This is a genomic window from Haloarcula salina (genome assembly GCF_049603855.1).
Classification (GTDB): domain Archaea; phylum Halobacteriota; class Halobacteria; order Halobacteriales; family Haloarculaceae; genus Haloarcula; species Haloarcula salina_A.
On sequence record NZ_CP187146.1, the window covers coordinates 3196787 to 3250002 of the forward strand.

Sequence of the window (53216 nt, forward strand, 5' to 3'; positions counted from 1 at the left end):
GGGCTACTCCGCCGTCGCGTCGCGAATTTCGACCACGTCCGCGGCCGTTTTGAACGTCGTCCCGCCGTAGTGCGTCCGCGAGGCGTCGAAGCCGGCCTCGCGCAGTTTCTCGATGAAGGTATCCATCGCCTCCGCGCCGCGGCCCCAGCGCTTGCAGAGGCGGTGCTGGTCGTAGTGCGTCGGCGTGTCGAGTTCGGCCGCCAGCGTCGCCAGGAGTTCACGGGCGTTCTCGGCAGTTCCCATGTCCTCGGTCACGTGCTCGGCGACGGCGTCGGCGAAGTCGGGGTCGCAGGTCCGACCCAGCCAGATGGGGCCGGCCGTCTGGAGGTGTTCGTCGCAGACGGGACAGGCGTCGGGCGCGTCGGCGATGAGGCCGCGGTCGTGGTCGCGCCAGAGGCAGTGCTGGCAGTGGTGGACGTAGCCGAGGTCGTCGATGCAGTCGTTTGCGACCCGCGCGCCGTGCTCGAAGTCGAGGTAGGTGCGGGCGTAGTGCTTCGTGGCGTGGCTCAGCACCGGGCGGGCGGCGATGTCGTAGCGGGCGGCGGTGCGGACCATCGCCGACAGGAGGACTCGCATCCCCATCTCGGCGTGGAACTCCGTGTTGCGCGGGACCGCGCCGTAGGAGCGAACGCCGCTCTCGAAGTGGGCCCCACACAGCGGGGCCGTGTCGGTGGCCGTCACGCAGAGGAGGTGTTTCGTGCCCTGGACGGCAGCGTCGGCGAAAGGAATCGGCGTTCCGAAGGGATCCACGTCGACCACGTCGAACGCCTCCGAGTGCATGAGGACGTTCGCGTCCGCCCGGCGGACCTCGGCGGCGAGGTCGTTGCGCGCGAGGTTCTCCTCGCACAGCGCCGTCGCGTCGTCGTCGATGTCACACAGCGTCGTCTCCCAGTCGTTGGCCGCGGCGCGGACGCCGCGGATGCCGCTGGCCGCGGTGGCGTCGAGGTACGTCGACGCGCGCGGCGTCCGCTCGCGGTAGGCCCGCAGCGCCGCCACGGTGAGGTCTCGGTTCAGTTCCTGGACGGGGTTGAAGAACACGTCCGCGCCCTTCCCCGCGTCGGGCTGTTCCGGCACCGTGACCGACACCCGGCCCTCGCTGACGCGCATACTGCTCGGTCCGCGCGAGCGCCGTTAAGTCGTTCGACCTCCGGCCGAAGCCGTCAGTCGTCGGCCTCGCGGGCGTCGGCATCCTCGTCGCTCGCGGCCCGCTCAAGCGGCAGGCGAACGGTCACGGTCGTCCCGTCGCTGGTGTCGAAGTCGAGGTCGGCCCCGAGCGTCGTCGCGGTCCAGCGAACGAGCCAGAGGCCGATACCGCTGCCGTGGTGCAGGTCCGTCTCGCGGCCGCGCTCGATGACGCCGAGTTCGTGGTCGGGGACGCCGGGGCCGTCGTCGCTGACCGAGAGCACCACGTCCCCGCCATCGACGGTCGCCGCGACAGAAACGGTCGGGTCGGGGACGTGCTGGAGCGCATTCTCGACGAGGTTCGAGAGCAGGACGGAGAGCAGCGCGGGCCGTGTCAGAAGGCGGAGGTCCTCGGGAACGTCGATCGTCACGGCCCCGTCGGCCGCCGCAAGCGAATCGACCACGTCAACCACGAGGGAATCGAGGGCCACCGACTCGACGGCGGCGTCGTCGGCCGCCGCGTCCGAGAGCGTGCGTGCCTTCTCGGCGGAATCCACGAGGCGGTCGATCGAGTTCTCGATTGTCGCCGCATAGTCGGCCCGGTCGCCGTCCAGTTGCGACGCGAGCAGTTCCGCCCGGCCCCGGATGACGACGCCCTCGTTTCGGACGTTGTGACGCAGGAAGCGATTGAGGACTTCGAGGCGGCGCTCTCGTCGGATCTCCTCGGTGACATCCTGGAACACGACGGTGTATCCGAGCCGCGTCCCCGACCCGTCGCGCAGCGGCGTCTGCCGGACCTTGAACTCGCGGCGCTGGCCGCCGTTCTCGATGCCGAGTCGCCCGCTCCCGCCGTCGGCCGGGACGCCGTCGCCGACCAGCAGGTCGTTCAGCGGGTCGGTGAGCGCGTCGCGCTTGTCCACGGCGAGCATCCGCTCGGCGGCGGGATTGAGGTTCACGACGCGGCCCCGGTCGTCGACGATAGCGACCGGCGTGGCGATGTCGTCGATGGCGGCGCGCTCGCCGGCCCGCCGGGTCGCCGGGTGGAACTCGAACATGTCGCTCCGGACGAACGCGTACAGGTCCAGCGCGACGTGGGGCAGGAACAGCAGCGGCGTGAGATTGACCGCCGAGAGCGGGCCGACGCCCCCGGCCCACAGCAGCACCGCGGCCCCCGGCGGAATCGGACTCAGCCCCACGGCGAGCGCCTCGCGTCGGTACAGCGGCCCGTAACTGACGACCGTGTCGAGCACCAGCAGCGTCCCGAAACTCACGAACAGCATGGCGACGACGATGGCGAGCAGCCCCAGCGGCAGAACGGCGTACTCGGCACCGGCCGCACCGAGCGTCGAGACGACCGCGAAGTCGCGCCACATCGCGGCGTGGACGGGGTTCGTCACGACCAGCAGCGACCCCGCGAGCGGCAGGCCGGCCGCCGCGAGGTACCACCTGCTCTCGACGATGGCCGTTCGGCCGGTGTAGCCCAGCGCGAACGAGAGGAAGAAAAAGCCGATCCAGAGGACACAGAGCCACGTGACCATCTCGAGGGCGAGGCGCGCGGTCGGGTCGAACGTCACCAGCGCCGCGCCGTAAGCGAGACACCAGACGGCCTGGGTGGCGACTGTCGCGACGAACCACCACGCGCCCGGCTTCTGTCTGTGCCCGCGCAACTGGGCGAGGAGATACAGCGAGGCGAGCCCCGAGGCGACCGAGCCGAGCGCGAGCCACGGGACCCCGAATACCATAGCTGTGGAATGGCCTACACCCTGTTTACCCTTCGGGAAAGTGGATAGTCGGCTGTCACGTCCCGTCGGTCGCGTTGGCCCGGACGACCGCGACGGACTCGTTGCCGTACACCGCCATCTCGTCGAGGACCGTCCCGTTCGGGGCCACCCGTCGCACGATCAGCGCTGGCTCGGCCCCCTCGGACGGCCGCTGCTCGGTCTCCGTCGGCGGCTCCCCGTGCATGAACTGCCGGACCTGCGGCGTCGTCTCGACCTCCGTCACGTCGCTCGTCCGAGCGTTGACGAACGCGACGTAGGAGACGCCGCTCCCGTCCTCTGGGACCACGCGGACCTCCCAGTACAGCTGGCCGTCGACGACCACGGGGATCGGCTCGCTGGGCTGGAACCGGTTCCAGTCGGTCGTCCGCGCGGCCTGCCGGACGTAGTCGGTCGCCTTCCGCGGGCCGAACAGCGACGCGTTCGGTGAGTAGCGCTCGTAGGAACCGGTCCGGGCGTCGACCGTCCAGACCTCGCGCAGCCCCTGTGCCTCGCCGTACGGCTCGACGGCGACGACGTATTTCGGCCCGTCCGCCGTCTGGAGGTAGAACGGCTGGTCGTTGTCCTCGCCGGGAACCGGCGCGACCTCGATCTCGCCCTCGTGGCTCGTGAACGTGTTGACGATGCCGTTGCGGTACTTCGTCGCCGCCACGCGGTCACGGGCGAGCGAGAACGGGTAGAGCCGCTGGCCCGCAAGCACCTCCGTGTTCCGGGCTTCCTCGGGCGTGAGGTCCCGGACGGTCCCGTCGCTGTCGACGAGGACGACTCCGCCCCACTTCGGCGTCGTGTAGGGCACGGGGAGCCAGTGGAACTCCGGCGACGTGTAGGGCGTCGCGATGTACTGCTCGCCCTCGTGGACCACCATGAACGAGTCGTGGTAGTTCACCAGATACTGGCCCTCTTTCAGCGTCCGCCAGCGGTGGTTGTTGTAGAAGGCCGTCCCCATCCCCGCCGCCAGGTCCCCGGTGACCGTCCGCACGTCGGCGTTCTGCTCGGCCATGTCGACGAGGACCGTGCCGTGTTGTTTCTTCGTGAAGTGGTTCCACAGCCCGTCCGGCGACAGCGCGTACGACCAGTACACCGACCCGTTGTACACCGTGATGTCGCTGTTCGAGACCCGGTACTGCGGGAAGTTCAGCGTGTTCGAGGCGTACCGCGAGGCGACCTGCCGAGTGACCACCCGCGGGTTCGCCGGGTCAGACTCGTCGAGCGCCGACGTCGTCTCCGCCCCGTCGAGCGTCGCCGTCCCGAGCGTCTCGCCGGCGAGCAGTCCGGTGACGCCGCTCGTGACCACCAGCGTCGCCACGAACAGCGTGCCGGCGGCGTTGATCGTGTTCGTCGAGGTGCCGCGGCCGAGCACCACGAACGGCAGGGCCGCGGCGACGAGCGGGACGACCAGCACCGGCGTGGTGTAGACGGCGTAGACGAGACCGTGAAGCCACGGTCGCAGGAACCACAGCAGGCCCACCACGACCAGCGCCGGAAGGGCGACCCAGAGTCCGCCCGGGACGCGACCGGCGAGCGACGAGCCGCCGCGTTCAGACATCGATCCCGCCTCCGCTTCGAGTGGATCGGCCCGGGGACGCGCGGATCGCGAGCGGCAACCGGCCAGTCGTTCGCCGCCGAGAACCGGGCGCGACAGCGATTTCTTCGGGCCGCCGTGCGATACGCGCTGCTGGAGGGCAGTGTCGCGCCCACCCCGGGACGCGACGGTCAGGACGACACATGTGCATCAGTCACATTTCTTCCACGGTCACGTAAAGTGAGTGATTCGACCCCTGCGGTCGGACGCGTTCGAGAGCCGACGCCGTTTTGTCACCCCTTTGCCTATCACGAGTGTGACCGCCGTCGAGGAGTGGGTGGCCGACCTGCGCGCCGCCGGGGAGCTGACCCCCGACGCAGTCTCGGCTATCGTCGACGCCCACGGCGACCGCGGCAGCCAGGCGATCGAGGCCGTCGGCGAGAGCCGGGTCAAGCAGTACCGCGACTTCACGGTCGTCGTCGGCCACGACGACGAGTACATCGTCGAGGACGACGGCTGTACCTGCGCCGACAGCGAGTACAACCTCGACCCCGAGGACCCCGATCAGCTCTGCTGGCACGCTATCGCCGTCCACGTCGCCGAGGCCATCGACGCCGTCGACGAGCACGACATGTGGTACTCGGACGTTCGGGATTTCCTGTAGTACCTTTTTACGGCGGGGGGTGTCCTCGGCCGCGAAGCGGCCTGCGGGCACCCCCGCTTGCAAAAATCTACGCTAAAAAGGCTCCGAGTCGCGGCCTGCGGCCGCCGTACGTTCGTGGTTGTACCCGCCACTGCACCGCTACCACCCCGTTCCGCTTCGTACCCCGCACGAATCGACGCACACAACGCTCACTCGACCGGCCGACCAGCGCCGTACGTGAGTTCGCCGTCGAGGGAGAACGAGAGGACGGCCCGCGAACCGATATCGAGGGACCGGAGCGCATCGGCGCGGTCGTGGTCACCCGGGTCGACCGCGACGCGAGCGCTCAGCGGCGCGACGCCCAACTGCCCCCGAAACCCGACCGGAATCCGAAGCAGGCGACCGTCCCGGACGGCGTAACTGTGAGTCGTCGCCGCGGCGGGCAGCGACCGCGGCCAGTCGATGGCGACCGTCGCGACGCGGTCGCCGTCCTCGACGACCGTCGTCTCGCGGCGAGTCGCGTCGTCGCGGTGCGTGATGTCGGCGACGGTCTTCGGGAAGCCCCAGACCTCGTCGCCGAGCGCGCGGGCCGGCTCAGAGGTGACCGGGAGCGACCAGACGTAGCCGCCGGCCGCGCGGGTGAGCAGCGGGAGGAGCGGCGGGGCGGCGCGGTCCGTCGTCGCCGGAAACGCGACGGCGAACTCGTCGTAGGGTTCCATCGCGTCGTCGCCGATGCGGCGGTACTCGACACAGAGGACGACGACCCCGGCCCGACGCGGCGTGACGCTGACCGGGTGAAGTCCGGTCGGGAGCAACGACGCGACGGCGTCGGCGTCCGCCGGCAGGACCGCGCCGGTCATCGTCGCCTCGGTCACGAGCGGTAGCGTCACCTCGTGGCCGGTCGAGAGCCTGACCCGGTCGCCGTCGACGGGGCGGCGCGTCACAGCCATCGCCCCAGCGTCGCGCTCACGCGGCCGAACCAGCGGTGAATCGGGTCCTGTACCCGCGCCGGGAGCCAGTGGGTCCACCGGACGAACGCGGCGAACGGCCCGACGGGGTAGCGGGCCCGCGGCGAGTCGTCGGTCGCCGCGGCGAGCACCGACGCCGCGACGGCCGCTGGCGACGTGGCCAGCGGCCCGCCGTCGACGACCCAGCCGTCCGCCAGCGCCTCGTAGGTTCGGTCGTAGGCCGGCGTCCGGTCGGCCGCGTCGAGGCCGTCGAGCGCGCCGTCGGCGAAGCCCGTGTCGACCCACGCCGGTTCGACGAGCGAGACGTGGACCGCCGGCTCGTCGGCGAGTTCGACCCGGAGCGCGTCGGTCAGCGACTCGACGGCGGCCTTCCCGGCGGCGTACGTTCCGAGGCCCGGCGAGGCGGTCTGGCCGAGGACGCTGGAGACGGTGACGATTCGCCCGCCGCGCTCGCGCATCCGGGGGAGCACGGCGCGAGCGAGGCGGTGGGGCCCGTGGACCAGCACGTCGAACTGCTCGCGGGCGGCGTCGGTCGACACGTCCTCGACGGGGCCGGCGACCGCGTAGCCGGCGTTGTTCACCAGACAGTCGAGTCGGCCCGACTCGGCGAAAATTCTGTCCACGACCGCGACACAGCGCTCCTCGTCGGTCACGTCGAGTTCGAGACAGCGGCAGCGCTCGGAAACGTCGTCCGGGAACTCGGGGCGCACGTCCGTCGCGTAGACGGTCCAGCCCGCGTCGGCGAACGAACGTGCCGTGGCCGCGCCGATGCCCGAGGCGGCCCCCGTGATCAGCGCGACGGCGTCGTCGTCAGTCATGGCAGCGAACGGGTGGTGCGGTCAGCGGTCGATGCAGTAGTCGACGAAGTTCCTGAGGATGCGAAGCCCCGTCTCGCCGGACTTCTCCGGGTGGAACTGCGTGCCGAAGACGTTGCCGGCCTCGTTGGCGACGATGGAGGCGAAGTCGACGCCGTAGTCCGTCGTCGCCACCGTCGCGCCCTCGTCGTCGGGGACGGCGTAATAGGAGTGGACGAAGTAGGCGTACTCGCCATTAACGCCCTCGACGAGCGGGTGCTCGCGCACCACGTCGAGTTCGTTCCAGCCCATGTGCGGGACGGTCTGGTCGCGGCTGAACCGGACGTTCTTCCCCGGGATGAGGTCCAGCCCCTCGGCGTCGCCCTGACCGGCGTGGTCGGCCTCTTCGCTCGTCGTCAGGAGCATCTGCATCCCGAGGCAGATGCCAAAGAGCGGCGTGCCCGACTCGGCCTGCTCGACCAGCGCGTCGCGAAAGGGCCCGGCGTTGTCCATTCCCTCGGAGAACGCGCCGACGCCGGGGAGGACGACGCCGTCGGCCGCGTCGAACTCGGCGGGGTCCTCGGAGAGGGTCACGTCCGCGCCGGCGCGTTCGAGGCCGCGCGTGACGCTCCTGAGGTTCCCAAGCCCGTAATCGACGACGACCACGTCCGCGGTCGTCTGTCTGACACTCATACCCGTTCGTTCGCCGACGGCGGATAAGTGACTTCCTGTTCGCGCAAGTCCGTAACGGGGCCGTTCACGGCCTGCTAGAACTCACCGAGCCGCGACTGCCCGCTCCGGGCGTCGGTGAACTCCGCCGCGGTTTCGAGGGCCGCCTCGAACGTCTCCGTCTGGCTCGGGTCGTACAGCGTCGCCGCCGGGTGGACGGAGACGAGGACGCGCCGGGGCTCGCCGGCGATGGGCACGTCGAAGACGTCGCCCGCCTCGCCCGTGACGGCCACGTCGCGCTCCAGCAGGTGCTCGGCCGGGACCTTCCCGAGCGTGACGACGACCTCGGGGTCGACGCGGTCGATCTCGGTCTCCAGGTACTCCCGGCAGTTCGCGAGTTCGCCCGTCCGCGGGTCGCGGTTGTCCGGTGGGCGACAGCGCACGCAGTTGGTGATGCGCACGTCGCCGCGGTCCAGTCCGACCTCGCGCAGCGTCTCGTCCAGCACGTCGCCGCTCCGGCCGACGAACGGCTCGCCCCGCTCGTCCTCGTTCGCGCCGGGGGCCTCGCCGACGAACAGCAGGTCCGCGTCCGCTGGCCCGACGCCGTTGACGATGCGCGAGCGCGACGCACAGAGGTCGTCACAGCGCTCGCAGTCGACCACGTCGAGGCCGTCCATCTGCTCCATACCCGCCGTTCGGGCCGGGGGGTATCAAACGCGGTGGTCCGGCGCTCGGTTGCGGAGGGGCCGTCAGTCGCGCTCGGATTCGCGCGCCCGGGCGGCCAGCCGAGCCACCCGTAGCGGTTCGGGTCGGCCGCCCTCGGGCGTGAACGCGCGGACCACGTCGGCCGCCTCGCCGTCGTCGAGGCCGACCGCCCGGACGTACACGGTCTCGCCGTTCACCGACACCGGCCGGCGCTCGGGCTGGGCGCGGTAGGTCGCCAGTCGGTCCCGAACCGTCTCGGGGTCGTCGAACGCCTCGCGGATGGCTCCCTCCAGCCCCGGCGAGGACTCGAAGGTGACCGAGACGACCGGCAGGTCGGTGCGGTCGGCGATCGCCGCGAGGTCGAGGACGTTGAACCACGCCGGCGCGATGCCGGCCGCCAGCAGGTAGCGAACGTCCTCGCGGTCGAGGCGGTCGACCATCCCGCAGACGGCGTCGGTCGCGTCGCTCCCGCCGACCGCGCAGGTCCCGAAAACGAAGCCGTCGACCACCCGGCTGGCGCGGACGACCGCGCCGGCGAGGTGGCTAGTGTCGTCGCTGTACGACTCGGCGATGCCGAGGGCGCGAACCCCCGCTTTCATGCGGACGGCCGTGCCTGCGTTCCCGAGCGACAGCACAGCGTCGCGGGGCCGCTCGGGCGCTCACTCACGGCGGTCCGCGTCACGTGTTCTGGTCGTTCTTGATGTCTTTGAGCCTGTCGAGGAGTTCGTCGTTCGACGCGGTGAACTCGAACTCCACGTCGCCCTCGTGGGCGTTTTCTTCAGCATCGAGGCCGTCCTCGTCCTCGAAGTCTGTGTCGTACTCCTGGTTGTCTTGTTCCGACTCGTCGTAGCTCCCGAACCCCATGGTACGTGTAGGACTATGACGTTCATGTTGAAAAATCACTCGCCGGTTTCACCGTCTGGCGGCCCCTGCGGCCCGTTTCCGTCCGTTCCGTGAGGGCAGAACACGGGTAATCGAAGGACGTGACGGGGATGAGGATGGCCCCATCGCTCGCCAGCGACCCCGGCCGACGACCGGACAGTACACTCAAGCGGGCCGCGCCACTGGACCCGGACATGGACGTTCACAACGTCACGGCCGACGCGGAGACGTTCACCTGCAACGCCTATCTCGCGGTCGGCGAGCGGACGACGCTGGTCGACGCGGGCGCGATGGACGGCGTCGTCGACGCGATCCGCGAGCACGCCGACTCGCTCGACGCCGTCGTACTGACCCACCAGCACGGCGACCACGTCCAGCAACTCGACGCCGTCCTCGACGCCTTCGACGCGCCGCTGTACGCCTACGCCGCTCACCCCCGGCGGGACCGCGCGCTCGACGACGGCGACACCCTGCTCGTGGGTGACGAGGAGTGCGAGGTCGTCTACACGCCGGGCCACGCCGACGACCACGTCTCGCTGGTCTCGGCGTCGTCGCTGTTCTCGGGCGACGTGGTCGTCCACGACGACGGCGCGTTCGACGACGGCTCCTTCGGCCGGACGGACCGGCCGGGCCAGTCCCGCGAGCGCCTCATCGAGAGCATCGAAGACCTGCTCGCCCGGCTGCCCGACGGCGTCGAGCACATGTACTCGGGCCACGGCGGCGTCTTCCGCGGCGACGTTCGCGCGGTGGTCGAACGCGCGCTGGAACGCGCCGAGCGCCGGGAGCCGAAGTATCCCGACGAGTGAGGCGGACCGGCGGCCGTTCGAGCGCGGAGCCGGCGTAACGCTCTACTCGCTCGGGCGTCAGGTACGGGCATGAATCAGCGACAGGGGACGGGAGCGGCGCTGGCCATCGCCGGCGTCGCGCTGGCCGCGATCCAGGTCCTGCACGCGGTCCAGCAGACCGACATCCCGGTCGCGGTCGCCCTCGACGCGCTGCCGTTCGCCGCGATGGCGCTGGCGGTCGCCTACGCCGGCGTCTGGCTGGCCCGGGACTCGACGTTCGAGGGGGCGGCGACGCGGGTCGCGACGTGGGCGGTCGGCGGCACGGTCGCGCTCGCGGCGGTCGCGGCGCTGGTGCTGTTCAGCCAGCGCGTCGCCACCGGCTCGCTCGCCCGGGCGTCGGTGCTCACCGTCGACCTCGCCACGGTCGGCGCGCTCGCCGGCGTGCTGGTCGGCCTCTACGACGCACAGAGCCGAGCCCGGCTCCGCGAACTCGAACGCGAGCGCGACCGGATCGAGGCGTTCGCCGGGAAAGCGGCGGACGTGAACAACTACGGCCGGGCGATCGCCAGCGCACAGCGCGTCGACGGCGTGGCCGCCTTCGTCGTCGAGGCGCTCGGGACGATGACCGGGATGGAGGAGACCGCTGTCGTCCGGGTCGAGGACGGCGGCGCAGTGGCGCTCGCGAACACGATTCGGACCGTCGACGAGGGGGCCCTCGGACGGCTCGCCGAGGCGATTCGGACCCAGCCACAGGGCGACGTGGTCGTCCACGACGAGGGATTCCCGGTCGACCTCCCCGAGCGCGTGGCGGGCGGCGTGTCCGCGGTCGTCCACGACGACGGCGACGCGGCGACCGTCGTCGTCTCCCTGACGACCGGCGACGCCGCCGTGGCCGAGGAGGACCGCAAGCTGCTGGAACTCATCGTCTCGCACGCGGCGGTCCGAATCGGAACGCTCGACGACGACGCGGCCGACGAGCGGCGGTTGCGGTAGCGACTCGACAGGACAACCACGCGAGACGGACGGCTTCGACGGCGAGTGCCGCCGCTGGATCCGGCTGACCACTCGACGAGAGAAAGACGGCGGCGTTATGCGCTGCGCGGTTCCTTGGCCTTCGGGCGGAGCTTGCCGTAGCCGCACTTGCGGCACTGCCGCGCGCGCTGGGGGTTGCGAGCGTTACACCGCATGCAGATCTGCTTGCTCAGGATTCGGTCGGACGCTTTCTCGAAGCTAGCCATGCGCGTCCCTTTCCAGTCCGCGCGGTTAAGTTTTGAGTTTCCGTTCGCGCCCCAGAGCCGCGGGAACCGCACCCTCCCGACGTCCCATCGCCCGGCGAACGGCCGCCTCGGCGGTCGCGGGCCGGTCACGACGGGCGGTCTCCGGGCGCAAACAGTAGGTTTATCAGTTGCACGTGGCGAAACTCAACCAAGATTACTCTCGAAATGACATCGAACAAACAACCGGAGGTGAACATCGGACTCGTCGGACACGTCGACCACGGGAAGACGACGCTCGTACAGGCGCTGTCCGGCGAGTGGACCGACCAGCACTCCGAGGAGATGAAGCGCGGTATCTCTATCCGACTCGGCTACGCCGACGCGACGTTCCGTCGCTGCCCGGAGGCCGAGGAGCCAGAGGCCTTTACTGTCGACGAACACTGCGAGGACCACGACGTCGACACCGACCACCTCCGGACGGTGTCGTTCGTGGACGCCCCCGGCCACGAGACGCTCATGGCGACGATGCTGTCCGGCGCGGCCATCATGGACGGCGCGGTCCTCGTCATCTCGGCGACCGAGCCCGTCCCGCAGGCCCAGACCGAAGAGCACCTGAGCGCGCTCGACATCATCGGCATCGACAACATCGTCATCGCCCAGAACAAGGTCGACCTCGTCGACGAGGAGCGGGCGAAACAGAACTACGAGCAGATCCAGGAGTTCGTCGAGGGGACCGTCGCGGAGGGCGCGCCGGTCGTCCCCATCAGCGCCGGCCAGGAGGCCAACATCGACCTGCTCATCGAGGCCATCGAGGAGGAGATTCCCACCCCCGAGCGCGACCCCGACGCGGACGCCCGCATGATGGTCGCGCGCTCGTTCGACATCAACCGCCCGGGCACGACCTGGGAGGACCTGATGGGCGGCGTGCTGGGCGGTTCGCTCGTCAGCGGGCAACTGGACGTCGACGACGAGATCGAGCTTCGCCCCGGCCGCGAGGTCGAGGAGGGCGGCAAGACGGAGTGGCAGCCCGTGACGACGACGGTCCGGTCGCTGCAGTCTGGCGGCGAGTTCGTCGACACGGTGACGCCGGGCGGCCTGCTCGGCGTCGGCACCGGGCTCGATCCCTCGATCACCAAGGGCGACGCGCTGGCCGGCCAGGTCGCCGGCCCGCCCGGCAGCCTCCCGCCGACCCGCGAGACGTTCACGATGGACGTGGACCTGCTCGAACGCATCGTCGGCGACGACGGCGGCGAGGTCGACGAGATTTCGACCGGCGAACCGCTGATGCTGACCATCGGAACCGCGACCACTGTCGGCTCGGTCACGAGCGCCCGGGACGACGAGTGCGAGGTCGCGCTCAAGCGCCCCGTCTGTGCGGAGTCGGGCGCGAAGATCGCCATCAACCGCCGGGTCGGCGCGCGGTGGCGACTCATCGGCGTCGGCACGCTGCGGTGATGATCGTGCTGGACACGAACGCGCTGATGATGCCGATCGAATGCAACGTGCGACTGTTCGAGGAACTCGACAGGGTCGTCGGCGCGACGGACCACGTCGTCCCGGCGGCCGTCCGCGACGAACTGGAGAAGCTGGCCGACGGTGCGGGCGAGGAGGCCACCGCGGCCGCCGTCGGTCGGGACCTGCTCGAGCGCTGTACGGTCCGGGAGACGGACGCTGACTACGCAGACGACGCGGTACTCGAACTCGCACGGCGCGACGACGCGACGCACGCAGTCACGAACGACAAACCCCTCAAACGCCGCCTGCTCGACGCGGGCGTTCCAGTAATTAGTTTAAGGGGCCGGAACAAACTGGGTATCACTCAACCATAACACATGTATAAACGGGTACGCCTACGCGACACGGTCGAAGTCCCGCCGCGGTTTCTGGCAGACGTCAGTCCGGGGCTGGTCAAGAAGCTCCTGCAGGAGAAACTCGAAGGTCGAATGGACGAGGACGTGGGCAGCGTCGTCTCCGTCATCGAGGTCCACGACATCGGCGACGGGGCCGTCCTGCCGAACGAACCCGGCGTCTACTACGAGGCCGAGTTCGACGCGCTGACCTTCGATCCGCAGATGCAGGAAGTGGTCGACGGGGAGGTCGTCGAGGTCGTCAACTTCGGGGCGTTCATCGGCATCGGGCCGGTCGACGGCCTGCTGCACGTCTCGCAGATCTCCGACGAGTACCTCGCCTACGACGAGGAGAACCAGCAGCTCGCCTCCCGCGAGTCCAATCGGACGCTCACCGTCGGCGACGCCGTCCGGGCGCGAATCGTCACGAAGAGCATCGACGAGCGCAACCCGCGCGACTCCAAGATCGGCCTCACGGCCAAGCAGGTCGGCCTGGGCAAGCACGGCTGGCTCCAGGAGGAGCGCGAGCGGCGCGAGGGAACGGCCGAGGCCGGTGATAGCTGATGGCTGACCGACTCGTCTGTCGCGACTGTCACCGCGTCCAGGGCGCGGAGATCGAGAGCCAGTGCGAGGCCTGCGGCGGCACGTCGCTGACCGAGGACTGGGCGGGCTACGTCGTCATCGCCCACCCCGAGCGCTCCGACATCGCGAAAGAGATGGAAGTCACCAAGCCGGGCAAGTACGCGCTGAAAGTCCGCTAACGTGCCAGACACCGTTCTCGAACTCCCGCGCGGCCTGCGAAGCGAACTGAAAGAGCCGCTCGGGCCGATCTACACCGACACAGCCGCGCTGCTCGCCGACGCCGGCGAGCCGCTGATCGCCGTCGGCGACATGGTCACCTACCACCTGATCGAGGGCGGACGCGTCCCTGACCTCGCGCTGGTCGACGAGCAGACCAAGCGCTCGGCCGTCGACGGCGACGTGACGGCCGCCATCGGCGGGTTCGACGTCGAGCGGACCGTCGAGAACCCGGCGGCGACGCTGACCGCGGCGCTGCTGGCGGCGATCCGGGACGGGATCGAGAGCGACGAGACGACGCTGCTCGACGTGGACGGCGAAGAAGACCTCGCCGCGCTCCCGGCCGTGATCGTCGCGCCTACCGGGGCCAGCGTCGTCTACGGTCAGCCTGACGAAGGGATGGTGCTGGTCACCTGCGACGAGTCGGCCAGAGAACGCGCGCGGTCGCTGCTGGAGCGGATGGACGGTGACACGGAGCGGGCCTTCGAGTTACTCGGAGAATAGGAAGCGGCCGCTGACGATTACTCCGGCCGCGGGACGCTGAGGTTCTGCATCTCTGTCTCACAGCGGTCACAGGTCACCGCCGAGAGCTCGCTACAGAGCCGCTTCCCGCAGTCCGGGCACTCGAAGAGCTGTTCGTCGTCGTCACAGGGCGCCGGATCCGACCAGGTTGGCATACTTACACACACATGGTACTTGTTACCGTATAAACCTTGCTCACAGCACGGATTTTGCGACCGAACGTTCACCAAAAGTGGACGAACGTTCACTCCAGGACGTGGACGTGCCTGACGAGCGAGCGGTGGACGCGCCGCCGAAAGTAGCCGTCGACCGTCCACCCGGCGCCGGTCGCGGCGTCGCGCCAGTCGCGGTCGGCGACGAGCACGCAACGCGACGCCACCCGGTTCGCGTCGCCGAGCGCACCGGAAACGAGGGGGTCGAGGTCGCCCTCGATTCGGGACTGGCGACCGTAGGGCGCGTCGAAGACGACGGCGTCGACGGCTCCGTCGGCGACCGGCAGCGAGGCCGCGTCGGCCCGGAACACGTCCCAGGGCCCCGATTCGGGGTAGGCCGCCCGGTCGGGGTGGCCGTCGTCGTCGAGGGCGTACCGGAGGTTCTCGCTCGTCCCGCGAACCATCTTTTCCTGTGCGTCGCCACCGACCACGCGAGCGCCGACCAGCCCCGCTTCGAGCAGGAGGCCGCCGGTGCCACACATCGGGTCGAGCACCGTCGCGCCCGGCCGAGCGCCGGCGACGTTGACCAGCGCGCGGGCTTCGAGCGGGTCCATGCTCCCGGGCTGGAAGAAGGGCCGGTCGGTGGGCTGGCGCTCGCCGAAGTCCCGGACGCTTTCGGCCGCGAGCCAGCCGAGGGCGCAGCAGGCCTCGCCGGTCCCGCCCTCTTCGTCGCCATCGGGGTCCGAGAAGTAGGCGTAGAGGACGTTCTCGGGCGTTTCGAGGTCCACGTCGAAGCCGCGGTCGGTCAGGACACCGCCCAGCGTCCGCTCGGCGCGCTGGGTGTCGATTCCGGTGCTCGCTCGCACGTCGACCGCGCGGACCGCGACGCTCCCCTCGCGCTCTATCGTCGCCGCGTCGAGCAGCGCTTCGGCGCTCTCGACGGCGGGATCTGTGGTCCCGAGCAGGTCGCAGGCCCGGTGGGTGAACGCGAGATGGCGGACGCGGTCGCTGACGCCGCGCGCCGTCGCGAGGCCGGGCGCGAGCACGTCGACCGCGCTGGCGGCGCTCGCCGCCTCCCGCGCCGCGAAGGCGTCGTCCTGCCCGCCGAGTTCGAGGACGTACACGCCCGACCCGTGTGGGCGAGCGGGCATGAGCGTGCCGGTCCGCCGCCGAGCGGCGCGAACACAACGCACAAACGCCGCCCCGCCGTACCCCGAGTATGCTCCAGTCCGGGTCCCCGAGCCTGACCGGCGGCGGCATCGTCGCCGTCCTCGTGACCGTCCTCGTCACCTGGCTGTTCTACGGCGTCACGCTCCACCTCGCCGCGACGTTCTTCATCGGCGACGTGCCGAGCCAGTTGGCCGCCAAGGCCGCCGTCGCGCCGACGATCGTCTCGCTGATTCTCCAGCGCTGGGGCGTCGAGTCGGGTGTCGTTTCGGCCGACCTCGGCGTCGCGGTCGTCCTGTTGCTCACCCTCGTCGCCGACGGCATCGCCATCAGCCTCTCCTACCGGCTGTCGACCCGCTCGACGGCCCCGCTCGTCGCGCTACACCTCGCGTTCGCGGCGGTGCTCGGGTTCGCGCTGAACAACATCTTCGGGTTCTTCTGAGCCTCGGAACAAACGCGAAGTGGGAGAACGACTGCCGGACGCCCGCGGCCGTTTGCGGCGCGGGACGGACGCGACTAGCATACCGCGCCGAAGGCGCGGTTTCACTCCGAGCGCGGCCGCAGGCCGCGGCTCGGAGCCGTTTTAGCGTAGATTTTTGCGGCGGGGGTGCCCGCAGCGCCGTCGGCGCGAGGACACCCGCGCCGTAAAAAGGTACTATTCCACCAGTCGTTCGATCTCCGTCACGAGCACGTCGCTCGCGCCCACGTCCTTGAGGGCGCTGATGGTCTCGAAGACGGCGCGCTCCTCGACGACGGCGTGGACGGCGACCTGGTCGGAGCCGGCGATGTCCATCACGGTCGGCCCGCCCATGCCGGGCAGGACCTCCTCCACGTCGTCGAGGGCGTCCTCGGGGGCGTTCATCATGAGGTAGCGCTTGTCCTCGGCGGCGAGGACGGAGCCGAGCGCGGTGTCGACCTGCTGGACCTTCTCGTCGTCGGCCGTCTCGGGTCGGGCGAACAGGCGCACAGAGCTCTCGAGCACCTCGTCGACGACTTCGAGGCGGTTCATCCGCAGCGTCGTCCCGGTGGAGGTGATGTCGACGATGCCGTCGGCGATGTCGACGTGTGGCGTGAGTTCCGTCGCACCTGAGACCTCGGTCACGTCCACGTCGACGTCGACGCGGTCGAAGTACCGGCGGGTGACGGTCGGGAACTCCGTGGCGATGCGGCCGCCCTCGAAGTCGTAGACCGTCTCGACGTGGCTGTCCTCCGGCGCGGCGAGGACGAGCCGACAGGAGCCGAACTCCAGGTCGCGCAGTTCGACGAGTTCCTCGGGGACGGACTCGCGGACCTGGTCGAGGCCGGTGATGCCCACGTCGGCCGCGCCGTCGGCGACGTACTCCGGGATGTCGGCGGCGCGGGCGTACAGCACGGTCACGTCGGGGTCGACGGTCTCGGCGTGGAGCTGGCGGTCCGCGCCGTTGACGAGGTGGAGGCCGGCGCGTTCGAGCAGTTCCTCGCTCGGCTCGTGCAGGCGGCCCTTGTTGGGGACGGCGATTCGCATACTCTCACTGGCACCCCGCGGGGCAACTGTCTTTCCCCTCGCTACGATTCACGGCGCGGCAGGACGGCGAACACGCCCGCCGCCAGCAGCGTCAGGCCGGCCAGCAGGTAGAAGGCGGTGTCGAACAGGCCGCGGTCGGCGAGCAGGCCCACCGCGGTCGAGCCGAGCGAGCTGACCGCGAAGAAGGCCGTCCGGAGCAGGCCCCAGCCGGTCCCCTGGACGGCGTCCGGGAGCGAGTCGACCATGTACGCGTTCGACAGCGGACCGGCGCTCATCCGGACGCCGATGGCCGCGGCGACGGCCGCAAGCGGGACCAGCCCTTCGACGGACGGGACGAGCGCGAGCGGGACGACGCTGACGAGCGCGACGGCGGTCAGGACGGTCGGCGTCCCGTAGCGGTCGGCGAGGCGGCCGGTGGCGGTCTGTGAGAGCGCGCCGCCGACGAACAGGACCGACAGGAGCGCGCCGGCGGTCCCCTGCGGGAACTCCCTGACCGTGACGAGGTAGGTCGTGAGAAACGCCGTCACGGCCTGGAAGGCGAACAGCATGAGCGTCTCGCCGGCGACGGCGAGCAGTAGCGGTCGGTGGCGGAAGCCGGCGACGGCGGCCCGCAGGTCCGTCCGGAGGCTCCGCGTCGTCTCGCTGTCGGGGCGGTCGGAGACCGTCAGCCAGAGCGCGACGGCGACGAGGCCGAACAGCGGCGCGGTGGCGGCGAAGGCCAGCCGCCAGCCGTAGCGGGTCGTCACCAGCGCGACGACCGCGGGCAGGGCCGCCGCGCCGATCGACCCCGCGGCCATGACGACGCCGAAGGCCGTCCCCTCGCGGGCGTCGAAGGTCCGGGCGAGGACGGTCCCGCGCGTCGGCCCGTACAGTCCGCTGCCGAATCCGAACGCGGCCGTCGCGAGCAAGAACAGCGAGAACACCGGCGAGAAGAAGTACCCCAGTAGGCCGACGGCCGACAGGAGCGCGGCGGCCACCAGCAGCGTCCGCTCGCCGACCCGGTCGATGAGGACGCCGGCGGGGAACTGCATCGCCGCGTAGGTGAGCCAGAGGACCGTCACCGCCAGCCCGGCCTGGGCGTTCGAGACCACGAACTCCTCGCGTATCGTGGGCAGCACGGCCGGGACGACGAAGCGCATCCCGAGGACGAGGAACCACCCGGCGGCGACGGCTCCCAGCAGCCGACCCGGGCTCTCGCGGCGGAAGCCGCGGACGCGCCGGTGGATGCGGTCGGCGATGGCCATCGTGTGCTCCCGAACGTGACGGAGGCGAAAGACCCCTGCGGAAGCGGCGGCGGGCCGACACCGGACGACGGGAGCGGTGCAGACCCGTCGAACTAAGACCGGCGGCGGCGAAGCCCCGCCCATGACTGAACTCCTCGTCACGGGCGGGCGGGTCCTCCAGCCGGACCTGACCGTCGAGCGAGCGGACGTACTGGTCTCACAGGACAGCGGCGACATCGTCGCGGTCGACGACCCCGGCACGCTCGACGGCGACGACGAACTCGACGCCGAGAACAGCCTCGTCATCCCGGGGCTGGTCAACGCCCACACCCACGTCGCGATGACGATGCTGCGCGGTCTCGCGGACGACAAGCCCCTCGGCGCGTGGCTCCGCGAGGACGTCTGGCCGGTAGAGGCGGAACTGACGCCCGAAGACATCCGCGCCGGCGCGGAACTCGGGCTGGTCGAGATGATCCGGTCCGGGACGACCAGCCTCTCGGATATGTACTTCGAGGTCGAGGAGATCGCCGAGGCCGTCGACCAGGCCGGGATGCGGGCAGTCCTCGGGTTCACCGCGGTCACGGTCGGGAAGGACGAGGAGGGCGCGCGGGCGGACCTGCAAGAGAGCCTCGACGTGGCCGAGCGACTCGACGGCGCAGCCGACGGCCGGGTTCGGACGACGTTCCAGCCCCACTCGCTGACGACGGTCGGCGAGGAGTACTTCCGGGAGTTCGTTCCCGAGGCGCTTTCGGCGGACCGCTCGCTGCACTTCCACGCCAACGAGACGCGCGACGAGGTGACGCCCATCGTCGACGAACACGGCGTGCGCCCCCTCGCCTACGCCGCGGACCTCGGCCTGCTCGACGGCGACGCGTACATCGCCCACGGCGTCCACGTCGACGACAGCGAGATCGATCTGCTGGCCGAGACGGGCACCGGCGTCGCGCACTGCCCGGCCTCGAACATGAAGCTCGCCAGCGGGATGGCGCCCGTCCAGGACATGCTCGACGCCGGCATCACCGTCGGCATCGGGACCGACGGCGCGGCCTCGAACAACGACCTCGACATGTTCGACGAGATGCGCGACGCGGCCATGCTCGGGAAGCTGGCGGCCGACGACGCCAGCGCCGTCGACGCCGGCACGGTCGTGGAGATGGCGACGGCAAACGGCGCGGACCTGCTCGGCTTCGACAGCGGCCGCATCGAGGCCGATGCGAACGCCGACCTCGCCGTCATCGACCTCGACGCGCCGCACCTGACGCCGGCCCACGACCTCGTCTCGCACCTCGCCTACGCCGTCCGCGGGAGCGACGTGCGCCACACGGTCTGTGACGGCGAGGTACTCATGCGCGACCGGTCCGTCGAGGTGTTCGACGAGGCGGCGGTGCGCGAGCGGGCCGCCGAGCGCGCCGAAGCACTGGTCGAGCGCGCGGAGTCCTAGCCGATCGAAGTGAAGTGGTAACTAAACGGCGAGAACAGTGTATAAACGGTATCGGCGGTTCTCGGACGGTTTCTCTCCCGCCTCGAACGAGGTGAACGAGTTGAACGAGAGGGGGTGTTTATCGCCGTCTCGGTGGAGGTACAGGGTACGATGCGCACGAAACTGTTTGCCCTGTACGCCGCCGTCGGACTGATCGCACTGGCCGCCGGCCCGGGCCTGGTCGCCGGGGCGGACTCGGCCGGAAACACCGCGGGGAACGCGCTCGCGGTCGGCGTCACGCAGGCCGACGACGGGAGCGCGACGGTATCGGTCACGGCGAACGACACGGGCGTCGCGAACGCCTCGGTCGCCGTCGAGACGGTCGACAACGCGTCCTACGCCGGGACCGGTGACTACACGACCGACGAGAACGGCACGGTCGGGCTGCCCGCGCCCGAGCAGAACGTCACGGTCGAGGTGAACGCCACCGCCGACAACCGGACCGCCGTGACGACGGCCGACCTGACGGTCGCGCCCACGAACGCGACGAACGAGACGGAGTTCGCGAACTTCGGGCTCGAAGTCTCGGCGTTCGTCGCCGACCTGCTCGGCGACGAGAACCGAACGGGCGGCATCGGACCGGCCGTCGCCAGTTTCGTCACCGCGAACAACCCCGGCAACGCGCCGGACCACGCCGGCCCGCCGGCGCACGTGACGGGCGAGAACGAGAGCGAGAACGCGACCCATCCGAGCGACCGCCGCGGCCCGCCGGCCGACATCTTCGGCGATGACGGCGACAACGAGACCGACGACAAACGCCGCGGCCCGCCGGAAGACCGCGGCCCGAACGCGGCTGACGACGAGACCGAAGACGAAAACGAGACCCACCCGAGTGAGCGCCGCGGGCCGCCCGAGGACCGCGGACCGGACGGCGAGACGGACGAGGAGACTGAGACCGAAACGGAAACCGAGGCCGAGGACGACGACGCGTCGGACGACCGCGGGAACGACGGGTCCGGCAGTGAGAACGGCAACAGCGGCGGGAACGGTGGCGGGAACGGGAACACCGGCGGAAACGGGAACGGCCCGCCGAGCGACCGCGGCAACTGAGCGGCTTCGGTAGGATTTTACGACATCTATTCGACTATTCGGGCATGACAGCCCCGATTTCAGATCGTCTCGACGACGCCGACGAGGCCCGTGAGTCCGGCCGCAAGAAGATGGACTGGGCCATTCAGCACATGCCGATCTGCGACGCACTTCGCGAGCAGTTCGAAGCGGACCAGCCCTTCGCCGGCGAGCGCATCGGCATGGCGATGCACGTCGAAGCGAAGACCGCCGTCCTGGCCGAAATCCTCGCCGCCGGCGGCGCGGAGGTCGCCATCACAGGCTGTAACCCACTCTCGACGCACGACGACGTGAGCGCCGCGCTCGACGCCGTCGACGGCGTCACCTCCTACGCCGAGCGGGGCGTCGACGACGAAGCGTACTACGACGCCATCGAGGCCGTCATCGACCACGACCCGACCATCACTGTCGACGACGGCATGGACCTCGTCGCGGCCATCCACGAGGACTACCCCGAACTCATCGACACCATCGTCGGCGGGGCCGAGGAGACCACCACCGGCGTCCACCGCCTGCGTGCCATGGACGAGGACGGCGAGCTGAAGTATCCGGTGTTCGCCGTCAACGACACGCCGATGAAGCGCCTGTTCGACAACGTCCACGGCACCGGCGAGTCCTCGCTGGCCTCCATCGCCATGACGACGAACCTCTCGTGGGCCGGCAAGACCGTCGTCGTCGCCGGCTACGGCTACTGCGGCAAGGGCGTCGCGAAGAAGGCCGCGGGCCAGAACGCCGACGTGGTCGTCACGGAGGTCGAACCCCGCCGCGCGCTCGAAGCCCACATGGAGGGCTACGACGTGAAGCCGATGGCCGAAGCCGCCGAGGTCGGCGACGTGTTCATCACCACGACGGGCAACCGCGACGTGATCGTCGAGGAGCACTTCGAGGCCATGCAGGACGGCGTCCTGCTCGCCAACGCCGGCCACTTCGACGTGGAGATCGACCTCGACGCGCTGTCGGACCTCGCCAGCGACACCTACGAGTCCCGCGACGGCGTCCAGACCTACGAGATGGCCGACGGCCGCCGTCTGAACGTCCTCGCAGAGGGCCGTCTGGTCAACCTCGCGACGCCCATCGCGCTGGGCCACCCCGTCGAGGTCATGGACCAGAGCTTCGGCGTACAGGCCGTCTGCGTCCGCGAACTGATCGAGAACGGCGACGACTACGACGCCGGCGTCCACGCCGTCCCGGACGAACTGGACAAGGAAGTCGCCGAGATCAAACTGGACGCTGAAGGCGTCGAGTTCGACGCGCTGACCGACACGCAGGCCGAGTATATGGATTCCTGGCAGCACGGGACGTAGGGCGGTCCGAACGAAGTGAGGACCGCCGTTTAGTCGAGCGGCGAAGCCGCGAGCAATAGCGAGGCCGACCGAAGGGAGGCCTCGAATACCCGAGCGGGGAACGAAGTGACCCGTGAGGGACGTAGAGTGGTCTGAGCGCAGCGAAGACCACTTGGCAGTCGAGCGGCGACGCCGCGAGACAGAGAGAGCAAACGAGAGAAAGAACCGTAGAACGCAGAAAGCGAAGGGCCGAAGCAGCGTGCCAGAACTCCGTAGTGTCAGTGAGGGGGCGGCCGCTATCGTTGCACGTCGACGGAGACGGTCGACTGAATCCAGGCCGACCGGTTCTCCGGGTCGCCGATGTGGGCGACCGTGCTCTCGCCGACGTCGTACTCTTCGAAGGTCGCTCGGATGCCAGACCGTGAATCGGTGTCGTGTGTGTGCGTCATGTGTGCCTGTGTGGGCAGTTACCCGTCGAGGGGCGGCGTCCCAACCACCACCCCTCTCGTCCTTACCACACATCGAGAGAGAAGGGAACGGGGTATCCGCTTGTCTGCTAGCTGTATTGGGTCGGGGACCCGGAGACGCTACGTGTATAGTGTGCCCTGAACTGGCCGGGTCGTCTCGCCGCCGTCGCGGTCGGATCTGGAGTGACGGACCGCGCCGCACGCGCCGGCCCGCTCGGTGACGGCAATTTTATTCGCCCCCGTCCGAAAGGTGCTGGCAATGGAACCGCTGCACGCGCGCTATCCGTTCCTAGAGCAGTCGCGGGCGGCCGTCGAGGCGGCAGCGGTGGATCTGGGCGAGGTGGTCGCGACGAACGAGGCGGTCACGACGCGGGCGCTGGAACGCGTCGAGACGGCCATCACCGACGGGACCATCGGCGAACCACACCGCCGGACCCGCGTGGAGTTGCTGTCCTACCCCGTCGCGCGCGTGCTGGTGTCGCTCGTCGACGTGCACATCTGCACCCGCCGGTACGCGCAGGCGGAGGCCGCGACGGCCTACGAGCGCTTCACCGAGGAGTTCGCGACGACGACGGAGCTGAAATCGACGCAGAGCGCCCGACTGGACCGTGACGAACTGCTCGCTGAGTTCGACCTCGCAAGCGCGGTGCGAGCGGCGGGCGACGGCTTCCGCGTCGAGGTGGGGGCGTATCTCGATCTCGCTGCCGACCAGCGCGGCGATTCGTGGCGGCTGGTCAACCGGGCGCTCGCCGACGGCTGGGTCCGGGTCACCGCGGAGGAACTGAACGTCCTGCTGAAGCAGGCGATCCGCCACCGCGTGACCGAGGGGCTACCCTTCGAGGTCCCCGACGCCATCGCCGGGGAACTGGACGAGGAGGTCGAGTACCTCCAGGAGATCCTCTCCGACCTCGACCTGACGCGGGAGATCGACACCGTCGTCCCCGACCTGTTCCCACCGTGCATGAAGGCGCTCCTCGATCAGGTCCAGAAGGGCGAACACCTCGAACACCACTCCCGGTTCGCCATCGCCGCGTTTCTGACCGGCATCGGGATGACGACGGACGAGATCGTCGACCTGTTCCAGGTCAACCCCGGCTTCGGCGAGGAGGCCACCCGCTATCAGGTCGACCACATCCGCGGAGAGACGAGCCCGACGGAGTATTCGACGCCGGCGTGCTCGACGATGCAGTCCTACGGCGACTGCGTCAACAAGGACGACCTCTGTGAGACGATTTCGCACCCGATGGGCTACTACGAACAGAAGCTAGACGACGCCGAAGAAGACGAACTGGTCGACTGGCGCGAGGACGGCGAGAGCGAAGACGAGGCCGACGCCTAGAACTGCTGGCGCTCCAGCCAGAGCCCGGCGACGGTCATCACGACGATGAACAGCCCGATGACGCCCACGAGCGCGATTCCCCCGGTGGGTTCGAGGCTGGTGTCGACCATGTACGTCTGCGAGACGAACGCTGCCGCGGCGATAAATATCACCACGGCGATCGCCGAGATCACGATTTGCAGGACCGTCTCCCGCTCGATATCCATGTGGCGCGATTCCACAGGCCCGGCAAAAAGGGTATCGAAGCGCGCGAGCGGGGCCGGATCGGCGAGCGATTTACCTCCGTGGAGAACCTACGTTTCGACTGGACACACACCGAAACACAGCCGTGTCCGCACCTATGACGCTCATCGAACCAACAGCGGACAGAGAGCGCACTGCACTCGCACCGGACCTCCGAGCGCTCCCCGACCGCGCCGCGCGCGCCTGGACCGAGCGGATGGCCGTCAGTCCACGCGGGGAGAGCACGTACGCCGTGACCACCGAGAGCGGCCACACGTATCTCGTCGACGTGAAACGGCGGTCCTGTTCCTGCCCCGACAACCGCATCCGCGGCGAGCGCTGCAAGCACCTGCGGCGCGTCGCCATCGAGATCACCGCCCGTCGAATCGCGCCGCCGGGCAAGCAGCGGGCGACCTGCGACGCCTGCGGGGCGGTCACGTTCGTCGCCGAGGACGCCGCCCCGCCCCACCTCTGCGAGCGGTGTCGACTGACGCCGGGCGACGTCGTCCGGGACCGCGAGACGGGCGACAGACTCGTCGTCGGCCACGTGACCGACGAGCGCGCCAGCGAGCGCGTCGTCGAGGCCACAGGCGAGACGGTCGCGACCTACGACACCAACGCCGGCTATCCCGCGGACGACCTCGTGGTGGAGGCGACGTACCTCTCGGACGCGATTCGCTCGGAGGACCCGCGCCGGTACGCCTTCCCGCACTCGCGACTGGAGCGGACCGACGAGCGTCTCGTCGATACCGTGGATAGCTGACCGACCCTACTCCAGCATCGCCGCGGCCTCCTCCTTCGAGAGGTCGCCGCGCTCGAACGCCGACAGCACGTCCAGCACGCTCTGGTCGGGGCCGTCGTCGGCCACCTCGTCCAGCGTGACCTTCTGTGAGTGGCCGACGAACTCCTCGAAGTCCGTCCCGTCGGCGAGGGCCGTCTCCTTCTTGACGCGGTAGTTCCCGCCGTCGGTCGTGTGGAGGTCGCCGGGGTGAAAGAAGTACCAGTCCTCGCGGTCGAAGCGGACGCCGATGCGGGGTTTCGCGCCGAAGTTCCGCGCGAAAAAGAGCAGGGCCTCGACCTCCTCACCGGTGAGATAGATGGGGTCGCCGGCGCTGGATTTCGCCTCGATGGCGTAGAACGTCTCGCCGTCGCCGGTCAGCACGTCCGGCAGTTCGCGCTCGGTGGCGCTGCCGCTCGCGGGTGCGCGCATCACCGCGAACCCCGCCTCGTCGAGGGCGTTGACCAGTTCGCGCTCGCGGCGGTCGCCCTTCGCGTTCGAGTTTGCCATTATCAGTCCGTGGACCGTCGGCGGTAAAACCGTTCAGATACGCCAGGACCGTTCAAACCGTTCAGAGAGAACGGCCGCCGTTTGACCTATCGCGAGGCATATCCCCTTCGATGTCCTCCAGACCGATGGCATGGATTGGGTCAACGCAGTCACGTCGGGCCGCGGCCAGCGCCTGACGGGAGTCGACAGCACAGTGAAGCCGACCAGACAGCGACCGGGAGCGAATCTCACGGAGGGTCGAGACCGATGAGGCGACGACGGTTCCTCGCGTCGAGCGCCGGCGTCGGAGTCGGCCTGCTCGCGGGCTGTAGCGGGTCGAACACCGACGGGACCGGCGGCGACGGGACGAGCGGCGACGGCGCGGACGGCGATGGCGAGACGGAGACCACGTCCGGCGACGGGTCCGCCGTCGGCTCGTTCCGCCTGCTCATCAGCGACCGGCCGGCCGACATCGGCGACTTCGACTCGCTGAACGTCTCGTTCTCGAAGGCGCGGATCTTCCGGGCCGGCGACGGGGCGACCGAGGAAGCCGACGCCACCGAGGCGGAAACGCAGACCGGAACCGCCGACACAGCGACGGCGACCGCCACTCCGAACGGCACGGAGACGGCGACCGCCACTCCGAACGGCACGGCGACAGAGACGGTCGAACCGTCCGAAACGCCCGAGCCGACCGAAACACCCGAACCGACCGAGACGCCGGAATCCGAAGATGCCGACGACAGCGAAGATGACGGCTTCGTCGTGCGCGACCTCGGCGGCGCGACCGTCGACCTCACCGAGGTCGTCGGGGAGAAGGCCATCAGCGTTCTCGACGGCGAGCTATCGGCGGGCCGCTACAGCAAGATCGAACTGTACGCCGCGTCCGTCGAGGGAATCGTCGACGGCGAAGCGGTCGACGTGAAGATTCCGAGCGGGAAGCTCCAGCTCACCAAGCCGTTCGAAGTCGTCGCCGGCGAGTCCGTCTCGTTCGTCTTCGACATCAACGTCGTGAAGAAGGGCAACGGGGGCTACAATCTCCTCCCGGTCATCTCCGAGAGCGGCGTCGCTGGGACGGACGTGACCGTCGAGGAAGTCGGCGCCGACGGGTCTGAAACGCCCGAGTCGGAGACTGAAGCGAGCGAAACGCCGGACGAAGAGACGACGGAAGACGAGGCGACGGAACAGGAATCGGAGACCGAAACGCCGGACGTGGAGACCGACGCCGGCCAGAGCGGGAATCAATCAGCCAGCGAAAACGGAAACGGGCAGTAGCCGCGCTGCTCAGTCTTCCAGCCGGGACTCCAGTTCCCGGACGACCTGGTCGGTGGTCCCGCCGTCGCCCCGGACCGCCCGGGTGTAGCGCCGGTACTCCTCGGGCGAGACCTGCACCGTCTTCGTCTCGCCCTTGTGTGCGATTTCGAGCTTGACGGTGCCGTGCGGGTCGTTCCGACGGCGGAAGCTCGCCATCGCGGTGAACACGAACCAGAACGCCACGCATGACCCGAGGAAGTACGCCATCGTCGTCTCGAAGGCGAACGTCTGCCCGCCGACCGTCCAGTTGTAGGGGTACGCGACCTGGAACAGGGCGATACCGACGAGACAGAGCGCGGCCCCGGAGCCGACGCCGACCTGCTCGCGCCGGCTCGACGGGAGGACGGCGACGACGCTCAGCAGCATCGCGGGGATGCCGAGTCCACCGAGCGTGCCGCCGAGCTTCTCCGCGGCGTGGGGGGCGGTCGCGCCGAGAAACGCCGACAGCGGCGTCGTGACGAGCAAAATCGCGGCGACGACGGCCAGCGCGCCGCAGACGCCCAGGGTCGCGCCGGCGACGACGCGGCGCGGGTCGCGGCCCTCCCAGCGCCGACTCGTGTACGCGTCCCCCAGGTTCTCCATACCGGCCCGTTAGACGGCGACGCACAAAACGATACGTCAGACGCGCGTGCGACGCCGGACGGCCGCGAGCGCGTCGTCACCGGCGGCTGTCAGTGTCCCGAGGTGATCGGTGTCGACCAGTTCGAGCGAGGCCCGCGGGAGGCGGTCTGCGAGCGCCCGACCGGTCGACGGCGAGACGTTAGCGTCGTCGCGGCCCTGATACACCGCAACGGGGACCGACACGTCCGCGAGGTCGACGGGCCACGGACGAGAGAGGAGGCGCTGCTCGCGGACGACGGCGCTCGGTCCGCGCGCCATCGCGGTCAGCATGTCCGCCCGGACGACGCGGGCCACCTCGTCGGCGCCCAGCGCGTCCGTCTCGGGCGTCTCGTCGGCGACGAACTCGACGGCGTAGGACGGGTCCCGGCGGAGGGCCACCCACCGCTGGAGGCGAAAGAGCCGCCCGAGCGCCCACGGCGCGTGGCGGGACAACGTCCCGACGAACTGCTGGACGCGGCCGGTCGAGCCGACATCGGGAGGACCGCTGGAGCCGAGAAGTGCGACGCGTTCGATTTCGGGCAGGCGGTGGCAGGCGAGCGCGAACGGGCCGCCGCCGGAGAAGCCGACCGCGCCCGCGGACTCGACGCCGAGGTGTGACAGGAGGGTCGCGACGTCGTCGGGCCAGTCGGCGATTCCGACGGAGGCGTCCGTCGAACCGCCAATTCCGGGTCTGTCGGGGGCGATCAATCGGACGCCGTGCTCGCGGGCCGGAGCATCGAGGAGGCGCGCGACGACGTGTGAGCCGGGCGTCCCGTGGCAAAACAGCACCGGGTCGCCGTCGGGGTCGCCGTAGGTGGCGTAAGCCAGTCGGCGGTCGTCGGAGAGGGAGAGCGTGGCGGTGTCGTCGTCAGTCGGCCGCCAGTCGGCGGCCGGGACCTGCGGCGGGGACCGCATGGGTGCCTACTCGCTCTGGATGCGGGGCGCGAGCATGTAGGTGACGCGGCCCTGTCCCTCGGCGAAGTTGAAGTGCATCTTGACGGGGAACTCCTCGCCCAGTTCCATCTCGACCTCGGCGTCCTTCGGAATGGCCTTGTTCATGTTCTTCAGGTAGTCGAGCGAGAACAGCGAGTGGGCGTCGCCGGGCGTGAGGTCGATGAGGTCGTCGCGAGTGAGTTCGAGGTGCACGTCGTCGGTGTCGCCTTCAGCGTCGACGTAGAACAGCTCCTCGGTGGCGTCGACGCCCAGCGCGATGTGGTCGCTGACCATGTCCGCCGCGGTGACGGCGCGGTCGATGTCGCGGCCCTCGATGACGATGTTCGCGGAGAGGTCCAGGTCCGGGAGGTCGGGCTCCTGGCGGATAGAGTCGGGGTCGATGAGGGCGAGCGTGTATTCGAGACCGTCGATAGAGATGTGGAGCTTGCGCGTCTTCTCGTCCAGGTCGAGGTGGACGAGCTGGCCGGCGTCGGCCATGCCGGCGATGTCTTCGAGGCGAGAGAGATTGACGCCGATGAGACCGCCGTCGGTCTCGTAGGACTCGAACGCCGCCGCGTCGAGCCGCAGATCGACCATGCCGACGTTCGCCGGGTCGACAGCTCGGATTTCCAGCCCGTCTTCTTCGAGGTGGATCTTGCACTCGTCCACCAGCACGCTCACGGAGTCGAGAGCCGCCTTGAGCGTGTCTGCGCTCACGATGGCGTTGAACATCTTGAACCGGGCTACGCCCCCATCCATTAAAAAGTCCCTCATTGAATCCGCGTGCGCGCGGGCGATTCAGACACGTCGCGATAGCCGATCAGGCCTCGGGCTGGAACACGTCGGGGTTCGCCTCCCCTTCGCGGTTGATGACGGCCATCATGCCCTTGCGAGCAACCCGCGAGAGCGCGTGATCGACCAGTTTGACGGGGCCGGGGACCTCGGCGTGCATCGTCGCGATAGCGCAGGATCCGGGCTTGACCGGGGTGGTCTGGACGAACTTGTTCGGCGGCCCGGCGATGGAGCCCTGCTGCCAGACCTCGTCCCAGACGGAGCCGATGGGGTGGAAGCTCGAATCGAGGTTCGGCCCGCCGACGACGAAGTACACCCGTGCGTTCTCGCCGACCTGCATCGTCGGCGCGCCGCGGACGTCGGGCGTGATGGCGTACTTCTCCCCGTTCATCAGGACGTACGTGGGGTCTTCGGCCGCCATCGCGTCCATGTCGAAGTCGTGGTGGCCCTTCTCGCCGGCGGCCCCGGTGGTGTACAGTTCGTGCTGGCCGAAGTAGAACTCGTGGTCCACCTCGGGCAGCCCCTCTTTCGGCTCGACGAGGATCATCCCGAACATCCCCGAGGAGATGTGCATGTCGAGGTTCGGGACCGCACAGTGGTAGATGAACGCGCCGGGGTAGGTCGCCTTGAACCGGAAGGTCTTGGTCTGGCCGGGCGTGACCATCGACGCCTCGGCGCCGCCGCCGGGTCCGCGGACGGCGTGGAGGTCGATGTTGTGCGGCATCGAGTTGCCCTCCTCGTTCGTGATAGTGAGTTCGACGGTGTCGCCGCGGCGGACCCGGACCATCGGTCCCGGAATCTGCCCGTCGAAGGTCATGTACGTGTACGTGACGCCGGGTTCGATCTCGGCGACCTGCTCCTTGGTCGTCATCTCGACCGACACCGTCTTCGGCTCCGAGCGGTCGATGGGGTCCGGAATGTCGGTCGGGTCGGCGGCGATACGGTCCACGTCGGTCTGTTGGGCGGCGTTCATGGCTGGCTCCTGTGGGGTCGTTCTGGTCTCGGTCGGCTCCTCTTGCGCACCCGGTGCGCCGGCACAGCCCGCGAGCGCGGCCGTGCCGACACCCAGGGCCTCTAGCACCCGTCGCCGGGTCGCCGTCGGAATGGTTGACATTGGTGGGACTCCCTACAGGAACAGGTCTGACTCGGATAGATATATACCGAGACGGGGGTTCTCAGGCCGTGGTAGCCGTTCTCGTCCCACAGGAACCGCGGTGAACGTGTTCGGGCTAACGATATAAACGAACGGTCACCAGCATCGATGGTCCGAACCGGATCGGTTCGACACTCCCTTCGAAGGCGCCGTGTCGGCCACAGACCAGTCGCGCGCGGTGCGGTCGCACCCTGAGTGTCGCGCGTCCACAGGTGCCCCGCCAGTGCGTCAGCCATTTTGCCGCGCGCGGCGTGCAGTGACGTATGACCGAACCGAACACGTCCGCAGCGAGCGGCAGACGCCAGATCGACCGAGGAGTGACACCGTAGCGATGGCCGGCAAAGACGACTACTACAACCGGGCCAAGCAGGAGGGGTATCGAGCGCGGTCTGCGTACAAACTCAAGCAACTGGACGAGACGGCGGGCCTGCTCGGCGAGGGGCGAACCGTCGTCGACCTCGGGGCCGCGCCCGGCGGCTGGCTGCAGGTCGCGGCCGAGCGCGTCGGCGAGCGGGGTACCGTCGTCGGCGTCGACCGCCAGCGCATCGAGGAACTTGAGGACCCGGAACCGTCCGTCGAGTACGTCCGCGGCGACATGACCGACGACAGCACGAAGGCCGAGATCCGCGAGGTCGTCGGGGAGAGCGACGGCGAGGGCGGCCCGGTCGACGTGGTCCTCTCGGACATGGCCCCGAACATGACGGGCCAGTACGACCTCGACCACGCCCGCTCGGTCCACCTCGTCCGCCAGGCCTTCGAGGTGGCGACGGACCTGCTCGACGCCGGCGGGGACTTCTGTGCGAAGGTGTTCGACGGGCAGGACCTGGAGGACCTCATCGCCGACATCGAGCCGGAGTTCGAGTACGTCCGCGAGGTCCGCCCCGACGCCTCGCGGGACTCCTCCTCTGAGCTGTATCTGGTCGCCAAACACCGCCTGACCGCGCCGGTACGCGAGGGCGACATCGTCGAGGTCACCATCGAGGACATCGGCGAGGAAGGCGACGGCATCGCCAAGGTGGAGAACTTCACCGTGTTCGTCAGCGGCGTCGAGGCGGGCGAGACGGTCGACGTGCGGGTCGACGACGTGAAGCCGCGCTACGCGTTCGCCGAGCCGGTCGAGTGAGTCACTCGGCGCTGGGCGCGGCCGGCGCGTGGCCGTTGCGGCGGGCGAAGCCGACGACGGCGTAGACGAACGGCGTGTCGAGCAGCGCGATGGCGAGTTTCAGGACGTACTGGCCGACGATCAGCGCCAGCGCCTCGCCGAGGGGGAGTCCCTGGAGGAGCACGAAGCCCACGCCGACGAAGATGACCGTGTCGAGGAGCTGGCTGGACGCCGTCGAACCGACGTTGCGCAGCCACAGCATCTCGCCGTCGGTCCGCTCGCGGAGCCAGTGGAACACGAACACGTCCCAGTTCTGGCTGACGACGTAGGCCGACAGGCTCCCGACGACGATGGCCGTGCTCGCGCCGAGAACGTTCCGGAACGCGGCCGGGTCGACCGGCTGACCCGGCAGGCCGGGCGCGAGGATGGTGCTCCAGACGAGCGCCAGCAGGACGAAGTTCATCGCGAAGCCGACGTTCACGACGACGGTAGCGGCCCGCCGGCCGTACAGTTCGGCGTAGCAGTCCGACGCGAAGAACGTCAGCGCGTACGCCAGCGCCGCTCCCGGCAGGACGAGCATATTGCCAGCGAGCGGCAGCGAGACGGGCAACGAGAACGCGAGTAGCTTCGAGGCCGTCAGCTGTGACGTGACCAGCGCGGTCACGAACAGGGCGACGAGGCCGACGCGGACGGCCTCCGAGCGCTCACTGCTCATCGTCGAGTCGACCCTGCCGGTCGTCGATCTCGTCCAGCAGGTCGAGGGTCTTCCTGATGGACGCGCGGATCGCCTCGCTTCGGTTGACGAACTTCCCGTCCTCGCCGACGTGCGCGTCGAGGTCAGAGAGGAGTTCTTCGGGCACTTCGACGCTGATCTTGGGCATAGATGCGCCTACGAATACTCGCGTAATATACGTCGGGATTCGTCGACGGGCAGCGGCTCACCGCGAGCCGACTGCTCCGGCGCTCCGTCGGGCAACCGTCAGTCGGCCGGTTCGCTCCGGCGCTCCATCGTGCGTCGACCGCCGAGCGTGTACACCCAGAGGATGCCGAGCCCGAGCAGGTACGCGAGCGCCGTCGGGATGCCGACGATGAACATGGTGAAGATGCCGCTCGGCGAGAGGATGGCCGAGAGCGCGACGATGGCGATGACGACCTCGCGCCAGCGCTCGTACATCAGCCGGAAGGGGATGATGCCGCCGCGGTGGAACAGGAACATCGTCACCGGGATCTCGGCCAGCAGGCCGATGCCGATGGTGAGGAAGAACACGAGCCAGCCGAACTTACTCACCCGGTAGGCGATGACCATGTTGGAGTTGAGCTGGTCGTAGGCGATGGCCGAGATGGTCATCGGCGCGACGTAGAGGAACCCGAGCAGGCTCCCGCCGATGAGGGCGAGGAAAAGCGTGCCGCCCCAGACCCCGAGGATGTTCCGGTTCCCGACGACGAAGCCGCGCTCGCGCAGGGCCGGCCAGGCAAAGTACAGCACGACCGGGATGACCGACACCGCGCCGAGGATCGTCGAGAACTTGACGATGAACACCAGGTGCTCGACGGGGTGGAGCGTGACGATACTCACGTCGGCCGCCATCTCCGGCGGCAGTCGGCTGACGAACGTCCGCTGGATGCGGCCGATACCGCCCTGATAGAGGAAGATGAAGCCGGCGGCGAGGACGAAGCCGAAGATGCCGAGGATGACGAACGCCCGCGAGGCCAGCGCACTGAGGATGAACTGGATGTCGTAGTAGTAGCCGCCGATGTCGTCCTCGGTGGTCTCGTCCTCGGTGAAGGCGTCGGCCATGCCGGCGGCCGTGGACGTGAACAGGCCGCCGTCCTCGTCGTCCGCCGCTGCGCCCTCGCCTGCGGTGGCGTCTTCGGCCGTCGCCTCGGCGGCGTCCACGTCGTCCTCGTGGACCATGTCCCACCGGTCGAGGACGGCCTTGGCCTTCTCGCGGTCGTCGTTCGCGAGGGCGGTGTCGGCGTGGGCCAGCGCCTCGTGTTCGGCCATCTCCTCGAACACCTCCGGCGGGGCCACCTCCACGGCCGCGGCGTCGAGTTCACCGACGTCGATGGCCGACGGGTCGCCGACGGCCCTGCCCGGGCTGTGCTCGGCCAGCGCGCCCAGCACGTGGTAGTACAGCACCGCGACGGCCCCCACGAGGCCGACGGCGGCGGCGACGAGAATCGCCGTCGTCTCGACGGGGAGTCCGAACAGCGCCGGCGGCTGGATGTCGCCGGTGAGCCGGTCCGACGGGAACACCTCGGCGAAGGCCTGGACGTACTGGAACGCCGGGGTCGCGAGCAGGTAGTACACCGCGCCCCCGCTGAGGACGGCCCCGCCGAGAATCGTGTTCCAGTGCTCGCGGGCGACGGCCGGCGTGCTCACCAGGTCGCCCGAGCGCCTGATGAGAACGGCGAGTTTCGACAGCGCGAGGCTGAGCCCGTAGAGGCCACACAGCGGCGCGGCCCACATGATCTGGGTGAACGGGTCCGGCGGCGAGAACAGCGCGCCGAAGGCGAAGATTCCGAGCACCGCGTAGCGCCACTTGTCGCGGAACGTCTCGTAGGGGACGATTTCGGTGTAGGAGAGCACCGTCATCACGAGCGGCAACTGGGCGGCGAGCCCGAAGGAGACGGCCAGCAGGAAGACGAACTGGAACCACTTGACGATGGAGTACTGCGGCGTGAACCCGGCGGCGTAGGCGTCGCCGGCCAGGAAGTTGAACATCAGCGGGAAGAACAGCTCGTAGGCGTAGGCGACGCCGCCGGCGAACAGCGCCAGGCTGATCGTGACGAACAGGGTCCCCTTCCAGACGGGGATGTGCTGGGCGGGCCACCAGCCGCGCTGACGGAGGCCGTCGCGGCCGAAGTAGATCAACAGCGGCAGGGCCATGAGGATGCCGACGACGGCACCGATCTTCACCTGCAAGAGGATCACGTCGAAGGGCGTGACCGCGACGACGCTCGTGGCCTCCTGAGTCGTGAGGTCCATCTGCGAGTACAGGAGGTCCGCCTTGAGCCGGTCCCAGACGCCGTACTGCAGCGCCAGGATGGTTCCCATCATGCCGACGACGAAGACGATGAACACCTTCTGGAGGTGGACCTGGGCCGAGCGGAGCATCGCACCGAGCGTGGCGCGCCCGCTCTGGACCGTCTGGACGGTGTCCTCGTCGATAGCACTCGCCATCTTTCCTGTGCCTAGCCCAGTGGGCGTTATCAATTTATTCATCGAATCGACACCGGCCGCGCGAAAAGAAAGTTTACAACTACCACCGTCTAAATCGGGCCCAGATGGAGGACGGTGACGCAGACGGCGAGCGTCGGGGCCCCGAAGAGTCGGTGCGACCGTCCGACAGTGAACCCGGGGGCGCGACCGACCGCCCGGACGGGAGCGAGACGGCCGATGACGATGCGGCGTCCGACGTGACCGAGGGGGAAGACGACGCCCCAGTCACGGACCCCGTCGCCGCCGCCGATGCTGACCGCGACGGCGAGAGCGACGCGTCCAGCCCGGAATCAGCCCCGGCCGGCGGGAACGAGGGCACTGTCGGGTCGCACGCGCTCCCGCCGTCGACGCGGGCCGGCCTGTTCGATCGCGATCCGGCGGAGATCGAGGCCGCGGTCCCGGCCGACGTGCCGAGCGACTGGGGCGCGACGCCGACCGCGACGACGAGCACCGCCACCGCGTCGGGAACCGCGACGGGCGCGTCTTCGGGCTACAGTTCCGACGAGACCGTCCACGAGGGCGCACCGGACGACGAGGAGATGCCGCTGGCCGACCACGTCGAGGAGATGGCGATGCGGCTGTTCGTCGTCGTCGGCGTGATGTCCGTCGTCGCCGTCATCGCGCTCCCCTACTCCGACGAACTCATCAACTTCCTGTGGTACTCGTTCCTCGACGGCCCGGCGGAGGCCTGCGGACAGGTCGTAACAGACGTCGAGGGCAGCACCGTCGCGGGGGCGGACTGTCCGCACGTCTACAACCCGCTCGCGCTCATCCTCGCGCGGCTGAAAGTCGCCTCGCTAGTGGGCTTCATCGCGGCCTTGCCGGTGTTCGTCTACCAGACGTACCTGTTCATGCGGCCGGGGCTGTACCCCCGCGAGCGGCGCTACTACCTCGCGGCGGTCCCGACCAGCCTCGTGCTCGCGGCCGTCGGCGTCGGCTTCGCGTACTTCGCCGTCCTGCGGGCGATGTTCGACTACTTCATCACGTACTCAGACCGCGCGGCCGACCTGGCGTTCGGGCTGAGCGAGACGTTCAACCTCATCATCCTGATGCTCGGCCTGTTCGCGCTCATCTTCCAGATCCCGCTGTTCGTGATGCTCGCGGTGATGATGGGCGTGACGACCCGCCAGTGGCTCAAACAGCGGCGGCTGTACTTCTGGGGCGGGTTCGCCGCGGTGGCGTTCCTGTTCAGCCCCGACCCGACCGGGATGGCCCCGCTCATGGTCGCGGTGACGATGATCGGGCTGTTCGAGGGGACGCTCCTGCTCCTGCGCTGGACGGGAAGCAGTTCGCCGGTGCCGACCGCCGACGACCTCACCGCCCGCCGCCCGATCGCGTGGCTGGCGTTCGCGCTCGCCGGCTACGTCCTCAGCCCCGCGCCGGTCCCGACCGGGTACTACGAGCAACTGCCGGCCGCCGTCACCGAGACGCTCGCGGCCGTCGGCCTCGGGAACGCCACGCCGATGCTGGTCGGCGGCGGCATGATCGTCCTGTTCGAGGCGCTGGCGTACCTCAACAAGAACTACTACGGCTCCGTTCGGCTCTGGCGGGGCTTCCGGCGGGCCCGCCTGCCGGTGTGGGGCGTCGCCATCGTCGTCGGCTACCTCGGTAGCCCCGACCCGACGCTGTTCCGCCTCGTGAACCAGTTCAGCCTCGGCCGGACGGCCGCCGTCGCCGTCGCCGCTGCGCTCATCGCGCTCTACGAGGCCAGCATCCTCGTCATGCGGCGACGGGCCGCGGAGGCGTGACGGTGGCGACCCTGCTCGTCGCCCGGCACGGCGAGACGACGTGGAACCGCGACGGGCGCGTCCAGGGCTGGGCCCCGAGCCGACTGACGGACGACGGCCGCCGGCAGGCCGCGGCGCTCGGGGCGTGGCTCGACGACCGCTACGACGTGGACCGCGTCCTCGCCTCCGACCTCGCTCGCACCCGCGACACGGCCGCCGAGGCCCGCGGTGCGGCCGACGGACTGCCCGAACCGAGCTACGACGCCGACTGGCGCGAGCGCGGCTTCGGGGTCCTCCAGGGCCTGTTCGCCGAGGAGGTGCTCGCGGAGTTCCCCGATCACGACCGGACGGCGAGCGTCATCTCGCTCGACGCCGACCCGGAAAACGGCGAGAGCGTCCGGGCGTTCCGCGAGCGGGTCGAGCAGGCGTGGGTCCGGACGATGGAGGCGACGCGGGCGGGCGAGACGACGCTGGTCGTGACCCACGGCGGCGTCATCAAGGTGCTGCTGGGGAAACTCACCGACCGCGACCCGGACGCGGCGCTCGCCGAGGGGTCACAGGACAACTGCGCCGTCAACGAGATCCGACTCGACGACGGCCCGGAACTGGTCGGCGAAGAACTGACCGGCTGGCGGGCGCGACTGGAGTGAGCGGGCCCGTCGTCAGTCGACCGAGGGATACTCGGCGTCGAACACGTCGCTGACCACGTCTTCTTCGGTCTGTCCCTCGTCTTCCGGGCTGACGCTCCCGGTCTGGTAGCCGTGGAGGTCCAGCGTCACGTGGTCGAAGCCGCAGTCCTCGACGTGGTCGCGGGCGGCCCGGACGAAGTCGGGGTCCAGCGCGGTCTCGAGTTCCGCCTCGCCGACCTCGATGCGGGCGAGGCCGTCGTGGTCGCGCACCCGGAACTGCTCGAAGCCCCACGTTCGGAGGAGGCGCTCGGCCTTCTCGACGCGGGAGAGGCGCTCCTCGGTGACCTCGAGTCCGGTCGGGATGCGCGAGGAGAGGCAGGCCATCGAGGGCTTGTCGGCGACCGAGAGGTCGTACTCGCGGGCGATCTCGCGGACCTCCTCCTTCTCGATGTCGTGTTCCAGCAGCGGCGAGTAGGCGTCCAGTTCCTCGACGGCGCGCAGGCCGGGCCGGTGGCCCTCCCCAACGTCGGAGGCGTTCGTGCCGTCACAGACCACGTCGATACCGAGTTCGCGGGCGCGGTCGTACATCGCGCCGAGGCGCATCGACCGGCAGTGATAGCAGCGCATGTCGTCGTTCTGCATGAACTCGTCACTACTGAGCTCGGAGAACTCCACGATCTCGTGGCGGATGCCGATCTCCTCGGCGACCCGGGTGGCGTCCTCCAGCTCGGCGGCGGGCAGCGTCTCGGACTTGGCGGTGCAGGCGACAGCGTCGTCGCCGAGGGCGTCGTGGGCCAGCGCGGCGACGACGCTCGAATCCACACCGCCGGAGAAGGCGATGAGCACGCCGTCGCGCGATTCGAGGTCCTCGCGGGCGGCCGCCAGCTTCTCCGGGACAGCAGACATGGACATCCCTTCTCGGCGGACGGCAAAAACGCCTTCGCGTTCCGCATCGCGGGCGGCGGCCGCGACGGCGGCGACGGGTTTTTTCTCGCTGGCGTCGAATGAGCGGGCAGATGGAGCTCGAATCGGTCCCGGGCGTCGGGGCGAAGACGGCCGCGGCGCTCCGGGAACTGGACGACCCGGAGGGGGCGCTGCGCGACGGCGACGTGGCCTCGCTCGCTCGCGCACCGGGAATCAGCGAGGGGCGGGCTGCCCGAATCGCCCGGGGTGCGATCCGCGCCGAGCACGACGACCCCGGCGGGTTCGCCGCGACGAGCCGAGCGAGAGAGATTCACGAGGCCGCCCTCGGCCTGCTCACCGAGCGGACGGTCACCGACTACGCCGCCAAGCGCCTGGAGACGATCTACCCCAGCGGCGTCCGGAGCCGCATCGAGGAGGTCCGGGCGTTCGCCGAGGCGGCGATGGAGCGCGACCCCGACGAGGCTGTCGCCGAGGCGCTGGAATCCGTCGAACCGCTCGCCGAGCCCGGCGACGTGCGCGTCCGCGACCGGTGTCTGGCGACGCGGGACGCCGAGCGCTACGCCGACGCGCAGGCGGCCATCCCCGAGGTCAGCGTCGAGGTCGTCGACGACGCCCGTCAGCTGGCCGAGCTCGCCCGCTCGTACTCGACCGTCGTCGCGCTGGACGAGGCCTTCGCCGGCGTCGACGTGGACGGCGACGTGCGCGTCGAGCCGGACGCGCTGGCGGAGCCGGCGTCGGTCGTCCCCGAGCGGGTGCTGACGTTCTTCGCGCGCAACCGCGACCGGATCCGGGCCGCCGCCGAGGTCCACCGCGTCGCCGGCCTCGACGCGCCCTGTGACCTCGATGCGCTCCTGTCGGCGCTCGACCAGCTCGACGACGACGGGAGCGTCCGCGGCGACGACGAACTCGACCGCCTCGCCACCGCGGTCGACGACCTCGACGCGGCGGTGTCGACCGCCGAGAGCGTCGCCAACGACCACCTCCGGGAGGCCATCGAGGAGCAGGACGTGACCATCGAGGGGACGGACCTGCTGTCGCTGGTCGAGCGGGGCGCGGGCGTCGACTCGCTCCTGCAGCGCGAACTCGCCGACGAGTACGCCGCCGCCGTCGAGAAAGCCCGCGACCACCTCGTGGACGCGCTCGAACTGCGCGACACCGAGGCGACGGCACGGCGGGCGTTCCCCGACGAACCCACGTATCCGGTCGAGCGCGACGAGAGCGTCGTCAGCCGGCTCCGAGAGGAGCTGACCGCGGCGCGCGACCGGCGCGCGACACGGCGAAAGCGGGGTCTCGCGGACGACCTCGCAGAGATGCGCACGGACGCAGAGACGCTCGTGGACGCGGCGCTCGAACTCGACGTGGAACTCGCGGTGGCTCGCTTCGCCGCCGACTTCGACTGTACGATGCCGGAGCTGACCGACGACGGGGGATTCGCTATCGAGGGCGGGCGCTCGCCGCTGCTGGACGTGCCCTTCGAGGCCGTCGAGCCGGTCGACTACGCCGTCGACGGCGTGACCGTCCTCTCCGGGGTCAACAGCGGCGGGAAGACCTCGACGCTCGACCTCGTCGCGCTGGTGACGACGCTCGCGCACATGGGCCTGCCCGTCCCCGCGGACGCCGCCCGCGTCGGCCGCGTCTCGGAACTGCACTACCACGCCAAGACGCAGGGGACGCTTGACGCCGGCGCGTTCGAGGCGACGCTCCGGGAGTTCGGCGGCCTCGTGACCGACGTGAGCGCCGACCGGCCGGTGATGGTGCTGGTCGACGAACTCGAGTCCATCACGGAGCCCGGCGCGGCGGCGACCATCGTCGCCGGCATCCTCGAATCGCTGACCGAGCGCGAGGCGACGGCCGTCTTCGTCTCCCACCTCGCCGAGGACATCCGCGACGCGGCCGACGCCGACCTCGCTATCGACGGCATCGAGGCAGAAGGGCTGGTCGACGGCGAACTCCGGGTGAACCGCTCGCCGGTCAAGGGCAAGCTCGCCCGCTCGACGCCGGAGCTCATCGTGGAGAAGCTGGCCGAGGACGACGGGAGCGACGACGGCTTCTACGGCGACCTGCTCTCGAAGTTCGACTAGGCGACTGCGGCCACGGCAGCGGCTGGAAATCGAGTCGTCCGGCTGTCACGTCTGGCTGAGCCGTGGCAAATGGTTAAGTGCGCTGCGAAGCTCGGTGAAAGTGATGAGCGACGATCCCGAGGACCGGATGCTCGGCTGGGACGAGTCCGTCTTTCGGGACGAACACGTCTTCGAGATCGACTGGCTCCCGGAGACGTTCAAACACCGGGACACGCAGATGGAGACGCTGAAGTACGCGCTCCGGCCGGCCGTCCGCGGCTCGCGGCCGCTCAACGTCATCGCCCGCGGGCCGCCGGGGACGGGCAAGACGACGGCCACGCAGATCATGTTCGACGAGCTAACCGCACAGACCGAGGTCAAGGCCGTGCGGGTGAACTGCCAGATGGACTCGACGCGCTACGCCGTCTTCTCGCGGCTGTTCGCCGAGATATTCGAGTACGAGCCGCCGGCCTCGGGCATCTCCTTCAAGAAGCTGTTCTCCCAGATCACGGACAAGCTGGTCGAGGAAGACGAGGTGCTGGTCGTCGCGCTCGACGACGTGAACTACCTCTTCTACGAGAACGAGGCCAGCGACACGCTGTACTCGCTGCTGCGCGCCCACGAGGCCCACTCCGGCGCGAAGATCGGCGTCATCTGCGTCTCCTCGGACCTCGACCTCGACGTGATCGACGCGCTGGACACGCGCGTCCAGTCGGTGTTCCGCCCGGAAGAGGTGTACTTCAACAAGTACGGGCAGGCCGAGATCGTCGACATTCTCGACGAGCGGGTCGACCGGGGCTTCAACGAGGGCGTCGTCGGCCCGACGGTGCTCGACCGCGTGGCCGAACTGACCGCGGAGCAGGGCGGCGACCTCCGCGTCGGCATCGACCTCCTGCGGCGGGCCGGGATGAACGCCGAGATGCGCGCCTCCCGCTCGGTCGAACTGGAGGACGTGGAGGCGGCCTACGACAAGTCGAAGTACGTCCACCTCTCGCGGCGACTGCGCGAGCTCTCGGAGTCCGAGGCGTCGCTGGTCGAGGTCATCGCCGACCACGACGGCCAGCGCGCCGGCGACATCTACGAGGCGTTCACCGAGCAGACGGATCTGGGCTACACCCGCTACTCGGAGATCATCAACAAGCTCGACCAGCTGGACATCATCGACGCCGACTACACCAACGTCGAGGGCCGCGGTCGCTCGCGGGAACTGACGCTCAACTACGACGCGGACGCCGTGCTGGAGCGGCTGTAATACAGCGTATCAAAACGTATCCGCGGAGTCACGCCATCTTCTCGAAGGTCGTCTCGGCCCACTGGACGGCGTAGTCGGCCCCGTACTGCAGGTACGCGTCGGTGTCGAGCGCGGCGAACGGCGCGGGCAGGTCGAGGCCGTGTTTGACTCCACTACAGGCGAGTTCGGCGGCTGCGGCGAACGCCGTCCGGCCCTGTGCCATCTCGGCCGGCAGGTCGTCGAGCCGGGGCGTCAGCCGCTCGCCGGCGTCGGCCCACGCCGCGTGGAGGTCGGGGTAGTCGTCGGCCCAGTCCGCGAACTCGCGGCGGGTCTGGAGACCGAGGTAGGCGTCGTACAGCGCCGCCGCGAGCTGGTACTGGTCGGTCGCGTCGAGGCGGTCGTCGGTGGCGCTGACGAGGTCGCGGTAGCGCTCGCCGAAGAAGCCCAGGAAGTGCTCGGGTTCGTCGAGTCCGACCTCGACGAGGGCCTCGGCGAGCAGAAACGAGACGAACGGGTCCGGAGAGGTCTCCAGGCGCGGCTTGACGAATACACAGGGCGGTGTCGTCTGGCGGGTCCAGGCGACGCCGCCGTCGCCGGGCATCCCGACGGTGAGGTCGCCGCCGGCGTAGCGCCGGAGCAGTTCGGGGGCCGACGGCGGGAGCCAGTCGCCGTCGTAGGAGATCGGGTCGACGCTGTCGGTCACGAGCAGGAGTTCCTCGGCGACCGCCGGATCGAGCGTCTCGAAGTCGCGGTCGCAGTTCAGGACGAGCGCGTCGGGGGCGTAGGCGTCCCGTACCGCCGCGCACTCGCCGGTCAGCCGGCGCTCCGTGAACATCTACGCCGAGAACATGACGAGGTTGAGGACGATAGCGATCGAGAGCAGTGCAGACGCGCCGATGGTCCCGAGAACGATTTTCGTGGCCGTGCTCATGTGAGGAGGTATCTCGTGGCAGGTGTTAAATCTTGAGAAACGCCTTTGCGCTCGCCGCGAGGGCCTCGACGTATGGATCGAGCTCGCGTCTCGACCGGGACGGACTGGGAGGAGCAGGTCGGCTACTCGCGTGCGGTCCGGGCGGGCGACACCGTCCGCGTGGCCGGAACCATCGCCATGGACGACGGCGGGGCCGTGGTCGCGCCCGGGGACGCCTACGAGCAGACGAAACACGCCTTCGGCATCGTTGCCGACGCGCTCGCCGACCTCGACGCGGCGATAGCGGACGTGGTCCAGACGCGGCTGTACGTCACCGACATCGCCGATCAGGAGCGGGTCGGCGAGGCCCACAGCGAGTTCTTCGCCGACGTGCGGCCCGTCGCGACGATGGTCGAGGTGAGCGGACTGGCAGCGCCCGAGGCCGTCGTGGAAGTCGAGGCTGTCGCACAGGTCGAGTGAGCGGGCGACAGCGGACAGCCGCTTCCGGCTAGTCGTCGGCCGCCCCGATGCCCCGACGGGCGACGGTGCGCCACCGACCGGACCAGAAGCGGCCCGTGTTGACCGCCGCCTTCAGGTAGAAGTCGCCGACGAGCGCCGCGAAGACGGCCGGGAGGCCAAGTCCGAGTCCCGGCGAGAACGAGAGGCCGACCAGGGGAATCGTCACGACGACCGTCGGCGGCAGGGCGAGCGCGGCGACGGGGAGGCGGTAGCAGTAGCCGCCGACGAACGTGCCATAGAGCGGCCACCGCGTGTCGCCGGCCCCGCGCAGGCTCCCGCGCATCGTCCGCGAGATCGAGAAGCCGGCGACGAGCAGGCCGAAGACGCGGACGAACTGCGCCGCCAGGTCGGGGTAGGCAGTCCCGAACAGGGAGACGATCGGGCGGGCGAAGGCGACGAGCACCACCGCCGCGACGAGCTGGACGGCCAGCGCCACCCGGAGCGTCTGCCAGCCGTAGGCGGTCGCCTCGTCGTCGTCCCCGGCCCCGAGCGACTGGCCGACCAGCGTCGACGCGGCGGTCGCATAGCCCCACGCCGGCATCAGCGCGAGCAGCATGACCCGGCGGCCGATGGCGTAGGCCGCGACCGTCGGCGTCCCGAGCGTGCCGAGGACGAACAGGAACGGGAAGCGAGCGAACGTCTGGAGCAGGCGCATCCCGGACAGCGGCAGGGCGACGCGGACGATCTCGCGGACGAGGCCGGCGTCGAACTGCGGGCCGCCGAGTGAGAGCGTGACGACGTACCGGCCGGACAGGAGCAGAGCGAGGAAGATGGCGGCCGCGAGCGTGTTGGCGACGGCCGTTCCCCACGCCGCGCCAGCGATGCCCAGTTCCGGGAACGGCCCGAGGCCGAAGATGAGGACGGCGTTGAGCGCGACGTTCGTCGGGAGGGTGAGCAGGCGGACGTACATCGGCGTCTTCGTGTCCGCGCTCCCGGCGAGCGCGCGCGAGGCGACCATGCTCCAGAACCGCGGCGCGAGCGACAGCATGACGATGGCGAGGTACGTCCCGCCGAGGCGGATCGTCTCGGCGTCGTCGGTGAGCAGGCCGACCAGCAGTTCGGGGTACTGCCAGGAGACCACGGAGAGCGGCGCGGAAATGAGGACGGCGAGCCACAGCGACTGCTTGACGGCGAGATCCGCTCGCGCCGACTCGCCGGCACCCTGGAGGCGAGAGACGACGCTGATCGTCCCCGAGGAGACGGCAAGCGAGAGGCCGAAGCCGAGGAAGTAGTACTGAAAGCCGAGTTCGAGGCCGGCGATGGCGGCGTCGCCGAGCGCCAGGCCGACCATCAGGAAGTCGGCGAGGCGCAGGAGGACGCGGAGGCCGCCCGTGACCATCACCGGGGCGGCGAGGTCGGTCGCGGCGGTCGCCTTCTCGCGGTCGACGAGGCCGGCGCTCGCGAGCATCGCGGGGACGGCGGTCAGGAGGCGGCGGAGCGGGCCACTGTCCGACATCGGTACGCGCTCCGGGCCCCAGCCCCCTGTGGGTTTCGGGGTCGTCCCGTGGACTTTTCTCGGTGTGCGGTGACAGGCCACACGTGCTCCCCGTCGAGGCCGGCGAGACCGTCACCGAGCGACGCACGTTCACGCCCGCGGACGTGGACCGGTTCGCCGCGGTCACCGGGGACGACCAGCCCCGCCACACCGAGTCGGACGAGCGGGGCCGCCGGATGGTCCAGGGGTTGCTCACGGCGTCGCTGCTGACGAGCATCGGCGGCGACCTCGAAGTGCTCGCCTCGCGGATGGAGTTCCAGTTCCGCAGACCCGTCTACACCGGCGAGACTGTCGTCTGCGAGATGACGATAACGGCCGCCGAACCGCGTCCCGACGGCGGAGCGAGCGTCGCCGGCGACGTGACGGTTCGCCGCGTGGGTCAGCGCACCGAATCGGCGGACGGAGATAGGAACGAAGAGGCGAACGCGCTGGCCGACGGCGACGATTCGGCCGCCGCCGAGGTCGTTCTCGAAGCGACCGTCGAGGGAATTATCAGGGGATGAGCTGTTCGTCGTCGTCGTCGTAGACGGCGATGGCGTCGACCGGACAGGCCCGGGCGGCGAACTTCGCGTCCAGTTCCGCGCCGTCGGGGACCTCGCGGACGAACAGTTGGTCCTCGCGCTCCTCGCTGTCGGCCAGGACGGCCTTGCCGGCGTCCTCGTCGCGTTCGAAGGCGTCCCACTCGGCGACACACTGGAACATCCCGATGCAGGTGTCGTAGTCGTACTCGACTCGCATACCGCCTCTTTGCCGGTCGCGGCCAAAGGCCTTCTCACTCGTAGAGACGGTCGAGCGCGGCGACGAGCGACCGACAGAGGACGTCGAGCAGGTCGCGCTTCCAGCCCTCGAAGTCCGTCCCCGCCGTCGAGGCGACACCGAGCATGCCGTGGGATTCGAGCGGGAAGAGAAACGCCGAGCGGATGCTCTCGACGACGGCGTCGTCGCGGTCGCCGTAGTCTTCGAACACGCGCGGTTCGCCCTCGCGGAACACGCGCATCTCGAGGGAGTCCGACGGGAACGCCATCTCCCGGATGGTATCGAACGCCGCATCGGGGGCGACGTCGATACCCGTATCGGCCGCGATCAGGTCGAGCGCGCCGTCGGTCGCAGCGATGGTGACCAGCGACTCCGTGGACGGGTCGTACGCCCAGACGCTGGCGATCGGTTCGTCGAGGATCTCCTCGACCACGGCGAGCGCCCGATCGGCGACGGCCTCCCGGGAGTCGAGGAGAAAGAGATCCCGCGTCGCCGCGTTGAGCGACTCCAGTCGCCGCTCGTGTTCCCGGTGAGCGGTCACGTCGCGGACGACGACCTGCGTGGCGGGCCGGCCGGCGAACTCGATCGGTGCGCCACGGCTCTCCACGTAGCGAACCTCGCCGTCGGGCCGCTGGAGCCGCCAGCTGAGCCAGCCGTTCTCGCCGGTCGCCCGCGGACGCGTCTCCAGTCGCTCCCGGACGCGCTCGCGGTCGTCCGGGTGGACGTACGACAGCGGATCGATCTCGTAGCCGGTCGCGGGGTCGTCGATGCCGGCGAACTCGTAGAGCGTCTGGTTGGCGTACAGCATCTCGCCGTCCCGATGGACCAGTATCCCGTCGGGAGAGGTGTCGACGAGGTGCCGGTAGCGGAGTTCCGTCTCCGCGTGTGCGCGCTCGGAACGCCGTCGGGCGACCGCGTGTTCGATGCGGTTCGCCAGCACGTCGTACTGGTCGGCGGTCGCCCGCTTCTGGAGGTAGTCGGTAACACCGGTTGAAATCGCCTCGCTCGCAATCTCCTCGCTGCCCTTGCCGGTGAAGAGGATGAACGGGACCGACTCGTCACGAGACGATACCTCCCGCAGGAGCGCCAGCCCGTCCATCGACGGCATCTCGTAGTCGCTGACGATACAGTCGACGGCCGACGATTCGAGTCGATCGAGCGCCGCCGGACCGCCCGTCTCGACGAGCACCTCGAAGGCGTCGCGGCGACGCTCCAGGTGCAGAGCCGTCGTCTCGGCGACGTCCAGCTGGTCGTCGACGAGTAGCACACGAACCGAATCAGGTCCCTCGTCGGTCGACCCGGCCCGTCCCCCTCGCCGTTCGGGCCCAGATCTCATAGATCAGTATACGAGTATGTCCTCATATCGATTGCGGCCGCGACAGTGCGACAGTTTAAATCGGGACAGGACCGAACCGAGGGGTAATGGACGTCGCGGACCTGTCAGGCGTGCCGGACTGGCTGCCCGAGCACCTGCGCGCGGACGGTATCGAGGAACTGTACCCGCCGCAGGCCGAGGCCGTCGAGGCGGGCGTCACCGAGGGTCAGAACCTCGTCGCCGCCATTCCGACCGCCAGCGGAAAGACGCTGATCGCCGAGCTCGCGATGCTGTCGTCGGTCGCTCGCGGCGGCAAAGCCCTCTACATCGTGCCGCTGCGGGCGCTGGCCAGCGAGAAGCAGTCCGACTTCGAGGAGTTCGAGCAGTACGGCCTCGACGTGGGCGTCTCCACGGGCAACTACGAGTCCGAGGGCGGCTGGCTCGCCGACAAGGACATCGTCGTCGCGACCAGCGAGAAGGTGGACTCGCTCGTGCGCAACGACGCGCCGTGGATCGAGGACCTCACCTGCGTCGTCACCGACGAGGTCCACCTCGTCGACGACGGGCAGCGCGGACCGACGCTGGAGGTGACGCTGGCGAAGCTCCGGCGGCTCAACCCCGACTTACAGACCGTCGCGCTGTCGGCGACCATCGGCAACGCCGGGGCGCTGGCGACCTGGCTCGACGCCGAACTCGTCGACTCGGACTGGCGACCCATCGACCTCCAGAAGGGGGTCCACTACGGGCAGGCGCTCCACCTGGAGGACGGCAGCCAGCAGCGCCTCTCGGTCCGCAACAACGAGAAGCCGACCGCGGCGATCGTCCGCGACACGCTCACCGACGAAGTCGACGAGGACGGCACCGTCGTCGAGGAAGGGGGATCGACGCTCGTGTTCGTCAACTCCCGGCGCAACGCCGAGGCGGCCGCCGGACGGCTGGCGAGTACCGTCCGCCCGCACCTCTCCGGCGAGGAGCGCGAGCGGCTGGCCGACGTCGCCGAGGAGATTCGCGACGTGAGCGACACGGAGACCAGCGACGACCTCGCGGACGCCGTCGCCGACGGGGCCGCGTTCCACCACGCCGGCCTCTCGCGGGGCCACCGAGAACTGGTCGAAGACGCCTTCCGCGACCGGCTGGTGAAGGTCGTCTGTGCGACGCCGACGCTCGCGGCCGGCGTCAACACCCCTTCGCGGCGCGTCGTCGTCCGCGACTGGCGGCGCTACGACGGCTCGGCCGGTGGGATGGCCCCGCTGTCGGTGCTGGAGGTCCACCAGATGATGGGGCGGGCCGGCCGGCCGGGGATGGACCCCTACGGCGAGGCAGTCCTCATCGCCAACAGCCACGACGAGGTCGACGAGCTGTTCGAGCGCTACGTCTGGGCCGACCCGGAGCCGGTCCGGTCGAAACTCGCCGCCGAGCCGGCGCTACGGACGCACATCCTCGCGACCGTCGCCTCCGGCTTCGCCCGCTCGCGGTCGGGCCTGCTGGAGTTCCTCGAACAGACGCTGTACGCGAGCCAGACCGACGAGAGCGGACGGCTGGAGCGCGTCGTCGACGACGTGCTGACGTACCTCCAGCGCAACGGCTTTCTCGAAATCGAAGGGGGTGAGCTTGACGCCACGTCGCTGGGCCACACCGTCTCGCGCCTGTACCTCGACCCGATGAGCGCCGCCGAGATCGTCGACGGCCTCCGGGACTGGGAGCGACGCGGCGGCCGGTCGGCGGCGGCAGCCGGCGACGAGGCGGAGCCTCCCACGGAGAGCGGCTTCACGACGGCGAGCGACCTGGCCGAGGAGGCGGAGGCGGCGGCCGACGCCGATCCCGACGACATCTCGGCGCTCGGTCTCTATCACCTCGTCTCGCGCACGCCGGACATGTACCAGCTGTACCTCCGGTCCGGCGAGCGCGAGGACTACGAGATGGAACTGTTCGAGCGCGAGGCCGAACTGCTCGGGCCGACGCCCTCCGAGTACGAGGAGGGGCGCTTCGAGGACTGGCTCTCGGCGCTGAAGACCGCGCGGCTGCTCGAAGACTGGGCGACGGAGGTGGACGAGTCGACCATCACGGACCGCTACGGCGTCGGCCCGGGCGACATCCGCGGGAAGGTCGAGACGGCCCAGTGGCTGCTCGGAGCGGCGGAGTCGCTGGCGAGCGAGGTCGGCCTCGACGCAGCGCGGGCCGTCAGCGAGGCGCGCATCCGCGTCGAACACGGCGTCCGCGAGGAACTGGTCGACCTCGCCGGCGTCCGCGGCGTCGGCCGCAAGCGCGCCCGACGGCTGTTCGAGGCCGGCATCGACGACCGGGCGGCCCTCCGGGACGCCGAGAAGTCGGTCGTGCTGGCCGCGCTCCGGGGGCGGCGGAAGACGGCCGAGAACGTCCTCGAGAACGCCGGCCACCGGAACCCCTCGATGGAGGGTGTCGAGCCAGCGCCCGACGTGTCCGTCGACGTCGACGACGGGGACGACCGCGGCGGGGGAGACGAGAGCGAGACCGCCGACGACCAGTCCAGCCTGGGTGATTTCTGATGCGGGCCGTCGAGGGCGTGGCCGAAATCGAGGACGTGGGGTCGTTCGTCGCCGCGCTCGGTGCGGTCGGCGAGCGCCACGGCGTCACCGTACAGGCCTTCGACGCCCGCTACGTCGTCGACCGTGCGCACCTCGAACTCGCGGCCGAACTCGCGGCCCGAGCATACGCCCGCGAGGACGCCATCGCCGAGGACTTCGGCGTCGAGATCCTGCTGTACGCGGCCGGCCGCCGGCAGATCAACCGCGCCCTGGAGATGGGCGTGAGCGAGGGCGAGTGCCCCGTCGTCGTGGCGGTCGTCCCCGGAATCGACGAGGGTTTGCACGTAGGCAATTACGGCGAAGAAGCCGAGGACGGCGCGACCGGGGCCGCGGCCGCCGCGGTCCGCGACCGGCTCGAACCCGGTTCGACGCTGGGCGAGTACGACACGGCGCTGGTTCGGGAGTTCTTCGACGTGACCGATTCGGAACTCGACGCGACGGCCGGTGACCTCGCCGACGCCGTCCGCGAGCGCGTCGCGCTCCTGCCGGTCGAGAAGTGACGGTAGCGTTTTGGGCGTCGCCATGGTATTGTCGCGCATGGTCCTGCAGCAGTTCGCATCGACGACGCGATCACTGACCGACGTGGCGGTCGACGAGCGCGGCCAGTCGTGACAACGCTCGACGCGCCGCTCGACATCGGCGGCGTCGAGGTGCCGAACCGGCTCTACCGTGCCCCGGTCCTGGAGTGTGCGGGGAACGGCGAGGGGGCCGTCGAGACGCTGATCGACGAACTGGAGCCGACGGCGGCCTCCGGCGTCGGGCTGATTTTCCAGGGCGCGAGCGTCGTCAGCGAACGCGGCGGCTGTGCCGCGCCGAACATGACGCGGGTCCACGACCCGACGTTCGTCTCGCGGCTCTCCCGGCTCACCGGCGCGATCCACGACCACGGCGGCCGGATTTTCGTCCAGTTGGCCCACGGCGGCCTCCGGAGCATGGCGACGTGGCACGCCGAGTACCGCCGACGCCACCCCGACCAGCGGCAGCTGGCCGTCAGTCGCCCGCCCTGGCAGCTCCGGGCGCTCGACCGGGCTGGCCTCGTCTCGCTGCAGCCGGACGTGCTCTCGACCGAGGAAGTGTGGGGTCTGGCGGAGCAGTTCGGTCGCTGTGCCGGCTACGCCGTCGACGCGGGCTACGACGGCATCCATCTCTCGGCGGCGAACATGAGCCTGATTCAGCAGTTCCTCTCGCCGTTCTACAACCGCCGGGACGACGAGTTCGGCGACGGCGTCCGGTTCCTCGAAGCCGTCCACGACGCCGTCCGCGACCACGCCGGGGACGTGCCGCTGGTGACGAAAGTCCCAGCAGAGACCGCTGCACCGAGTTTCGTTCGAAGGCACCTCACTCGCGAGGAGGGGGTCGCAATCGCCGAGCGGGCGGCAGAAATCGGCTACGACGGACTCGTCCCGGTCGAGGTGTCGACGTTCTGGGACATGAGCATCGTTCGCGGAGCCTTTCCCGAGCGGGCCTGGGCGGCCGACGACTTACAGGACGACTACGCCGCGGTGTTCGGGAGTCGCGTGCGTGCGCGGGCGGTCGAGGCTCTGAACCGGTTGCAGGCGCGCCGGTTCGACCGCGACCCGGGGTGGAACGCCGCGTTCTGCCGCGCGGTCCGCGAGCGCGTCGACGTGCCGGTCCTGCTGGAGGGCGGACTTCGGACGCGCGACGACTGCGACCGGTACCTCGGGGCGGCGGGAGCCGAGGCGACGCCGGCGGCGGACATGGTCGGGATGGCGCGGCCGTTCTACGCCGAACCGCGCCTCGGCACGCGGTTGCTGGCCGGCGAAGACGCGCTGTGTGCGAGCTGTAACAACTGCACCGTGCCGCAGGTCACCGGCGAGCCGGGGCGCTGTCGGACGCCGTCGGTCGTCCGCGAACAGGCTCGACTCCGGCGGGATGGCGCGTATGACCGCCCGGACTGAGCCGCGGAAAGACTCATCACCGTCGGGGCCCGAGCGGAGGGCGATGACCGCAATTTCGTCCGAGCGCGTCGACCTGTCCGTCGACGGCGAGGACATCGACCTGCACTACCGGACCGGCGGCGAGGGGGCGCCGCTCGTCTTCCTCCACGGTATCGGCCTGGACGCCGCGACCGTCTCGTGGCGACACGCGCTGCCCGCCCTCGCGGACGATCGGACGGTGTACGCGCCGGACCTGCCGGGCCACGGTGACAGCGACAAGCCCGACCGGGAGTACACGACGGCGTACTATCTGGAGACTGTATCGGAGTTCCTCGACGCCGTCGGCGTCGAGCGACCGGCGCTGGCCGGCCTGTCGATGGGCGGGGCGCTCGCGCTCGGCCACGCGCTGGACGGCGGCCCGGTCGAGCGCCTCGTGCTGGTCGACAGCTACGGGCTCGGAGCCGACGCCTACTGGCGGACGATGGCCAGCAGCGTGTTGCAAACACCCATCCTCGGAAACATGCTCTGGCAGGGCGTGAGCACGTCGCGGCCGGCGATCAGGACGGGGCTGCGAAGCATGGGGTCCGGCGAGCCGCCACAGCAACTGGTCGACGACGTCGACGACGCCATCGACTACCAGACGGTCCGCGCGATGCGACGCTGGCAGCGCAGCGAGTTCCAGTGTCGTGGGTTCCGAACGGACTACTCGGATCGGCTGGACGAACTCGACGTGCCGACGATGCTGGTCCACGGGGCCGCCGACCCACTCTTGCCCCGCCACTGGTCCGAGCGAGCCGCTGGAGCGGTCTCGGACAGTCGACTGGAGATCTTCGAGAACTGCGGACACTGTCCGCCGCGGGAACGACCGGAGCGGTTCAACCGGGCGGTACGGGCGTTCTGCTGAGTTACTCGGGGAGTTCGTCGATGAGGACGACAGCCTCGCCGTCGATGACGACTTCGTCTTCACAGAGCACGCGCGTGGTCAGTCGGTACTGGCTGTCGCCGAGGTCTTCGACGATCTCACACTCCGCGGTGAGACGGTCACCGATGCGGACGGGGTTGTGGAACTCGAGGTCCTGCGAGAGATAGATCGTCAGGCCCGGGAGTCGTGCGAGCGCGGCGCTGATGAGACTCCCGACGAGCGTCCCGTGGGCGATGCGCCCGCGGAAGCGCGTCTGCTCGGCGAACTCGTCGTCGAGGTGGAGGGGGTTCGTGTCGCCGCTTGCGGCGGCGAACTGCTGGACGTCGTTCTCCGAGATCGTCTTCGTGAAGTCGACGTGGTCGCCGACACCCATCTGCCCGGGATGATCGGCGGAGATCGAGACGTGCCACTCCGGCAAGTCCTCGTCCGGCTCGATCCGCTCTGCCGGTGTGAGACCGTTTTCGTCGTCCTGCTGTACCCCGAACGCAGCGAACGCCGCCCGGTTAGCGGCCACGACGCTGTTGAACATATGGGACGATGTCTCAGTCCATGTGTCTAACAGCGGATTCCGGTGCGATTCAGAACTCATCTATTGTAGTAGTTAATTGGTCCGAGTATTAAACCTTGGTGTTGGTTTCGCCTCTACGTGCGGTAAACACCGTCTAACGGGCGTCAGACGCGTGTTTGGCAATCCAGTTATCGATGCTACAGGACGGAACAGTCCGTTCAGCGCCGCTCAGGTCGTGAAACCATCTGATGGTATTGAATGGTAGCAGATGGTATTCTGCGGAAGTTTTATGTCGTTGAAGGGAGTAGATGGAAGTGACCGATGGCCGATGAGGATGATGGCCTGATGTGGCCCCCGATGTTCAAGGGGATGCAGCAGGCGAGCGAGAACGCGATGGAACAGCAGCAGCAGCTGATGAAACAGATGTTCGCCAGCGGTGGCATGCCGAGTTTCGATATGAATCAGCTCGGCGCCATGAGTCAGATGGCGACGTTCAAGACCCGCGTGCAGAGCGGCGGTCGAATCAGCATCCCCGACGCGGAGCGCGAAGCCCTGGGCATCGACGAAGGCGACATCGTCCAAGCCGTCGTCCTCCCGGTCACTAACAACAACACCGAGTAATCCACAATGGTAGACTACACCACCCCCGTCACGACAGCGTTCGAGATGCAGCGTACCACGATCGAACAGAGCCAGAAGGCGCTCGAACAGAGCGTCTCTTTCCAGAAGAACGTCAACAGCGCGGTCATCGACAGCCTCGACACGCAGGAGTCGGCCCAGCGCCGCGGCGTCGAACTGCAGCAGACCGCGCTGCACAGCTACCTCGACGCGCTGGCGACGACCGTCCCCGGCGTCTCGAGCAGCGTCGAACAGATCCGCGAGACGGTCGACGAGCAGTACGACTTCCTGCTCGAGAACCACGCCGAAGCGTTCGACAACGTCGAGTCGGAGCTCACCGAGACAGTCGACACCTACGACGAGATGACCGAGGAGTACCTCACCGCCGTCAACGAGCAGATCGACATGCTCGTCGAGGCCCACGAGGAACTCGAGACCCAGTCCGTCGAGGCCGCCGAACAGTTCGGCGAGCAGCTCGAAGAGGTCCAGGAGCAGGTCGAGGAGATTCAGGCCCAGGTCGAAGAGGTCCAGGCCGAAGCCGCTGACGCCGTCGACGTCGAAGCGTAACGACGAAACAGGCCGGTTTTTTTGTGCGCCCA

The 53216-nt window shown here is 69.4% G+C and carries 59 protein-coding genes; 28 read left to right on the forward strand and 31 right to left on the reverse strand.

All coding sequences use genetic code 11. The features are described from left to right. Positions 1–3: 3 nt before the first annotated feature. The 3 genes from ACOZ4I_RS16355 to ACOZ4I_RS16365 are packed head-to-tail and all read right to left on the reverse strand — an operon-like array spanning position 4 to position 4446. Positions 4–1107 carry a tRNA (guanine(26)-N(2))-dimethyltransferase gene (locus ACOZ4I_RS16355; protein ID WP_424001430.1) on the reverse strand — a complete coding sequence of 368 codons (1104 nt, stop codon included), beginning with the start codon at positions 1105–1107 and terminating at the stop codon, positions 4–6. Positions 1108–1160: 53 nt separating this feature from the next. Continuing rightward, positions 1161–2864, reverse strand: coding sequence for a histidine kinase N-terminal 7TM domain-containing protein (locus ACOZ4I_RS16360; RefSeq protein ID WP_424001432.1), 1704 nt, complete (start codon positions 2862–2864; stop codon positions 1161–1163). A 55-nt stretch (positions 2865–2919) separates the two neighbouring features. Further along, positions 2920–4446 (reverse strand): ABC transporter permease, encoded by a 1527-nt coding sequence (locus ACOZ4I_RS16365; RefSeq protein WP_424001434.1) that lies wholly within the window; start codon positions 4444–4446, stop codon positions 2920–2922. Between the two features lie 292 nt (positions 4447–4738). Between ACOZ4I_RS16365 and ACOZ4I_RS16370 the strand changes: the two genes are divergently transcribed. After that, positions 4739–5086 carry a hypothetical protein gene (locus ACOZ4I_RS16370; RefSeq protein ID WP_424001436.1) on the forward strand — a complete coding sequence of 116 codons (348 nt, stop codon included), beginning with the start codon at positions 4739–4741 and terminating at the stop codon, positions 5084–5086. A 188-nt stretch (positions 5087–5274) separates the two neighbouring features. Here ACOZ4I_RS16370 and ACOZ4I_RS16375 read toward each other — a convergent pair whose 3' ends face one another. From ACOZ4I_RS16375 to ACOZ4I_RS16400, 6 genes are all read right to left on the reverse strand, one after another. Next, positions 5275–6015 carry an acetoacetate decarboxylase family protein gene (locus ACOZ4I_RS16375; protein ID WP_424001438.1) on the reverse strand — a complete coding sequence of 247 codons (741 nt, stop codon included), beginning with the start codon at positions 6013–6015 and terminating at the stop codon, positions 5275–5277. Next, the gene (locus ACOZ4I_RS16380) at positions 6006–6851 is read right to left on the reverse strand and encodes an SDR family oxidoreductase (protein WP_424001440.1); all 846 of its coding nucleotides are present in this window, start codon (positions 6849–6851) and stop codon (positions 6006–6008) included. Before ACOZ4I_RS16380 ends, ACOZ4I_RS16375 begins: the two co-directional genes overlap by 10 nt. A 21-nt stretch (positions 6852–6872) precedes the next feature. Next, positions 6873–7520, reverse strand: coding sequence for an imidazole glycerol phosphate synthase subunit HisH (gene hisH, locus ACOZ4I_RS16385; RefSeq protein WP_424001442.1), 648 nt, complete (start codon positions 7518–7520; stop codon positions 6873–6875). A 74-nt stretch (positions 7521–7594) separates the two neighbouring features. Next, the gene (locus tag ACOZ4I_RS16390) at positions 7595–8182 is read right to left on the reverse strand and encodes a uracil-DNA glycosylase (protein ID WP_424001444.1); all 588 of its coding nucleotides are present in this window, start codon (positions 8180–8182) and stop codon (positions 7595–7597) included. 63 nt (positions 8183–8245) lie between these two features. Then, positions 8246–8800 (reverse strand): DUF99 family protein, encoded by a 555-nt coding sequence (locus ACOZ4I_RS16395; RefSeq protein WP_424001446.1) that lies wholly within the window; start codon positions 8798–8800, stop codon positions 8246–8248. A gap of 79 nt (positions 8801–8879) precedes the next feature. Then, complete coding sequence (locus ACOZ4I_RS16400; RefSeq protein ID WP_162413395.1) at positions 8880–9065, reverse strand: DUF5786 family protein; 186 nt, start codon at positions 9063–9065, stop codon at positions 8880–8882. Positions 9066–9277: 212 nt separating this feature from the next. On the opposite strand from ACOZ4I_RS16400, the gene ACOZ4I_RS16405 reads away from it, so the two are divergent. After that, the gene (locus tag ACOZ4I_RS16405; RefSeq protein ID WP_424004824.1) at positions 9278–9889 is read left to right on the forward strand and encodes an MBL fold metallo-hydrolase; all 612 of its coding nucleotides are present in this window, start codon (positions 9278–9280) and stop codon (positions 9887–9889) included. 69 nt (positions 9890–9958) lie between these two features. Then, complete coding sequence (locus ACOZ4I_RS16410) at positions 9959–10861, forward strand: hypothetical protein (protein ID WP_424001448.1); 903 nt, start codon at positions 9959–9961, stop codon at positions 10859–10861. A 95-nt stretch (positions 10862–10956) separates the two neighbouring features. On the opposite strand, the gene ACOZ4I_RS16415 is transcribed toward ACOZ4I_RS16410, so the two are convergent. After that, positions 10957–11106 (reverse strand): 50S ribosomal protein L40e, encoded by a 150-nt coding sequence (locus tag ACOZ4I_RS16415; RefSeq protein ID WP_424001450.1) that lies wholly within the window; start codon positions 11104–11106, stop codon positions 10957–10959. A 204-nt stretch (positions 11107–11310) separates the two neighbouring features. Between ACOZ4I_RS16415 and ACOZ4I_RS16420 the strand changes: the two genes are divergently transcribed. From ACOZ4I_RS16420 to ACOZ4I_RS16440, 5 genes are read left to right on the forward strand one after another with little or no spacing between them, the layout of a single operon-like run. After that, positions 11311–12540, forward strand: coding sequence for a translation initiation factor IF-2 subunit gamma (locus ACOZ4I_RS16420; RefSeq protein WP_424001452.1), 1230 nt, complete (start codon positions 11311–11313; stop codon positions 12538–12540). Further along, entirely contained in the window at positions 12540–12914 is a 375-nt protein-coding gene (locus tag ACOZ4I_RS16425) for a twitching motility protein PilT (RefSeq protein WP_424001454.1), read from the forward strand. Before ACOZ4I_RS16420 ends, ACOZ4I_RS16425 begins: the two co-directional genes overlap by 1 nt. A gap of 3 nt (positions 12915–12917) precedes the next feature. After that, positions 12918–13496 carry a DNA-directed RNA polymerase gene (locus ACOZ4I_RS16430; RefSeq protein ID WP_162413401.1) on the forward strand — a complete coding sequence of 193 codons (579 nt, stop codon included), beginning with the start codon at positions 12918–12920 and terminating at the stop codon, positions 13494–13496. After that, complete coding sequence (gene spt4 / locus ACOZ4I_RS16435) at positions 13496–13693, forward strand: transcription elongation factor subunit Spt4 (protein ID WP_162413402.1); 198 nt, start codon at positions 13496–13498, stop codon at positions 13691–13693. Before ACOZ4I_RS16430 ends, spt4 begins: the two co-directional genes overlap by 1 nt. Position 13694: 1 nt before the next feature. Then, a complete protein-coding gene (locus tag ACOZ4I_RS16440; RefSeq protein WP_424001457.1) occupies positions 13695–14234 on the forward strand; it encodes a GTP-dependent dephospho-CoA kinase family protein in 540 nt (179 codons plus the stop codon). 17 nt (positions 14235–14251) lie between these two features. Here ACOZ4I_RS16440 and ACOZ4I_RS16445 read toward each other — a convergent pair whose 3' ends face one another. Then, a complete protein-coding gene (locus ACOZ4I_RS16445; RefSeq protein WP_424001459.1) occupies positions 14252–14407 on the reverse strand; it encodes a rubrerythrin-like domain-containing protein in 156 nt (51 codons plus the stop codon). An 89-nt stretch (positions 14408–14496) separates the two neighbouring features. Continuing rightward, positions 14497–15528, reverse strand: coding sequence for a TIGR01177 family methyltransferase (locus tag ACOZ4I_RS16450; RefSeq protein ID WP_424004825.1), 1032 nt, complete (start codon positions 15526–15528; stop codon positions 14497–14499). A gap of 95 nt (positions 15529–15623) precedes the next feature. Here ACOZ4I_RS16450 and ACOZ4I_RS16455 point away from each other — a divergent pair, with 95 nt between their 5' ends. After that, a complete protein-coding gene (locus ACOZ4I_RS16455; protein WP_424001461.1) occupies positions 15624–16013 on the forward strand; it encodes a DUF7473 family protein in 390 nt (129 codons plus the stop codon). 213 nt (positions 16014–16226) lie between these two features. Here the strand turns inward: ACOZ4I_RS16455 and hisG are convergent, their stop codons facing one another. Both hisG and ACOZ4I_RS16465 read right to left on the reverse strand, forming a co-directional pair. Beyond that, positions 16227–17075, reverse strand: a complete 849-nt coding sequence (gene hisG / locus ACOZ4I_RS16460; protein ID WP_424001463.1) for an ATP phosphoribosyltransferase — start codon at positions 17073–17075, stop codon at positions 16227–16229. Between the two features lie 41 nt (positions 17076–17116). Then, a complete protein-coding gene (locus ACOZ4I_RS16465; protein ID WP_424004826.1) occupies positions 17117–18256 on the reverse strand; it encodes an MFS transporter in 1140 nt (379 codons plus the stop codon). Between the two features lie 184 nt (positions 18257–18440). On the opposite strand from ACOZ4I_RS16465, the gene ACOZ4I_RS16470 reads away from it, so the two are divergent. The 3 genes from ACOZ4I_RS16470 (at position 18441) to ACOZ4I_RS16480 (ending at position 22150) form a co-directional block, all read left to right on the forward strand. Then, the gene (locus ACOZ4I_RS16470; protein ID WP_424001465.1) at positions 18441–19739 is read left to right on the forward strand and encodes an amidohydrolase; all 1299 of its coding nucleotides are present in this window, start codon (positions 18441–18443) and stop codon (positions 19737–19739) included. Between the two features lie 150 nt (positions 19740–19889). Next, the gene (locus tag ACOZ4I_RS16475) at positions 19890–20828 is read left to right on the forward strand and encodes a hypothetical protein (protein WP_424001467.1); all 939 of its coding nucleotides are present in this window, start codon (positions 19890–19892) and stop codon (positions 20826–20828) included. Positions 20829–20872: 44 nt separating this feature from the next. Continuing rightward, positions 20873–22150: an adenosylhomocysteinase gene (locus tag ACOZ4I_RS16480; protein WP_424001469.1), complete on the forward strand. Its 1278-nt coding sequence runs from the start codon at positions 20873–20875 to the stop codon at positions 22148–22150. A 275-nt stretch (positions 22151–22425) separates the two neighbouring features. Here the strand turns inward: ACOZ4I_RS16480 and ACOZ4I_RS16485 are convergent, their stop codons facing one another. Continuing rightward, a complete protein-coding gene (locus tag ACOZ4I_RS16485; protein WP_424001471.1) occupies positions 22426–22578 on the reverse strand; it encodes a hypothetical protein in 153 nt (50 codons plus the stop codon). A gap of 277 nt (positions 22579–22855) precedes the next feature. Here ACOZ4I_RS16485 and priL point away from each other — a divergent pair, with 277 nt between their 5' ends. After that, entirely contained in the window at positions 22856–23935 is a 1080-nt protein-coding gene (gene priL, locus ACOZ4I_RS16490; protein ID WP_424001473.1) for a DNA primase regulatory subunit PriL, read from the forward strand. Here priL and ACOZ4I_RS16495 read toward each other — a convergent pair. Continuing rightward, positions 23932–24141 carry a DUF7472 family protein gene (locus ACOZ4I_RS16495; protein ID WP_424001475.1) on the reverse strand — a complete coding sequence of 70 codons (210 nt, stop codon included), beginning with the start codon at positions 24139–24141 and terminating at the stop codon, positions 23932–23934. The genes priL and ACOZ4I_RS16495 overlap by 4 nt on opposite strands. Positions 24142–24275: 134 nt before the next feature. Between ACOZ4I_RS16495 and ACOZ4I_RS16500 the strand changes: the two genes are divergently transcribed. Continuing rightward, the gene (locus tag ACOZ4I_RS16500; protein WP_424001477.1) at positions 24276–24920 is read left to right on the forward strand and encodes an SWIM zinc finger family protein; all 645 of its coding nucleotides are present in this window, start codon (positions 24276–24278) and stop codon (positions 24918–24920) included. Between the two features lie 6 nt (positions 24921–24926). On the opposite strand, the gene hjc is transcribed toward ACOZ4I_RS16500, so the two are convergent. Beyond that, positions 24927–25445, reverse strand: a complete 519-nt coding sequence (gene hjc / locus ACOZ4I_RS16505) for a Holliday junction resolvase Hjc (protein WP_424001478.1) — start codon at positions 25443–25445, stop codon at positions 24927–24929. A 246-nt stretch (positions 25446–25691) separates the two neighbouring features. On the opposite strand from hjc, the gene ACOZ4I_RS16510 reads away from it, so the two are divergent. After that, positions 25692–26699 (forward strand): DUF4382 domain-containing protein, encoded by a 1008-nt coding sequence (locus ACOZ4I_RS16510; protein WP_424001480.1) that lies wholly within the window; start codon positions 25692–25694, stop codon positions 26697–26699. A 9-nt stretch (positions 26700–26708) separates the two neighbouring features. Here the strand turns inward: ACOZ4I_RS16510 and ACOZ4I_RS16515 are convergent, their stop codons facing one another. From ACOZ4I_RS16515 to nirK, 4 genes are all read right to left on the reverse strand, one after another. Beyond that, positions 26709–27320, reverse strand: coding sequence for a DUF7139 domain-containing protein (locus ACOZ4I_RS16515; protein WP_424001482.1), 612 nt, complete (start codon positions 27318–27320; stop codon positions 26709–26711). A gap of 36 nt (positions 27321–27356) precedes the next feature. Next, positions 27357–28253 carry an alpha/beta fold hydrolase gene (locus tag ACOZ4I_RS16520; protein ID WP_424001484.1) on the reverse strand — a complete coding sequence of 299 codons (897 nt, stop codon included), beginning with the start codon at positions 28251–28253 and terminating at the stop codon, positions 27357–27359. 6 nt (positions 28254–28259) lie between these two features. Continuing rightward, positions 28260–29003: a DNA polymerase sliding clamp gene (locus tag ACOZ4I_RS16525; RefSeq protein WP_162413790.1), complete on the reverse strand. Its 744-nt coding sequence runs from the start codon at positions 29001–29003 to the stop codon at positions 28260–28262. Positions 29004–29091: 88 nt separating this feature from the next. Further along, positions 29092–30177, reverse strand: a complete 1086-nt coding sequence (gene nirK / locus ACOZ4I_RS16530) for a copper-containing nitrite reductase (protein ID WP_424001486.1) — start codon at positions 30175–30177, stop codon at positions 29092–29094. 370 nt (positions 30178–30547) lie between these two features. Here nirK and ACOZ4I_RS16535 point away from each other — a divergent pair, with 370 nt between their 5' ends. Beyond that, the gene (locus tag ACOZ4I_RS16535) at positions 30548–31339 is read left to right on the forward strand and encodes a 23S rRNA (uridine(2552)-2'-O)-methyltransferase (protein ID WP_424001488.1); all 792 of its coding nucleotides are present in this window, start codon (positions 30548–30550) and stop codon (positions 31337–31339) included. A gap of 1 nt (position 31340) precedes the next feature. Here ACOZ4I_RS16535 and ACOZ4I_RS16540 read toward each other — a convergent pair whose 3' ends face one another. The 3 genes from ACOZ4I_RS16540 to ACOZ4I_RS16550 form a co-directional block, all read right to left on the reverse strand. Then, positions 31341–32033, reverse strand: a complete 693-nt coding sequence (locus ACOZ4I_RS16540; RefSeq protein ID WP_424001490.1) for a queuosine precursor transporter — start codon at positions 32031–32033, stop codon at positions 31341–31343. Beyond that, entirely contained in the window at positions 32023–32199 is a 177-nt protein-coding gene (locus ACOZ4I_RS16545) for a ribbon-helix-helix domain-containing protein (protein WP_424001492.1), read from the reverse strand. Before ACOZ4I_RS16545 ends, ACOZ4I_RS16540 begins: the two co-directional genes overlap by 11 nt. 98 nt (positions 32200–32297) lie before the next feature. Further along, on the reverse strand, positions 32298–34502 hold the full coding sequence (locus ACOZ4I_RS16550) for a twin-arginine translocase subunit TatC (protein WP_424001494.1): 2205 nt from the start codon (positions 34500–34502) through the stop codon (positions 32298–32300). A gap of 104 nt (positions 34503–34606) precedes the next feature. Here ACOZ4I_RS16550 and ACOZ4I_RS16555 point away from each other — a divergent pair, with 104 nt between their 5' ends. Together ACOZ4I_RS16555 and ACOZ4I_RS16560 are read left to right on the forward strand one after the other, a co-directional pair. Beyond that, a complete protein-coding gene (locus ACOZ4I_RS16555) occupies positions 34607–36289 on the forward strand; it encodes a twin-arginine translocase subunit TatC (protein WP_424001496.1) in 1683 nt (560 codons plus the stop codon). Positions 36290–36291: 2 nt separating this feature from the next. Beyond that, positions 36292–36918: a histidine phosphatase family protein gene (locus ACOZ4I_RS16560; protein ID WP_424001498.1), complete on the forward strand. Its 627-nt coding sequence runs from the start codon at positions 36292–36294 to the stop codon at positions 36916–36918. Positions 36919–36930: 12 nt separating this feature from the next. On the opposite strand, the gene larE is transcribed toward ACOZ4I_RS16560, so the two are convergent. Next, entirely contained in the window at positions 36931–37803 is an 873-nt protein-coding gene (gene larE, locus ACOZ4I_RS16565; RefSeq protein ID WP_424001500.1) for an ATP-dependent sacrificial sulfur transferase LarE, read from the reverse strand. Between the two features lie 110 nt (positions 37804–37913). Here larE and ACOZ4I_RS16570 point away from each other — a divergent pair, with 110 nt between their 5' ends. Together ACOZ4I_RS16570 and ACOZ4I_RS16575 are read left to right on the forward strand one after the other, a co-directional pair. After that, entirely contained in the window at positions 37914–39902 is a 1989-nt protein-coding gene (locus ACOZ4I_RS16570; RefSeq protein WP_424001502.1) for a MutS-related protein, read from the forward strand. A 103-nt stretch (positions 39903–40005) separates the two neighbouring features. Next, positions 40006–41133: an ORC1-type DNA replication protein gene (locus ACOZ4I_RS16575; RefSeq protein WP_424001504.1), complete on the forward strand. Its 1128-nt coding sequence runs from the start codon at positions 40006–40008 to the stop codon at positions 41131–41133. A gap of 28 nt (positions 41134–41161) precedes the next feature. On the opposite strand, the gene ACOZ4I_RS16580 is transcribed toward ACOZ4I_RS16575, so the two are convergent. Both ACOZ4I_RS16580 and ACOZ4I_RS16585 read right to left on the reverse strand, forming a co-directional pair. Next, the gene (locus ACOZ4I_RS16580) at positions 41162–41947 is read right to left on the reverse strand and encodes a DUF7089 family protein (protein WP_424001506.1); all 786 of its coding nucleotides are present in this window, start codon (positions 41945–41947) and stop codon (positions 41162–41164) included. Next, complete coding sequence (locus tag ACOZ4I_RS16585) at positions 41948–42043, reverse strand: hypothetical protein (RefSeq protein ID WP_424001508.1); 96 nt, start codon at positions 42041–42043, stop codon at positions 41948–41950. Positions 42044–42115: 72 nt separating this feature from the next. On the opposite strand from ACOZ4I_RS16585, the gene ACOZ4I_RS16590 reads away from it, so the two are divergent. Further along, entirely contained in the window at positions 42116–42502 is a 387-nt protein-coding gene (locus ACOZ4I_RS16590; protein ID WP_424001510.1) for a Rid family hydrolase, read from the forward strand. A 28-nt stretch (positions 42503–42530) separates the two neighbouring features. On the opposite strand, the gene ACOZ4I_RS16595 is transcribed toward ACOZ4I_RS16590, so the two are convergent. Then, the gene (locus ACOZ4I_RS16595) at positions 42531–43997 is read right to left on the reverse strand and encodes an MATE family efflux transporter (protein ID WP_424001512.1); all 1467 of its coding nucleotides are present in this window, start codon (positions 43995–43997) and stop codon (positions 42531–42533) included. An 83-nt stretch (positions 43998–44080) separates the two neighbouring features. Here ACOZ4I_RS16595 and ACOZ4I_RS16600 point away from each other — a divergent pair, with 83 nt between their 5' ends. Beyond that, positions 44081–44539, forward strand: a complete 459-nt coding sequence (locus ACOZ4I_RS16600; protein ID WP_424001514.1) for a MaoC/PaaZ C-terminal domain-containing protein — start codon at positions 44081–44083, stop codon at positions 44537–44539. Here ACOZ4I_RS16600 and ACOZ4I_RS16605 read toward each other — a convergent pair. Next, positions 44529–44774, reverse strand: coding sequence for a ferredoxin (locus ACOZ4I_RS16605; RefSeq protein ID WP_424001516.1), 246 nt, complete (start codon positions 44772–44774; stop codon positions 44529–44531). The genes ACOZ4I_RS16600 and ACOZ4I_RS16605 overlap by 11 nt on opposite strands. Before the next feature lie 34 nt (positions 44775–44808). Beyond that, positions 44809–46128, reverse strand: a complete 1320-nt coding sequence (locus tag ACOZ4I_RS16610; RefSeq protein WP_424001518.1) for a response regulator — start codon at positions 46126–46128, stop codon at positions 44809–44811. An 86-nt stretch (positions 46129–46214) separates the two neighbouring features. On the opposite strand from ACOZ4I_RS16610, the gene ACOZ4I_RS16615 reads away from it, so the two are divergent. From ACOZ4I_RS16615 to ACOZ4I_RS16630, 4 genes are all read left to right on the forward strand, one after another. Then, positions 46215–48632: an ATP-dependent DNA helicase gene (locus ACOZ4I_RS16615; protein WP_424001520.1), complete on the forward strand. Its 2418-nt coding sequence runs from the start codon at positions 46215–46217 to the stop codon at positions 48630–48632. Beyond that, positions 48632–49171: a KEOPS complex subunit Cgi121 gene (cgi121, locus tag ACOZ4I_RS16620; RefSeq protein ID WP_424001522.1), complete on the forward strand. Its 540-nt coding sequence runs from the start codon at positions 48632–48634 to the stop codon at positions 49169–49171. Before ACOZ4I_RS16615 ends, cgi121 begins: the two co-directional genes overlap by 1 nt. 108 nt (positions 49172–49279) lie before the next feature. After that, positions 49280–50590 carry an NADH:flavin oxidoreductase gene (locus ACOZ4I_RS16625; protein ID WP_424001524.1) on the forward strand — a complete coding sequence of 437 codons (1311 nt, stop codon included), beginning with the start codon at positions 49280–49282 and terminating at the stop codon, positions 50588–50590. Between the two features lie 43 nt (positions 50591–50633). Continuing rightward, complete coding sequence (locus ACOZ4I_RS16630) at positions 50634–51473, forward strand: alpha/beta fold hydrolase (protein ID WP_424001526.1); 840 nt, start codon at positions 50634–50636, stop codon at positions 51471–51473. Position 51474: 1 nt separating this feature from the next. Here the strand turns inward: ACOZ4I_RS16630 and ACOZ4I_RS16635 are convergent, their stop codons facing one another. After that, complete coding sequence (locus ACOZ4I_RS16635; RefSeq protein WP_424001528.1) at positions 51475–52020, reverse strand: MaoC family dehydratase; 546 nt, start codon at positions 52018–52020, stop codon at positions 51475–51477. Between the two features lie 300 nt (positions 52021–52320). Here ACOZ4I_RS16635 and ACOZ4I_RS16640 point away from each other — a divergent pair, with 300 nt between their 5' ends. Further along, entirely contained in the window at positions 52321–52620 is a 300-nt protein-coding gene (locus tag ACOZ4I_RS16640; RefSeq protein ID WP_162413441.1) for an AbrB/MazE/SpoVT family DNA-binding domain-containing protein, read from the forward strand. Between the two features lie 6 nt (positions 52621–52626). Further along, positions 52627–53184, forward strand: coding sequence for a hypothetical protein (locus tag ACOZ4I_RS16645; RefSeq protein ID WP_424001530.1), 558 nt, complete (start codon positions 52627–52629; stop codon positions 53182–53184). The last annotated feature ends 32 nt before the right edge of the window (positions 53185–53216 follow it).

What these genes read in the sequence shown, in the direction of transcription:
- ACOZ4I_RS16485 (WP_424001471.1), bottom strand. Translation starts at nt 22,578, where the DNA reads ATGACGCACACACACGACACCGATTCACGGTCTGGCATCCGAGCGACC.
- ACOZ4I_RS16605 (WP_424001516.1), bottom strand. Translation starts at nt 44,774, where the DNA reads ATGCGAGTCGAGTACGACTACGACACCTGCATCGGGATGTTCCAGTGT.
- ACOZ4I_RS16475 (WP_424001467.1), top strand. Translation starts at nt 19,890, where the DNA reads ATGCGCACGAAACTGTTTGCCCTGTACGCCGCCGTCGGACTGATCGCA.
- ACOZ4I_RS16470 (WP_424001465.1), top strand. Translation starts at nt 18,441, where the DNA reads ATGACTGAACTCCTCGTCACGGGCGGGCGGGTCCTCCAGCCGGACCTG.
- ACOZ4I_RS16390 (WP_424001444.1), bottom strand. Translation starts at nt 8,182, where the DNA reads ATGGAGCAGATGGACGGCCTCGACGTGGTCGACTGCGAGCGCTGTGAC.
- ACOZ4I_RS16635 (WP_424001528.1), bottom strand. Translation starts at nt 52,020, where the DNA reads ATGTTCAACAGCGTCGTGGCCGCTAACCGGGCGGCGTTCGCTGCGTTC.
- ACOZ4I_RS16395 (WP_424001446.1), bottom strand. Translation starts at nt 8,800, where the DNA reads ATGAAAGCGGGGGTTCGCGCCCTCGGCATCGCCGAGTCGTACAGCGAC.
- ACOZ4I_RS16540 (WP_424001490.1), bottom strand. Translation starts at nt 32,033, where the DNA reads ATGAGCAGTGAGCGCTCGGAGGCCGTCCGCGTCGGCCTCGTCGCCCTG.
- ACOZ4I_RS16575 (WP_424001504.1), top strand. Translation starts at nt 40,006, where the DNA reads ATGAGCGACGATCCCGAGGACCGGATGCTCGGCTGGGACGAGTCCGTC.
- ACOZ4I_RS16630 (WP_424001526.1), top strand. Translation starts at nt 50,634, where the DNA reads ATGACCGCAATTTCGTCCGAGCGCGTCGACCTGTCCGTCGACGGCGAG.
- hisG (WP_424001463.1), bottom strand. Translation starts at nt 17,075, where the DNA reads ATGCGAATCGCCGTCCCCAACAAGGGCCGCCTGCACGAGCCGAGCGAG.
- ACOZ4I_RS16430 (WP_162413401.1), top strand. Translation starts at nt 12,918, where the DNA reads ATGTATAAACGGGTACGCCTACGCGACACGGTCGAAGTCCCGCCGCGG.
- ACOZ4I_RS16595 (WP_424001512.1), bottom strand. Translation starts at nt 43,997, where the DNA reads ATGTCGGACAGTGGCCCGCTCCGCCGCCTCCTGACCGCCGTCCCCGCG.
- ACOZ4I_RS16585 (WP_424001508.1), bottom strand. Translation starts at nt 42,043, where the DNA reads ATGAGCACGGCCACGAAAATCGTTCTCGGGACCATCGGCGCGTCTGCA.
- ACOZ4I_RS16380 (WP_424001440.1), bottom strand. Translation starts at nt 6,851, where the DNA reads ATGACTGACGACGACGCCGTCGCGCTGATCACGGGGGCCGCCTCGGGC.
- ACOZ4I_RS16550 (WP_424001494.1), bottom strand. Translation starts at nt 34,502, where the DNA reads ATGGCGAGTGCTATCGACGAGGACACCGTCCAGACGGTCCAGAGCGGG.
- ACOZ4I_RS16525 (WP_162413790.1), bottom strand. Translation starts at nt 29,003, where the DNA reads ATGTTCAACGCCATCGTGAGCGCAGACACGCTCAAGGCGGCTCTCGAC.
- ACOZ4I_RS16500 (WP_424001477.1), top strand. Translation starts at nt 24,276, where the DNA reads ATGACGCTCATCGAACCAACAGCGGACAGAGAGCGCACTGCACTCGCA.
- ACOZ4I_RS16410 (WP_424001448.1), top strand. Translation starts at nt 9,959, where the DNA reads ATGAATCAGCGACAGGGGACGGGAGCGGCGCTGGCCATCGCCGGCGTC.
- ACOZ4I_RS16570 (WP_424001502.1), top strand. Translation starts at nt 37,914, where the DNA reads ATGGAGCTCGAATCGGTCCCGGGCGTCGGGGCGAAGACGGCCGCGGCG.
- priL (WP_424001473.1), top strand. Translation starts at nt 22,856, where the DNA reads ATGGAACCGCTGCACGCGCGCTATCCGTTCCTAGAGCAGTCGCGGGCG.
- ACOZ4I_RS16360 (WP_424001432.1), bottom strand. Translation starts at nt 2,864, where the DNA reads ATGGTATTCGGGGTCCCGTGGCTCGCGCTCGGCTCGGTCGCCTCGGGG.
- ACOZ4I_RS16645 (WP_424001530.1), top strand. Translation starts at nt 52,627, where the DNA reads ATGGTAGACTACACCACCCCCGTCACGACAGCGTTCGAGATGCAGCGT.
- ACOZ4I_RS16375 (WP_424001438.1), bottom strand. Translation starts at nt 6,015, where the DNA reads ATGGCTGTGACGCGCCGCCCCGTCGACGGCGACCGGGTCAGGCTCTCG.
- ACOZ4I_RS16520 (WP_424001484.1), bottom strand. Translation starts at nt 28,253, where the DNA reads ATGCGGTCCCCGCCGCAGGTCCCGGCCGCCGACTGGCGGCCGACTGAC.
- ACOZ4I_RS16455 (WP_424001461.1), top strand. Translation starts at nt 15,624, where the DNA reads ATGCTCCAGTCCGGGTCCCCGAGCCTGACCGGCGGCGGCATCGTCGCC.
- ACOZ4I_RS16445 (WP_424001459.1), bottom strand. Translation starts at nt 14,407, where the DNA reads ATGCCAACCTGGTCGGATCCGGCGCCCTGTGACGACGACGAACAGCTC.
- hjc (WP_424001478.1), bottom strand. Translation starts at nt 25,445, where the DNA reads ATGGCAAACTCGAACGCGAAGGGCGACCGCCGCGAGCGCGAACTGGTC.
- cgi121 (WP_424001522.1), top strand. Translation starts at nt 48,632, where the DNA reads ATGCGGGCCGTCGAGGGCGTGGCCGAAATCGAGGACGTGGGGTCGTTC.
- ACOZ4I_RS16355 (WP_424001430.1), bottom strand. Translation starts at nt 1,107, where the DNA reads ATGCGCGTCAGCGAGGGCCGGGTGTCGGTCACGGTGCCGGAACAGCCC.
- ACOZ4I_RS16405 (WP_424004824.1), top strand. Translation starts at nt 9,278, where the DNA reads ATGGACGTTCACAACGTCACGGCCGACGCGGAGACGTTCACCTGCAAC.
- ACOZ4I_RS16510 (WP_424001480.1), top strand. Translation starts at nt 25,692, where the DNA reads ATGAGGCGACGACGGTTCCTCGCGTCGAGCGCCGGCGTCGGAGTCGGC.
- ACOZ4I_RS16610 (WP_424001518.1), bottom strand. Translation starts at nt 46,128, where the DNA reads ATGAGATCTGGGCCCGAACGGCGAGGGGGACGGGCCGGGTCGACCGAC.
- larE (WP_424001500.1), bottom strand. Translation starts at nt 37,803, where the DNA reads ATGTCTGCTGTCCCGGAGAAGCTGGCGGCCGCCCGCGAGGACCTCGAA.
- ACOZ4I_RS16580 (WP_424001506.1), bottom strand. Translation starts at nt 41,947, where the DNA reads ATGTTCACGGAGCGCCGGCTGACCGGCGAGTGCGCGGCGGTACGGGAC.
- spt4 (WP_162413402.1), top strand. Translation starts at nt 13,496, where the DNA reads ATGGCTGACCGACTCGTCTGTCGCGACTGTCACCGCGTCCAGGGCGCG.
- ACOZ4I_RS16495 (WP_424001475.1), bottom strand. Translation starts at nt 24,141, where the DNA reads ATGGATATCGAGCGGGAGACGGTCCTGCAAATCGTGATCTCGGCGATC.
- ACOZ4I_RS16415 (WP_424001450.1), bottom strand. Translation starts at nt 11,106, where the DNA reads ATGGCTAGCTTCGAGAAAGCGTCCGACCGAATCCTGAGCAAGCAGATC.
- ACOZ4I_RS16400 (WP_162413395.1), bottom strand. Translation starts at nt 9,065, where the DNA reads ATGGGGTTCGGGAGCTACGACGAGTCGGAACAAGACAACCAGGAGTAC.
- nirK (WP_424001486.1), bottom strand. Translation starts at nt 30,177, where the DNA reads ATGTCAACCATTCCGACGGCGACCCGGCGACGGGTGCTAGAGGCCCTG.
- ACOZ4I_RS16480 (WP_424001469.1), top strand. Translation starts at nt 20,873, where the DNA reads ATGACAGCCCCGATTTCAGATCGTCTCGACGACGCCGACGAGGCCCGT.
- ACOZ4I_RS16615 (WP_424001520.1), top strand. Translation starts at nt 46,215, where the DNA reads ATGGACGTCGCGGACCTGTCAGGCGTGCCGGACTGGCTGCCCGAGCAC.
- ACOZ4I_RS16535 (WP_424001488.1), top strand. Translation starts at nt 30,548, where the DNA reads ATGGCCGGCAAAGACGACTACTACAACCGGGCCAAGCAGGAGGGGTAT.
- hisH (WP_424001442.1), bottom strand. Translation starts at nt 7,520, where the DNA reads ATGAGTGTCAGACAGACGACCGCGGACGTGGTCGTCGTCGATTACGGG.
- ACOZ4I_RS16515 (WP_424001482.1), bottom strand. Translation starts at nt 27,320, where the DNA reads ATGGAGAACCTGGGGGACGCGTACACGAGTCGGCGCTGGGAGGGCCGC.
- ACOZ4I_RS16425 (WP_424001454.1), top strand. Translation starts at nt 12,540, where the DNA reads ATGATCGTGCTGGACACGAACGCGCTGATGATGCCGATCGAATGCAAC.
- ACOZ4I_RS16365 (WP_424001434.1), bottom strand. Translation starts at nt 4,446, where the DNA reads ATGTCTGAACGCGGCGGCTCGTCGCTCGCCGGTCGCGTCCCGGGCGGA.
- ACOZ4I_RS16590 (WP_424001510.1), top strand. Translation starts at nt 42,116, where the DNA reads ATGGATCGAGCTCGCGTCTCGACCGGGACGGACTGGGAGGAGCAGGTC.
- ACOZ4I_RS16640 (WP_162413441.1), top strand. Translation starts at nt 52,321, where the DNA reads ATGGCCGATGAGGATGATGGCCTGATGTGGCCCCCGATGTTCAAGGGG.
- ACOZ4I_RS16420 (WP_424001452.1), top strand. Translation starts at nt 11,311, where the DNA reads ATGACATCGAACAAACAACCGGAGGTGAACATCGGACTCGTCGGACAC.
- ACOZ4I_RS16545 (WP_424001492.1), bottom strand. Translation starts at nt 32,199, where the DNA reads ATGCCCAAGATCAGCGTCGAAGTGCCCGAAGAACTCCTCTCTGACCTC.
- ACOZ4I_RS16555 (WP_424001496.1), top strand. Translation starts at nt 34,607, where the DNA reads ATGGAGGACGGTGACGCAGACGGCGAGCGTCGGGGCCCCGAAGAGTCG.